Raw genomic sequence first — 57,671 nt, 5'->3', positions numbered from 1 at the left:
ACTTCTAAGCCATAGGCTCTTGCTTCTCCATTTAAAATGATTTGCTCAATAGCATCATTGGCTATTAAATCGGCACCATCTACATAATCGATGCGATTTTTAATAGTTTTATAAAAACTTTCAACCTCTAGAGAGAATACGTTGTTTTTAAACGTTTTAAAATAACCAATAGCAACTTGATCTAAGAGCTGAGGTTTTACATATTTACCACTTGGAGTCCAAATATCTAATGGAGTAGGTGAGCTTGTATTAGATAATAAGTGTAAATATTGACTCATTCTGTTGTAGCTTGCTTTTACAGAAGCGTTATCGTTAAGCTGATAAGCGACAGCAATTCGAGGTTCTATATTTGCAAACGATTCAATAACATCACTTTTATTAAAGGTTTCAGTTCCAATAGGCTCTGTTTTTTGGTAGATGCCAATATCTTCATTAAAAGTTAAAGGATTATTGTTTTCGTAGATATTTAATTCGTCTTGTCCTAAGCGATGAAACATACTTAATCTTGCTCCGTAGCTTACCGAAAGTTTGTCGCTTAGTTTATGTTCGGCATCAATATATATGGCATTTTCAAAAGCAAATTTATCAATTAGCTTATAAGGATTAATTCCGGAAGTTTCTGTCGTTGGAGTAATTTCTCCTGGATTAAATGTGTAATACATGGTGTTTAATCCATACTCGAGTTTAAAGTCATTACTTATATAATGTTTAAAATCATATTTTAAATTGAAATTTTTAATGCCAGATTCCCAATCAAATTCTACAAAGTTTAATGTTAATCCGTAGTAATAGTCTGAATAGATTAAGGAAAGGTTAGAAAATAATTTATCAGAAAACAAATGATTCCATCTAAAATTAAGCACTGTGTTTCCAAATGTGTTTTCAAAAGTATCAGAAATTTTAAAGACATCTCTGCCAAAATAACCCGATAAGTAAATATTGTTATTGTTGTTTATATTGTAACTTAATTTTGTGTTTAAATCGTAGAAATACGCTTTACTGTCTATATCAAAAAGGGGTAAAAATAAGTGGGCGTAACTACTGCGACCACCAAGCAAAAAAGAACCTTTATCTTTTTTAATAGGCCCTTCTGCTAAAAGCCTACTAGAAATTAAACCAATACCACCATTAACATGAAATTCTTTGCTATTACCTTCTTTTTGATAAATATCTAAAACAGAAGAAACACGTCCTCCATATTTTGCAGGAATTCCACCTTTATATAGTTTAAGATCTTTTATGGCATCAGGATTAAAAACAGAGAAGAAACCAAAAAGATGTGAGGAATTAAAAATAGTAGCTTCATCTAAAAGTATCAAATTCTGGTCTGCCGCACCACCTCTAACATTAAAACCAGAAGAGCCTTCGCCAGAATTCGTTACTCCTGGCAATAGTGTAATCGATTTTATCACATCTACTTCACCCAAAACCACTGGCATATTTTTAATCGTTTTTATGGATAACGAATTTACACTCATTTGTGGTTTTTTGATGTTTAGTCTTTCAATGTCATCAGTTAATATGACTTCGTCTAAACTTTCTGCAGCCTCTTCGAGTTGATAGTTTTTAGTAAGATTGTTGGTTAATGTTATTGTTTCTGAAATGGTTTTAAATCCCAAATAACTTATTTGTATAGTATAGGATCCTTCAGGTAATGTAATAGAGTAGAAGCCATATTCATTGGTAACACTTCCAGTTTGTAACTCTGGAATTATGATGTTAACACCAATTAGGGTTTCATTACTGAGTACATCAGTTACTTTTCCACTTAAGGTAAATTTTTCTTGTGCTTGAAGTGAGAAAGCACTCAGTAATAATGAGAGTATAATCCCTCTAAGAAGTAGTTTCATGTTTTATGTTAATTGTTGTTTTGATTGATGACATATTTTAATTAAAACGAATAACCTCTAAAGTTGTTACATTAAAAGTAAATTAAATGAATAAAAAAAAGCTTCTCGAAAGAAGCTTTTTAACATAACATTAATCTAATGTGATTATGAATTTAAAATTGAATTTAGTGCTTTGCTTGGACGCATAGCATCTGAAATCTTATCTTCATTAGGAAGGTAATAACCTTCAATATTTACAGGTTCTCCTTGACAATCGATTAGCTCTTTTACAATAGTCTCTTCATTTGACGATAATGCATTGAAAATGGTTGTAAACTCAGCTTTTAAATCGGCATCTTTATCTTGGTTTGCTAAAGCTTCAGCCCAATACAATGCCAAGTAAAAATGACTTCCTCTATTGTCTAATTCATTTACTTTCCTAGAAGGTCCTTTTTTGTTTTCTAATAACTTATCTGAAGCATCATCTAAAGTTTCACCTAAAATATGTGCTTTTTTGTTGTTATTTACTTCTGAAAAATGCTCTAATGAAACTGCTAATGCTAAAAATTCTCCTAAAGAATCCCAGCGTAAATGGTTTTCTTCTAAAAATTGCTGAACATGCTTTGGTGCAGATCCGCCAGCTCCAGTTTCAAATAAACCACCACCATTCATTAATGGTACAATAGATAGCATTTTTGCACTTGTTCCAACTTCTAAAATTGGGAATAAATCTGTTAAATAATCTCTTAACACGTTTCCTGTTACTGAGATGGTATCTTTTCCTTCTTTAATGCGTTTTAATGTAAAATTGGTAGCATCTTCTAAAGATAAAATTCTAATATCTAAACCTTCAGTATCATGGTCTTTTAAATAGGTGTTAACTTTTTTAATTAATTCAGCATCGTGTGCTCTTTTCTTATCTAACCAAAAAACGGCAGGTGTTTGTGAAGCTCTTGCTCTAGTTACAGCTAATTTTACCCAATCTTGGATTGGAGCATCTTTTGCTTGGCACATTCTCCAGATATCACCTTCTTCAACTTTATGGCTTAATAATACATTGCCATTAGCATCAATAACTTCTACCTTTCCTTTAGATGCTATTTCGAAAGTTTTATCATGAGAACCATACTCTTCTGCTTTTTGAGCCATAAGTCCAACATTAGGAACTGTTCCCATAGTTGTTGGATCAAAAGCACCATGTTTTTTGCAAAAATCAATAGTTGCACTATAAACACCAGCATAACTACTGTCTGGTATAACCGCTTTTGTGTCTTGTTGTTTCCCTTCTGCATTCCACATTTGCCCAGAAGTTCTAATCATTGCTGGCATTGAAGCATCAATAATAACATCACTTGGTACGTGAAGATTGGTTATGCCTCTATCTGAATTTACCATTGCTAAATCAGCACTATGGTCTAGAGTAAAACGAATATCTTCTCTTATTTCGTCGCGTTTATCTTCTGGAAGATCGCCTAATTTTTCAAGTAAATTTCCAAAACCATTATTTACATCAACACCTATTTTATCAAATGTTTGTCCATGTTTTTCAAATAAATCTTTGAAGAATACACGTACAGCATGACCAAAAATGATTGGGTCAGAAACCTTCATCATTGTTGCTTTCATATGCAATGAAAACAATACACTGTTATCTAAGGCATCTTCTACTTGCTCTTCTAAAAATTCGATTAAGGCTTTTTTGCTCATTACTGTAGCGTCAATAATTTCGCCTTTTAGTAAGCCTAAATTGTCTTTTAGGTTGGTTTGGTTGCCTTTTGTATCTGTATGTACAATTTTTACTGTAGTTGCATCTGCAAGTGTTACAGATTTTTCATTGTGCGCAAAATCTCCTTTAGACATTGTTGCGACATGTGTTTTAGAATCTGAAGACCATGCTCCCATACTATGCGGATTTTTCTTGGCATAGTTTTTTACCGCTTTAGGTGCGCGTCTATCAGAATTTCCTTCTCTAAGTATTGGGTTTACGGCACTTCCTTTTATCTTGTCATAACGTAATTTGATGTCTTTTTCTGCGTCATTTTGTGGTTCTTCTGGGTAATCAGGAAGTTTAAAACCTTTGTTTTGAAGTTCTTCAATAGCAGCAGTAAGTTGTGGTACAGATGCACTAATATTTGGTAATTTTATAATGTTAGCTTCTGGTTTTTTTACCAATTCGCCTAATTCTGCTAATGCATCAGATACTTTTTGATCTTCAGTTAAAAAATCTGGAAAAGCGGCTAATATTCTAGCGGCTAAAGATATATCTTTTGTTTCTATGGTTATGCCTGAAGACTTTGTAAATGCTTGAACAATTGGTAAGAATGAACGTGTTGCTAAAGCTGGTGCTTCATCTGTTTTTGTGTAAACAATCTTTGCTGTTTTTGTCATAAGTCTTGAAAATAAATTGAATAAATTTCTCCTCGAAATTGAGAAATGCGAATATACGAAAACGTTTGATTTTAACAGGTATATGATTTATACTAAACAAGATCAAATTTTGTGATATTGATAATTTAATAGCTAAAACCTTGAATTTATTCTATTATCTTAATATGAAAGCTTTCTAATAAGCCATAAATGTTTTCTTTTGAAAATGAGGCACTTTTAATTTTATTTAATGCAGGATTAATATTGAAATTAAATGCAGAAGTAAAATCAGAATATTCAATGTTGGTTCTATCGAAGGTAGCTCCTAATAAATCACAATCTTTAAAAGCCACATATTTGGCCTCAGCTTCTGTGAAATCTACTTGATGCATTGTGCATTTTAAAAAATTGGTTTTGCTGATTTTTAATTGATAAAAACTACTAAAATTAAGCGTACAATCTATAAACTTGAAAGACAATAGAAAGGGGTTACAACTTTGAAATATAACACCTAAGATTTTACAGCCTTTAAAAGTAACATCATTAAAAGATGTGTGCATTACATTAGCATTGCTGAAATTACAATCTAAAAAATCACATTCTAAAAAGCTAATGTTTGAAAGATCTGAATTTTCAAAATTACAATTGGTAAACGTACAGTCTGTATATTCTGTTTTAAAAAGATTGCTAGTGGTGTAATCTTTGTTTTTGAAATCGTGGTTTTCTGTTAGTGGTTGGTCCATGTTGCAAGAATACGAAAAGAAATGTATTTGCCACAGCCTAGTGCGGTTTGTTATTAAATTAGACTCTAGTCTGGACTCTATAAATGTAGGTAAGGGGGTTAACTTTACTAAAAACAAAAAGCCATATCACTCAGAGAAATCTGTGCTGACATGGCTTTCTTAGAAACAGTACTAACATAACCTATTTAGTTTTTGCTAACTCAGTTGATAGACAAATGCCACCACCTTTTTCGGTTTAAGAGTTACTGTTTCAATTCGAAACATTTCATACCTTTCAAAATGTATTGACCTGATATTACTTTGTTTCTTAGGCTTGTTTTTCTTGATGTTTTCTTAATACCTTCAACTTTAACAAATATTAAGACTAAAACATTGCTCGTCCTTTTCGTGTTCACTTTCGATCCCAGTACTTCTTCGGAGCTTTTCACTTTACCAATATAACCTACAATAGTGTGTTATATTATTAAAGCTTCTTGATTGCTTTGCAAACACTTATTTTACACAAGTTGCTATACAACCTCAAAAAACAACCTCAATATATAAAGAACAAATCTTTAATACACATTAACATAATTCAAAACCAAACTTAGTTTTGTCGTTAATTGTTTTACTAAGTTAATGAAATATTTTGGATATCTATGAGATTTTAACGTATTAGATATCAACAGTTTATGAACTCATGTTATTAACAAATGTTAATAACCAAAAAAGCCTTCTTAAAGAGAAGGCTTTTAATTGTAATATATAAGTTTGAATTATCTTCTAACTTCTTTAATTCTTGCTTTTTTACCAGTAAGACCTCTAAAGTAGAAAATTCTAGCTCTACGTACTTTACCACGTTTGTTAACTTCTACTTTTTGTAAAGCAGGTAAGTTAATTGGGAAGATACGCTCTACACCAATTGTTCCTGACATTTTACGGATGGTAAACGTTTCAGAAGATCCACTTCCTTTACGTTGTAATACAACACCTCTAAAAAACTGCGTACGCACTTTTTCACCTTCTCTAATTTCGTAGTATACTGTGATGGTATCACCAGCACTAAATTCTGGAAAGTCTTTACGGGTTACAAATTCGTCTTGTACAAATTTTACTAAAGAACTCATTTTATTTTATTTATAATAGTTGATTCAAAGCAACATTCACGATTCTCGCCAGAGGTTGGTCTAAATTGGTTTGCAAAAGTACTACTTTTTTGCTTATTTGCAATGCTTTGTTATTTTATTTTTTAGTCTTCCGTTGGAAGTTGTCCTGAGCTTATTTTATAATTTATTTTTTTGAAAATTCTGATACAACTAAAATGATTAAACCAACTGAAAATATTAAATAAGATACATTTTGAATTATAATTGAAATCCCTTGTGTTAATAATAAGGTGTCTACACTTTCTGCACTCGCAAAAACACGGATAACCAAACTAGCAACAGAAGTTAGTATAACTAGTACACTACCAATTAATATTAACCAAGTCGCTAGGGTACGCTTTTTTATAAAGAGAATTATGCTAGCAATTAATACTATAAAAGTTGATAACGCACTAATAATTTGACCAGTATAAAAGAGAATTTCTGTAGAACTATTCATAGGTAATGTGCTTAGTCTTTAAGTAAATCTGGTCGTCTTTCTTTAGTTCTTTTATAAGCTTGTTCCTCTCTCCATTTTTCAATTTCCTTAAAATTACCGCTAAATAATACTTCTGGAACTTTCATGCCATCATATTCTCTAGGCTTAGTATAAATAGGTGGTGCTAATAAATTATCTTGAAAAGAATCGGTTAGGGCAGAGGTTTCATTACCTAAAACTCCAGGAATTAATCGGATTACAGCGTCGCATAATACAGCTGCACCTAATTCGCCACCTGACAATACATAATCTCCAATAGATATTTCACGAGTGATAAATTTATCACGTACGCGTTGGTCCACTCCTTTATAATGTCCACACAAAATAATAATGTTTTCTTTTAAAGAGGTTTGGTTAGCAATACTTTGGTTAAGCTGCTCCCCATCTGGTGTCATATAAATAATTTCATCGTAAGTACGTTCTTGCTGTAATTTAGAAATACACTTATCAATAGGTGCTATGGACATTACCATTCCTGCGCCTCCTCCAAACTGTGTGTCGTCTACAGATTTATAGCCACCTGTAGCATAATCTCTTAAATTATGAAAGTGGACTTCTACTAAACCGGCTTCAATGGCACGTTTTAAAATAGAGGCTTCAAACGGACTTTTTAAAAGTTCTGGTAATACGGTTATAATATCTATGCGCATAATATGTTCAAATAAGTTGCAAAGGTATGTTTAATTGCGATGTTTTTTTTATTTCTAATAGTGATTTTCTAAAAATGATACAGAAGGGTTTAATCCTATTTTAGTTTCTAAATAGAAATTGAATTAAAGTTTATATGGATAATCTTAAATTGAAAGACAGAGCTTAGTTCTATAGTTTAGGATATAAAAAAAATCCGCAATTAAAATTACGGATTTTTATGGTGTTAAGTATTTTTAATTAAGTGTTTGCAGCACTTTAATTTAAGACTTTTGCTTATTCAATTCGTCTTGTAATTGACGTCTTACTTTTTGCTCACGCTCTAAAGCATTTCGTCTATGCTCTTCAAATTCTGTTTCTACTTCGTCTAATTTGTGTTTAGCATCACGTGTTGCAGAATTACTGCCTTTAAATTTATAGATAAAGAATAATAAAAATGCTAATAAACCAGCAACAATAGACCACATAATAACATTGTAATTGGTTTTACTAGTTTGCATACCTAATAGTGCCATATTATTTTTTTCAGAGTCTGTTTGCTCTAGGCTAGTCTGCGTATTGGCAAGTTTTGTTTTTAGTTCTTCAATTTCTTTGGCTTGGTTTTCAACAACTTTTTCAGAACTTTCTAATTTAGAATAGGTTGTTTTTAAAGAATCGAGAACATTATTTTTTAAAGTAAGAAGTGAAGAAAATTTTACAGCTTCATAGCGCTGTCCATCTGTACCTTTGAAATTACCAGATTTTTTAAATACATATTCAAACTGGCTGTCAATATTGCCACTATTTAAGGACAATTTGTCTTCTGCTTCTTCATTGCTCTTTTGTGCGTTTACAGATTGTAAACTCATTGTAACTAATAGAATTACAGAAAGTTTGGTTAAGAATTTCATCTTAGTTGTAATTTTAATTTTGGTTAGATTAATTGATTGCCAAGATAATAATTTTATAAAGATTTCATAAAGAATTACTAAACAATTAGCCTCACAAAATAGTAAGGCATTTTATATACGGTAAAAACGTTGTTTTAGATGTTTAGTATAGGAGGCTTATTCAAATTAATAACTAACAAAAAATCTTGCCTAAAAGACAAGATTTTATGAGTTATTAATTTTTTAAAATAAGTCTAATAATAAGCATAACGTCTTACTTTAGAAATATATTTAGCTAAACGAATTACCTGATGGCTATAGCCATATTCGTTATCGTACCATATATATAGTATTGCATTTTTTCCATCAGCTCTTACGATAGTCGCTTTGCTATCATATATAGAAGGAGCAGAACTGCCAACGATATCGCTAGAGACTAACTCGTCACTCATTTCGTATTTAATTTGTTCAACTAAATCACCTTCAAGTGCATACTTCTTCATGATAGAATTCATACTTTCAACAGAAGTTTTGTTTTCTAATTCTAAACTTAGAATAGCTAATGATCCGTTTGGTACAGGAACTCTAATAGCATTAGAGGTTAGTTTTCCTTCTAAAGATGGTAATGCTTTACTAACGGCTTTTCCTGCTCCAGTTTCTGTAATTACCATATTTAAAGCAGCGGCACGTCCGCGTCTGTATTTACTATGGAAATTATCTACTAAGTTTTGATCGTTTGTATAGGCGTGAATCGTTTCTAAATGTCCGGTTTTTACTCCAAAAGAATCTTCAACAGCTTTTAATATTGGTGTAATAGCATTTGTTGTACATGATGCTGCTGAGAAAATATTAACTTCATCAGGATTGTACTCTTTATGATTAACTCCATGTACTATGTTAGGAATTCCTTTTCCTGGTGCAGTTAATAATACTTTATCAACACCTTTTGCTTTTAAATGTCTGCTTAAGGCTTCTTTATCTCTAAATGCTCCTGTATTATCAATAATTAGAGCATTGTCAATTCCGTATGTTGTATAATCAATATCTTCTGGTGCATTAGCTGAGATGATATTTACAGTAGTGCCATTAATAATTAGGGCAGAATTTTTAACATCGGTGCTTACTAGTCCAGAAAAATCACCATGTACAGAGTCATTTCTTAATAATGATGCACGTTTTTCTAAAACCGTTTCGTTTATAGCTCCTCTAGTAACAATTGCTCTTAATCTTAATTGGTTACCTTTACCTGTACGAGTCATTAACTCACGTGCTACTAATCGACCAATTCTACCAAATCCATAAAGCACAACATCTTTTGGTTTTATGCCTTCATTTTCTTTAGCATTATCTAATTTAGAAGCGACAAAAGCAGTAGCGTTACTATATTTTTGATCTTCTAAATGAAATTCGTAAGTTAGTTTGCCTATATCTAGCTTTGCTGGTGGCAGATCTAAAGTTTTAATTGCTTGTGCAATTTCAACAGAATCGAAAATAGAAATAGGTTTTTGAACAAATTCACCTGCATATTCGTGCAAGTTTAAAATTTCGCTCACATTTCTATCGATTAATTGATTTCTAAATAACACAAGTTCAATAGACTTGTCGTACCATAAGTCGCTTACAATTTTAATAAATTCAACCGTTGCTCTGCGACGATCTGCTTGAAATGCTAACTCTTTTTCGTAAGTGTCGTTAAAACCCATTTGTTTTTGGTTTAATAAAATTAAATTTTGTGCAAAAATACATATTTCAAACGTTTTCGTAATGCTTTTTGACGAAAATAAAAACCCTTCAAAGAATATTACTTTGAAGGGTTAATTAAGTCTATTTATAGGTATATTTTATCTAAAACTATGAATGATTTTCTCTCCTTGTTTATTGATGATTTCAATTTGAAGAGGTTCTCTAGGATTTCTAGTTCTTAATGCGTTTTGAGCATCATCAACGGAATATAATTTTTCACCGTTAATTTTTGTAACGATACAACCTTCTTCAACACCTACACGATTCCAACCAACCTTGTAGTTTTCATCTGCAAATTTCGAAATTTTCACTCCATACTCTGTGTTGAAGTTTTTTAACTCTTTTTTAGAGGCATTTTTTACAAATCCTATTTTTTCAACGACAGTTGTTGTTGGTTTTAGTAATGTTACTGGAAGCGTTTTTTCATCTCCATCTCTTATTAATGTCACATTAACAGTGTCATCAGGATTTTTGGTTTTTAAATAGCCTGTTAAATCTGCAAATTTATGGATGTAAATATTATCAATTTTCTTTATGATATCTCCAGGTTTAATGCCCGCTTTTTCGGCTCCGGTGTCTTCTTGTACCTCACTTATATATACACCTTCAATTTCATTTAACTTGTTCTCAATAGCTTCTCGAGAATTTTTGTTTAGTATGGAGACACCAAGAATACCGTTCTGTACATTTCCATATTCCATGATATCATTTACTATTTTTCGAGCAATATTGCTTGGAACGGCAAAAGAGTATCCTATATAAGAGCCTGTTTGTGAAGAAATAGCAGTGTTAATTCCTATTAAATCTCCATTGGTATTAACTAAAGCACCTCCGGAGTTTCCAGGATTTACAGCAGCATCGGTTTGTATGAACGATTGCTGATGTTGGCCTGTTAAATCTCTCGATTTAGCACTAATAATCCCTGCGGTTACTGTAGAATTTAAGTTAAACGGATTTCCAACAGCTAACACCCATTCTCCTATTTTGGCATTATCAGAATCTCCAAAAGCCATAAATGGTAATTCTTTTTCTGTTTCTATTTTTAATAAAGCAATATCAGTAGATTCGTCTGTGCCAATCAATTCAGCATCATAAGTTTTATTATCATTTAAAGTAATACTGATTTCGTTGGCATTTTTTATAACGTGGTTATTTGTAATAATATAACCGGTTGGTGAAATTATGACACCACTTCCTGTACCAACTTGCGCACGTTGCGAGCTACGACCATAAAATAAATCGCGCATAGAGATAGGTGCATTTATAATAGCAGTATTCTTAACGTGTACAACAGCATCTAATGATTTTTCTGCCGCTTTTACAAAATCTGGAGCAGTGGCAGTACTACTCGTTATAGTATTATTTGTAGGTACAAAGACAGGAAGGTCAGATGACTGCTCAACGGCTAATGGCTGTGTTTCGTTTTCAATAAAAAATTTGTATCCTCCTAAGGTTAATAAACCTCCAAGAGCAGAAACAAAGACTAATGTTAGGATCTTCTTCATTTTTTTTAAATTTAAATATTACTATTTCATTTTAACTAACGATTAAAATTAGATAATTATTGATTTCAATTTTTAATTTAACGACTTTTTAACGCCAATTTTAACGCGTGTTTAACAACTGTTTTTAACGTCTAATATTCTTATATTTGCCCTTAATTATGAATATGACATTTTATAAATATCAGGGCACGGGAAACGATTTTGTAATCGTAGATAACCGTTTACAAACAATAAACAAAAATGATACCAAACGCATAGCACGTCTATGTCATCGACGTTTTGGCATAGGAGCAGACGGATATATTCTTTTAGAGAATGATGATAACACCGATTTTAAAATGGTTTATTACAATGCAGACGGCAATGAAAGTACTATGTGTGGTAATGGTGGCCGATGTATTGTTGCTTTTGCAAATTTTTTAGGTATCATAAAGAACGAAACAACATTTGTTGCTATTGACGGATTACACAAGGCAAAGATTGAAAATGGAATGGTTTATCTTCAAATGCAAGATGTTTCTGAAATTAAATCCTTTGATAATCATCAATTTTTAGATACAGGTTCTCCGCATCATGTAGAAATGGTTTCAGGTTTAGCCAATTTTGAAGTAAAAGCGAATGGTTCAAAAATTAGATATGGCGAACCTTATAACAAAGAGGGGAGTAATGTGAATTTTGTAGAGCAATTATCAGACGATAATTTTGCGGTTAGAACATACGAACGCGGTGTAGAAGATGAAACATTATCTTGTGGCACAGGAGTGACCGCAGTTGCTTTAGCAATGCACAAATCTGGTAAAACTAAAAGTGAAAACATTAGTTTAAAGACAGAAGGAGGAGAGCTTAACGTTACTTTTAAAAGTAACGATAAAGGTTATAAGAATATTTGGTTAGTAGGACCAGCTGAACAAGTTTTTAAAGGAGAGATAGAATGGTAAGTTTGCAAGGAGAGCATATCTATTTAAGAGCTTTAGAACCTGAAGATTTAGAGTTTGTTTATAGCATTGAAAACGATACGTCATTGTGGTATTTAAGCGATACACAAACGCCGTACTCTAGATTTTTAATCAAACAATATCTCGAAAATGCCCAGCAAGATATCTTTGAAGCTAAGCAACTAAGGTTAGCCATTTGCAATACGAAAAACAAAACGATTGGTTTAATAGATGTGTTTGATTTTGATATAAAAAACAAACGTGCTGGTATTGGCATTCTTATCCAAAATGAAAAAAATCGAAACCTTGGTTATGGTAAAGAAGCACTAAGTTTATTGGTGAATTATTGTTTTCAGACATTACATTTGCATCAGGTTTATGCTAATATTTCCGAAAGTAATTCTGCCAGTTTAAAGTTGTTTAAAGGTAATGGCTTTGAAATAATAGGATTAAAAAAAGATTGGAGTTTTGATGGCGAAACCTACACAAACGAATATATATTACAACGAATTAAAGATTAACTATGTACATTAAAAAAATACTTTGGGCTGTTGCGCTTATCGGTTTAGTAATTTGTGGAGCAGTTGCCTATTATTTTTATAGCGCGATGTTTTCGTCTAACACAAAGTTTGAAAATGAAACCGCATATATTTATGTGCCTACGAATTCAACATATGCCGAAGTACGTTCTCAATTAGAACCACTTTTAGATAATATAAATACGTTTGACGCTTTAGCAAAGCAGAAAAAATATAGTACAAATATTAAAGCTGGTCGTTTTGCTATTTCTAAGGGAATGAATAATAATGATATTATTAATTCTATACGAAGTAAGAACCTACCAATTAAAATTGCGTTTAATAATCAGCATAGTTTAGCAGATTTAGCAAGTAGAGTAAGTAAACAAATTGAAGCAGATAGTTTGTCGTTATTAAAAGCAATGTCAGACGATACTTTTTTAGCTGAGAATGGTTTTAATAAGGCAACAGCCTTAGGTATGTATTTGCCTAATAGTTATGAATTTTTCTGGAATACATCTGCAGAAACTTTTAGAGATAGAATGTTAACGGAGTACAACCGATTTTGGACAGATACCAGAAAAGCACAAGCTAAAAAATTAAATTTAACTCCTAATGAAGTTATAACCTTAGCGTCTATTGTTCATGAAGAATCAAAACAAGCCGATGAACAGCCTAGAGTTGCAGGAGTGTATCTCAATAGATTACGAATAGGTATGCCTTTACAGGCCGATCCTACTTTAAAATTTGCAGCTTATCAATTGCCTCAGTATAAAAATACAATCATTAGACGTGTTTTAAATGTGCATAAAGATATTGTTTCGCCTTATAATACTTATAAAAATACAGGTTTACCACCAGGATTAATTGCTATGCCAGATTTATCAGCTATAAAAGCTGTATTAAATCCGGAAAAGCATAATTATTTGTATTTTGCTGCAGATGCCAAACGTTTGGGATATCATAAGTTTGCTAAAACTTTAGGGCAGCACAACAATAATGCAAGAGCATATCATCAGTATTTATCCTCTCAAGGTATTAATAAATAAGGTGAAGCACGTTTATGTTTATATCATAGTTTTTTTATTATTAGGTAACTCGCTTTTTTCTCAATCTAAATTTAATACTTTTTTAAAGCCTAGTGATTCGCTTAATGTATTACGACGCAATACCGTTGTTATAACACAAACGGCATTGGCTTCAGCGACATTAATTGGGCTTAATCAATTGTGGTATGCAGATTATCCGCGTTCTAATTTTAAGACTTTAAATGATAGTGGAGAGTGGTTACAGATGGATAAAATGGGCCATGTGTTTTCATCCTATCAATTAGGAAGATTTGGATTTAATACATTAGACTGGGCTGGAGTTGGTAAAAAAAATCGGATGCTTTATGGGTCAACCTTAGGTTTAGGGTTTTTAACAGCAATAGAAGTAATGGATGGTTTTTCAAAAGAATGGGGCTTTTCGTGGACCGATATGGCCGCTAATGCAGCGGGAACCGGATTACATGTGGGGCAAGAATTACTTTGGGCAGAACAACGTATAGTATTAAAATACTCCTTTCATAGAACTAAGTTTGCAAAACAACGTCCAAGTAAGTTAGGTAGTGGGCTTTCTGAAGAGTTTCTAAAAGATTATAATGGTCAAACCTATTGGCTAAGTGTTAATCTTAATTCGTTTTTAAAAACAGAAACTATTCCTGATTGGTTGAATTTGGCTTTTGGGTATGGGGCAGAAGGTATGTTAACAGGAGAAGCAAATGATGCTTTGTTCACAGATCAGAATAGAACGCGTCAATATTACCTTAGTTTAGATGTGGATTTAACTAGAATTAAGACAAATTCTAACTTTTTAAAAACCATTTTCGACGTTTTTAACGTTATAAAAGTCCCGTTTCCTACTTTAGAACTCAATGATAAAAGAAGTGTAAAATGGCATTATATATACTTTTAAAGTAGGTTTTTTACACTTAATCGGTTGATTTTCAGTTGTTGTAAAATTGTTGTATATTTGCACGCGAATTTTGTAAGACGGTTTGGGGAAACTTTTTTACAGTAAAAATTTAGCTGTTATGACTAAAAATAGCGTTAAGAATTTTGTAATACCATTTACAATCTGTGTATTTAGTGCGTTAGCATTATATCCTGATTCATCTCTTGATCCTGAAATATATTCTACAGAAGGATTAGAGCTTAATTATAATATTTCTGAAGAATTAGCTATGGCTAATCAAGACCAATTTATTGAACATAGCATCTTTACTCCACATTTAGGAAAATCTTTTGAAGGATTTAAAGAGGCTTTGGCATTTAAAGAGTCTCGAGGAAACTATTTTACGGTGAATACTTTAGGGTATTTGGGTAAATATCAGTTTGGATCTGAGACTTTAAAATTGATAGGAATTTATACTCCAAATCAATTTTTATATAATCCAGAATTGCAAGAAAAAGCATTTGTTGCCAATGCAGAGCGTAATAAATGGGTGCTTAGAAAAGACATTAAACGTTTTGAAGGGCAGCATATTTCGGGAATAAAAGTAACCGAGTCTGGAATTTTAGCAGCGGCACATTTAGCTGGTCCTGGAAATGTAAAAAAGTTTTTGCGTAGTCATGGAGGTAATAATCTTTCGGATGCTTATGGCTCTTCTGTTAGGTATTATATGAAAAAGTTTTCGGGTTATGATACGTCTATGATTAAGCCTGATAAGAAAGCTAAGGTTACCTTATAATTTTTTATTAATAGTAAGCTCTTAGTCTTTCTGAATAATAAAGATTGCTGGTCTCTTATGTAAATCCTCTTTATTATGTTTCCAGTCTTTTGCTGTTTTTGTTTTGATAAACTCAGTTGGTAAGGTTAAATCGCATGCCACACAAATTCTTGTATTTGGATGTAGCGTATTAGCTAAATCTTCAAGCATTTTCATATTTCTATAAGGAGTTTCAATAAAGATTTGAGCTTGATTGTGTTCTGAAGATAAACGCTCTAAAGTTTTTAATTTCGCTTTTCGTTCGCTTTTGTCAATGGGTAAATAACCGTTAAAAGTAAAACTTTGGCCGTTCATTCCAGAGCCCATTAAAGCGAGTAGAATAGAAGATGGTCCAACAAGAGGAACAACTGTTATATCCATTTGATGTGCTAAACTTACAATGTCAGCTCCTGGGTCTGCAATAGCAGGACAGCCTGCTTCAGATATCAAACCAATAGAGTTTCCTTCTAGACATGCGTTTAAATATGTATTACGTTCGGCCTCAGTTGTGTATTTATTTAATACTTGAAGCTTTAATGAAGGTTGCGATTTACTAGGCGAGACACGCTTTATAAAACGACGAGCTGTTTTTTCATTTTCAACAATATAATAATCGAGGTGCTCTATTATTTTTTTAATAGAGATGGGTAAAACTTCGAGTGGCGGATTATCACCTAGTCGTGTAGGTATAAGGTATAATTTTCCTTTGGGATTGTTCATTAGTGTATAACCAGTTTATGTGTGCTTTGATTTCCTTTTTGATTCTTAATTTTTAAAACATAAATACCACTAGAGAGTTGAGATGTATTTATTGTTTGAATCGTTTCCGTATTTCTTTGAATTACTTTTACTTCTTTACCTTGTAAATTATAAATCGTAATTTGATTTGAAATGTCTGTATTGTTATTTGGGCCAAAATTGATGTTAAATATGCCTTTTGTTGGATTAGGGTAAATAGAAATATTAGAAGATATATTGTCATTAATACTTAAGCTCGTATCAATTAGTTTGTAGATATTACCACTTGATATATCAGCAATATAAAGTTCTCCGTTAATATCTTCTCCAAAAGTAGACCAATTACCATTAAATAGACTTAGGTTTTTGTCCCAAGCCTCTGTTGTTTCATTGTAATATAAGTAGCCAATTTCTTGACTACAATAATCGGCAAAGAAGTACAAACCATTAAAGTTAGGGTAATTGGTGCCTCTGTACCTATAACCTCCAGTAATAGAACATTTAAAAAGGCCATCACCAGAATGGCTATAGCCTTCTATAGGAAAGGTGTATGCACTTGAATCTGAGCAATCATCTGTAATGTATGGGCCATTGCCTTCGTAGCATCTCCAGCCGTAATTAAGGCCTGTTGCAGCTTCTGCTGCAGAAACCATATTAATTTCTTCATAACCACTTTGTCCAACATCAGCAATCCATAAATCATTGGTTTGACGATCAAAAGAAAATTTCCATGGATTTCTTAGACCATAAGCAAAAATTTCATCCCTAACATCAGGATCTCCTATAAAAGGGTTACTTGATGGAATGCTATAATTTTGTGTTGCTGTGATAGAATTAATATCTAGTCTTAAAATATTACCTAGTAAGGTTAATGTATTTTGTGAGTTGTTTTGTGGGTCATCGTATAGGCCTCCATCACCTGAAGCAATATATAAAAAACCATCACTAGCAAAAGCCATATCTCCTCCATTATGATTGCTATAAGGTTGATCGTAAGTTAGAATAATAAACTCTGAAGAAGCATCTGCTAATAAGGGATTTGTAGCGTCTCTTGAAAATCTTGAAATTACAGTATTCCCTGAGTTGTTAATATAGTTAACAAAAAAGTAACCGTTGGTAGCGTAGTCTGGATGAAAGGCTAAGCCTAAGAGGCCTCTTTCGTTTCCTGTGTTTATGACAATACTATCAATATCTAAAAACGGAGCACTTTGAATTGTACCATCGGCATTAATTATTTTTATATAACCATCTTGTTCTACAACATATAGTTTGTTGTCGCCTGCATGTTTGATGCTAATAGGGCGATCTAAATTTGAAGCAAAGAGTTCTAAATTTAGTTCTTGAGCATTGGAAAAAGGAATAGTTGTAAATACTAAGAAAACTAGAACTATTAATGATTTCATCTTAATTTGTTAATGGGATTAGGTACTAATTTACAAAAAAAGACTTTTGCAATAAGGAATATTGTGTGTATTAGTGTTTTAAAGTCTTTGCAATTATGTCACAAGTCTCATTAGCGAGCTTAAAAACGTATTCAAAATCACTTTTATCTCCATAATAAGGGTCTGGCATATTCTTATCTTTAATAGCGGCATTAGCATTGAGAAAGAGCTTTACTTTTTTGATATCAATATCATTTCTCGCTAAGCTAATAATATCAGTATAGTTAGATTGATCCATGGCGTAGATGTAATCAAACAGGTCAAAGTCGGAAACTTTAAACTGTCTAGCGCTTTGTGTGCTAATGTCTATGCCGTTTTGTTTTGCAACAGCAATAGAGCGTGTGTCGGGATTATTTCCTATGTGGTAGGCAGCAGTACCTACAGAATCAACATAAAAAAGGTCTGTTGGAAGTTTAGATTGCAGAATACCATGAGCTAATGGAGAACGGCAAATATTCCCCAAGCATACCATTAAGATACTAGTCATATTAAAAGCGAATTAAAGCGCTAATTTTTTAGATAAATCTTCAACATACTTTCTGAATTGCTTATCTGTTGACGATAAATTATCAACAGTTTTACAGGCATGTAGTACGGTAGCGTGGTCACGCTGTCCTATTTGAGAGCCAATACTAGCTAATGAAGCTTTGGTGTATTTTTTAGCAAAGAACATAGCTAACTGACGCGCTTGTACAATATGACGTTTACGTGTTTTAGATTGAAGTGTATTAACATCCATTTGGAAATAATCAGAAACTACTTTCTGAATGTAATCAATAGATACTTCTCGTTTAGTATTCTTAACAAATTTCTCTACAATATCTTTTGCAAGATTGATTGTAATTTCTTTTTTGTTGAAAGAAGACTGAGCGATTAATGAAATAATGGCACCTTCTAGTTCTCTAACATTAGTTTTAATATGTTTGGCAACATATTCTATAATGTCTTCTGGCATTTCAACACCATCTCTGTAGAGTTTATTCTTTAAAATTGAAACTCTAGTTTCAAAATCAGGTGTTTGTAACTCGGCTGAAAGTCCCCATTTAAAACGCGATAATAAGCGTTGTTCAATATCTTGCATATCTACGGGAGCTTTATCACTTGTTAAAATAACTTGCTTACCGTTTTGATGTAAATGATTGAAAATATGGAAGAAGACGTCTTGCGTACCTGTTTTTCCGGAAAGGAATTGTACGTCGTCAATAATTAAAACATCTATAATCTGATAGAAGTGAATAAAATCATTTCTATTATTCTTTTTTACGGAATCTATGTATTGTTGCGTGAATTTTTCAGCAGAAATATATAAAACTGTTTTTTCAGGATATTTATCTTTAATATCAACACCTATAGCATGTGCTAAGTGTGTTTTTCCTAAACCAACACCGCCAAAAATTAATAGTGGGTTAAAAGAGGTGCCACCTGGTTTGTTAGCAACTGCAATACCTGCGTTTCTAGCCAAACGGTTAGAGTCACCTTCTAAGAAATTTTCAAAACTGTAACTTGGATTAAGTTGCGATTCGATCTTTACATTTCTAATACCAGGAATTATAAACGGATTTCTTAATTCAGGACTTTTATTATTAAAAGGTACATCTACATCTTGCGATTTTACAGCAGACCTATTTGAACTTGGAATCTTTTCAGTGAAAGGTTGTTTATTGCCATAGGTGTTTTCCATTTTAATAACGTAAACCAATTTGGCATCTTCACCTAGCTCTTTAGTTAGAGAAACCTTTAAGATTTTTACATAATGTTCTTCTAACCATTCGTAGAAAAATTTGCTAGGAACTTGAATGCTCAATGCGTTACCAGAAAGCTTCACTGCATCTATAGGTTCAAACCAAGTCTTATAGGCTTGTGGTTGGATATTATCTTTTATAAAAGCAAGACAATTACTCCATACAGATTGCGCTGTGTTCTCCATGCGTTAAGTTAAATTTTTCGTTGTTAGTTATATTAGCAAAAAAAAAGAGAAAATAGGATTCTCTAGTAGTTTTCAACAGGACAAATATGTGAACAAAATTCTTAATAAAAAAATTAAATAGTTTTGAATATTTAGAATTTTTTCCTCATGTTTAAAACGATTTTTAAAATTACAATATTTTTTCTTAATCTAAGATTTATATATGAATTATAATGAAACTAAAATAAGAGTACGCTACGGCGAGACAGACCAGATGGGCGTTGTGTACCATGGGAACTATGCTATATATTTTGAGGTAGGTAGAACCGAGTGGTTACGTGAGTTTGGACTTAGTTATAGCGGAATGGAGGCTGATGGGATTATGTTGCCAGTGGTTTCATTGTCTATAAATTACAAAAATTCAGCACGTTATGATGATGTGCTTAAAGTAAAAACAACACTTAAAAAGATGCCAACGGCAACCATAGAATTTGAATATGAATTGCGAAACCAATCTGATGTTTTATTGGCTACCGGAAGTACAATTTTAGCATTTATTGACACGAAGAAGAATAGACCTACACGATGTCCAAAATATCTTTTAGACAAACTGCAAAATTATTCGTTATAATTCATCGATAGTTACACCGAAAAATTGATTGAACAGTTCAAATAGTTTAGAACTGTGACTTTTTCTGACAGATATTTCTAACAAACAATTTAATTCTAAGGTCTGATTTGTAATTTCAACATCATTCTCTTTTAAAATTCGCATCACTTTGCTCATGTTTTTATATTCGAATTTGAGCTGAAATTTTTTATTAATTGTTTTTTCTACAATTTTTGAAGCTTCTAATGCTAATTGCGCACCTGTTCGGTAAGCATTAATAAGACCACCAACTCCAAGTTTTACACCTCCATAGTATCTCACTACTATAATTAGGATGTTGGTAACTTCAAAAGATTGTATTTGACCGTAAATTGGCAATCCCGCAGAATTGTTAGGTTCTCCGTCGTCATTAGCTCTGTATTGAATAGCTTCTGTTCCTATTTGGTATGCGTAACACCAATGTCTGGCGGCATAATGCTCTTTTTTTATGTCTTCAAGATGTTGTTTTACTTGTTCTTCTGTGGTAACAGGAAAAGCAAAACCATAGAATTTACTATTCTTGTCTTTAAATAATTCGCCTTGAGCAGGAGTTGTTATTGTTTTGTATAAATCGTTTTCCATTATGCTAAAGTGACTAATGCTATTGAAATTAAGGCTAAAATAATACCAATCCAGTTTTTCTTCGAAATATCTTCTTTAAATAAGACTAGTCCTATTAATGTTGAGAGTGCTAAAATTGCAATATGATTAATGGTGAATAGGGTTGAACTTTCTGTGTTTTCTACCCTTAATGCTAAAAGTAAAAAGTGAATAGAACAGTAATTAACAAGACCAAGGGCAATACCAAAGGGAATACTTATTAGTTTAAGTTTGTTTTTAGATTGAGCAAGGCTTACGAGTAATAGGATAACACCAATGAGGGCTGCCATGGCAAAAATAGTTGCAGAGAATAAAGGAATATTATCGTCTGGAGCAAAATAATTTATTGACGTATCTATAATTCCAGATCCTAAAAACAAGATAACAGGTAAATATATAGATTGCGTTAGTACAATATTTCCTTTTTGTTTTACAGAGGTTAAATAAACAGCAACTAAAGCTAATATGATGCCTAATATTTTTTGAGTACCAACACTTTCCTTAAACACCACAATACCAAAGACTACAGGAATGATAACGCTCATTTTACTAGCAACAGAAGCGACGGAGAGACCGTTTTTCTGAGCGGTTAAGGCCATAACATTAAATATGGCAATAAATAAGAATCCGAGCATGATAGCAGCGATAAACCAATCCGTTTGAATGATTTCTGAAGGTACAATTCGTCCCTTATAAAGTAAAAAGCCTAAGAGGAATGCTGTAAAATAATTAACAACAATACCTTGTAGGGTATTAACTTCATATTTTTTGAAGAGTTTAAATACTACAAAAATAGCGGTAGAAGAAAGGATACTGATGAGTAGATATATCAAAAGAGCTCTTTTTTAGTTTCAAAAAGTGTTACCACATCTTCTTTAGTTTCGTCTATATTCCATATATGGAATCCCATGTTAGCAGCAGTATTTGTATTGTCTTTGGTGTCATCGACAAAAAGGCATTCATTAGCATTAATATTATTTTCTTTTAATACGAATTCAAAAATAGCTGTATTTGGTTTTCTATAATGAATCTCTTGAGACAAGTAAAAGACATCAAAACAAGCTTTAAACTCTTCATAAAATGAAACATTCTTTTTTATGAAATCAATATGCATATCGTTGGTATTGCTCAACAATATAAGTTTGTATTCTTTTTGATTTGCTAAATTTTTAATGAACTCTAATCTGTGTTCAGGAAAATCCTTTATGATACAATTCCATGCATTAATAAGTTCGGTTTCACTAACATTGGGAAATTTTGATTTATAAAACGCAATAAATTCAGAAGTTGAAATTTTTCCTACTTCATAAAGCATATTGGTTTCAATCATATCTGCATCAAACGTCTTTAAATTAAATAAATCTAAAGCATGTTGCATAGCACCTTGTTTGTCAAGGTTGATAAATACATCACCAAAATCGAAAATTAGTGTTTTAATCTTTTGCATATATTTTTAATAAATCATTTTTGATTTGAGACTCAGAAATTAAATTCCCAATTAATTCTGGTGCTTTAATTCCTGTTTTAAAACTTGGGTTTCCTATAAAAACGCGAGCTTCATCCCAAAGGTGTTCATCTATAAATGTTTGTAGTGTTGTTGCTCCCCCTTCAATAATAACAGAGTTAATATTTTGCTGATGTAACAATTTTGCTATTTGAGTGGCTATCGGTTTATCAAAATCAATAATTTTATTGGTAAGTCTTATGGTTTTAGCGTCTTCATTAAAAATGTTGTAGTCTGAGCTTAATTTTGAAGTTTTGTCCAAAACCACTCTAATTGGGTTTTCGCCAGACCAATCTCTAACCGTTAAACTCGGATTGTCTTCTATTACTGTATTGGTTCCTACTAAAATAGCTTGTTCTTCTGCGCGCCATTTATGTACGAGTTGACGGGAGTATGTGTTTGTAATCCATACCGGTTTTTTTTCGTCTTTTTGGATAGGAGCAATAAAACCATCGGCAGTTTCGGCCCATTTCAATATAATATAAGGACGCTTTTTGTTGTGAAATGTAAAAAATCGCTTGTGATGAATTTTGCATTCATTTTCTAAAACACCAACAGTAACATTACAGCCAGAAGCTTTTAATTTGGCTATACCTTTTCCTGCAACTTCGGGGTTGTCATCAACACATCCAATGACTACATTAGGGATATGATGCGATATAATTAAGTCGCTACAAGGAGGTGTTTTTCCATAATGACTGCAAGGTTCTAGCGTAACGTAGATAGTGCTTTTTGATAAAAGCGTTTTATCTTTTACCGAGTTTATGGCGTTAACCTCTGCATGATTACAGCCGTATTCGCTTGTAAAGCCTTCTCCAATGATATGGTCATTATAAACAATAATAGCACCAACCATCGGGTTTGGTCTGGTGGTTCCTAATCCGTTTTTAGCAATTTGTAAACAGCGTTTTATGTAGATTTCGTGTGGTTTCAATTACAATTTTATTTTTACATCTTGGATTTCATCTATAGGGTATGTTGACGAATAGCCCATAATCTTATATTTAATTTCTCCTTTAATATGCACTTTTAACTTTTGTAAAATTAAACTGCCTAATAGGCTTCCGAGATTTTTGTCATTTGTAAAACTATCGGTTTCAACCTTAATAGTCAACGGAATGGTAAATTTCTCTCGTTTAGGGACATCAAATTCTTCTGAAACTACTGATGCTAATTCTAATTCGTTAATATAGACTTTTAGATCGTCTGTTTTTAAAGTTCCGCCAACATCATTTTTATTTAGAAACAAAGCTTCCGCTCTAATCGTTATGTTTTTAGAATTGGAATCGACAACCTCAAAATCCTCTAGTCTAACAAACTCTGGTTTTTTTGTAAAAGAGCAGTTGAAAAGTAATGTAAAAATTAAGGAAAACATTAAGAGTCTTTTAAACATAAAATTGTTTTTATATGTATTTTTGGTTTTGTCTAAAAAAGAGAATTTAGTGCGTAAAGATACTATTGTTATTCGAGAAATTGAAGCCAAGGACAATCCTAAAATTGCTAGAGCAATTCGGAGTGTTTTAATAGAAATGGGTGTTCCAAAAGTAGGTACAGCTTATGAAGATGCGACCTTAGATTGTATGACAGAAACGTATAGTCAGCCTAAGAAAGCGTATTTTGTAGTTGAACGTGGTAACGACATCATTGGAGGTGCAGGAATTTCGCCTTTAGATCATTACGAAGGTAATGTGTGCGAATTACAAAAGATGTATTTTATGCAAGAAGCCAGAGGCAAAGGTTTAGGAAGCGAAATGATGAATACATGTTTAGATTTTGCTAAGCAATCTGGTTTTGAACAATGCTATTTAGAAACCTTACCATATATGGAGGGTGCACGTAAATTATATAAAAAAGTGGGGTTTAAGTCTATTGATAAACCAATGGGAGATACAGGACATTACTCATGTACCGTATGGATGCTTAAAGATTTGTAAATAATGGTTTTAAAAGAGCTTCAACATATATTTCATATTGAATTAGATGCTATTTACGGTAAGCATGAAGTCGATAGTTTTTTCTATTTATGCACAGAACATTATTTGAATGTGCCAAGAATACAGTTGACTTTAGAACCAGGATTAGCAATCACTAAATCTGAAACGGATACGTTTTTTAAAGTTTTAGAGGATTTAAAACAGCAAAAACCTATTCAGTATATCTTAGGTGAAACTGAATTCTTCGGATTACCATTTAAGGTGAATAAAAATGTATTGATTCCGAGACCAGAAACAGAAGAGTTAGTGGATCTAATTAGTCGTTCTGTGATGTCGCTTGTAGTTGATAAGCCTGTGAAAATCCTAGATATTGGAACCGGATCGGGATGTATAGCGATTGCTCTAGCTAAAAACTTGCCTAATGCCAAAGTTTATGCTTTGGATGTGAGTAAAGAAGCATTAAAGGTTGCCAAACAAAATGCAGAAATTAATAAGGTTGACATCAATTTTATTGAAGCTAGTATTTTAGATGATACTTGTCATTTAGTATTTGAAGCGGAATCTAATTTTGATATTATTGTTTCCAATCCGCCATATGTAAGAAACTTAGAAAAAGAAGAAATTAAGCCTAACGTTTTAGATAATGAACCACATTTGGCTCTGTTTGTAGAAGATGATAATCCGTTGTTATTTTACAAAGCGATTACCAATTTTGCGATTAAAAAGTTAAAAGATAAAGGGAGCTTATATTTTGAAATTAACCAATATCTTGGAGAAGAAACGCAGCAGTTATTAATAGATGCCAATTTTGAAGCGATTGAATTGCTCAAAGATTTGAATGGGAATGATAGAATGTTGAAAGGTGAGAAAGGATAATATGAGAGTTTTAGTGTCCTTAATCGTTTTTATAGTTTGCTTTTCTTGTAAAGAGAAAAAAGAAGAGATTATTGGTATAGAAAATAAAATTGTAACAGATACGCATCAAACTTTAAATAAAGAAGACGAAAAACAAAAAATAAAACTCCAAGAATTAAAAGAGCGATTTTATCATGTAAAACTTTATGATGATGAAAAATCAAGAGATACAATTGTAGGTTTCGATTTTTTGGAAAGTGATACTAATGTAGATTACACTTTCGATTATGAGCCATTTATTAAAAGATTATATTCTGATTCTATTCGTTTATATACTAAAAATATAGAAATTGTTTTTCATAAATCTAAGTTCGAAAAAAACAAAGCTAAACTTACTTACGATAGTGATAGCTTAAATGTTACTCAAATTGATAATCATGATGTTATAGGGGCAGAGGGTATTCCGAATAGCTGTATTTCAAAAATGTATTTAGATTTAAGTAATAACCATGTTGAAATTGATAAACGTTATTTTGAAGACCTATACGAACCAAATTTCGATTTAACTGAGGCATATTATTACGATAAAGAAATTATTATAACAATGGGAAATAGTGATGGCTATTTAGGCTACAATGTCACTTTTTTTATTGATGAAGAATTAAACATAAAGCGAATAATTTACATTCCCTAGAAATGAATACAAAACAAAAAATAGAATCCCTTAGAGAAGAGCTACGTCAGCATAATTACAATTACTATATCTTAGATGATGCCACCATTAGTGATTATGAATTCGACATTAAACTCAAAGAGCTTCAGGCGTTAGAAGAAGCAAATCCTGAGTTTTTTGATGCCAATTCGCCAACGCAACGGGTTGGAGGAGCTGTAACTAAGAATTTTAAAACTACGGTTCATGATTCTAGAATGTATTCGTTAGATAATTCGTATTCCAAAGAAGATTTGTTGGATTGGGAAACCCGAGTAAAAAAGATGGTCGATGGTGAGGTAAACTATACTTGTGAGTTAAAATACGATGGTGCCTCTATAAGTTTAACTTATGAAAATGGTAAATTATTAAGAGCTGTAACTCGTGGAGATGGAGTACAAGGAGACGAAGTGACTGCAAATGTAAAAACAATACATACGGTTCCACTTCAATTAAAAGGCGATTATCCCGAGCGTTTTGATATAAGAGGAGAAATAGTCTTACCGATTGAAGGATTCCTAAAAATGAATGAAGAACGCATTGAAAATGATGAGGAACCATACAAAAACCCAAGAAATACAGCGTCGGGAAGTTTAAAGCTGCAAGACAGTGCTGAAGTGGCAAAACGTCCTTTAGAATGTTTGTTATATAGTATAGTAGGGAATAATCTCAATATTACGTCGCAATTTGAAGGCCTAGAAAAAGCGAGATCATGGGGTTTTAAAGTACCACAAGAAGCTAAATTGGTAAGTTCTATAGATGACGTTTTAGAGTACATTAATTATTGGGATGAAAACAGACACAATTTACCGTATGAGATTGATGGAGTAGTGGTTAAGGTGAATAATTTATACCAACAAGACGAATTAGGCTTTACGGCCAAAGCACCACGTTGGGCAATGGCTTATAAATTTAAAGCCGAACAAGTGTCTACACGACTCAACGAAATTACTTATCAGGTTGGTCGTACCGGAGCTATTACACCTGTGGCCAATTTAGAACCTGTGCAATTAGCAGGTACGATTGTAAAGCGGGCTTCCCTTCATAATGCCGATCAAATTGAAAAGTTAGATATAAGAGAAGGTGATGAAGTGTTTGTTGAAAAAGGAGGAGAAATTATTCCAAAGATTATTGCTGTAGATTTATCTATGCGCCCAGCTAATTCGGTACCTACAACTTATATTTCAAAATGTCCAGAATGTGACATGGAACTTGTTAGGCTAGAAGGTGAGGCTAAACATTATTGTCCTAATTATAAAGCTTGTCCTCCTCAAGTCATCGGACGAATTCAGCATTACATTTCTAGAAAAGCAATGGATATTGATGGTTTGGGAGGTGAAACGGTTGCTTTATTAGTTAAAGAGGGTTTGATTCATAATTATTCTGATTTATACGAATTAACTGTAGAACAAGTGATTCCGCTTGAACGTATGGCACAAAAAAGCGCAGAGAATTTGGTAAAAGGGATTGAGCTGTCTAAACAAATTCCATTTGAACGGGTGTTGTTTGCGTTAGGTATTCGTTATGTTGGTGAAACAGTTGCTAAGAAATTAGCCAAACATTATAAATCTATAGACGCTTTAATGTTTGCTACAACATTAGATTTAGTGACGGTTGATGAAATAGGTGAGCGTATTGCTGAAAGTGTTGTTGAGTTTTTTAGCTCAGAAGAAAACAGACAAATTATAGAGCGTTTAAGATCTTTTGGAGTACAATTAGAAATCTCGGCAGAAAAACTAGCTAATCAAACAGATAAATTAAAAGGACTCTCTATAGTTGTTTCTGGTGTTTTTGAAACGATCTCTCGTAATGACCTTAAAAAACTAATAGAAGATAATGGAGGTAAAGTATCTTCATCTATCTCATCTAAAACGAGTTATTTAGTAGCTGGTGATAAAATGGGACCAAGTAAGCTTATTAAAGCAGAAAATTTAGGTATTTCTATACTGACAGAAAAGGCCTTTTTAGCTAAATTGAAGTAAATTCTTACATAAAAAAGGCTATTTATTCGATGAAATGCTTATTTAATGCGTTAAAGTGTAAAAAAAATGTTTATATTTGCTACCGTTAATAAGGGATTAATTAATGTTAATAAAAAAAATTATAAAGGTAGTATTATTGCTCTTAGGTGGCATCTACGTTTTACTTCAAGGTTTTGCTTTAGAAGTAGAAGGAGATACTGTTGGTGCGATATCTTTTATATTACTTACATGGCTTTATGTAGGATGGACAAAACATAAGTCAAAACTGTTTTTATTGTTTTTAGTGGTTTTTACCATTGCGCAAATATTAGGTTATATTGCTTGGTATAGACCAGAGCTCAAGGAAGGACAGACAGATTATTTGTATTACATATCTAATATTCTAAGCATTGCTTCTTATGGTTTACTTATAATTAAAATGTTACTTCAATTGAATCTCAAAACAGTTTTTTCAGAATTAGCTATTCCGGTAATAGTATTGGTTGTTTTAGATGTTTTTTGTGTGTCATTAATATCAAGTACAACAGAAAGTTCTTTTAACTATTATGAGTATGCTCTAGAGTTTACGTATAACTCTGTGATAATGGCGCTTTTATCTATGGCCTTAATTAATTACATGTATAGGAATAATAATAAATCAATGCTGTTTTTAATAGGCTCTATATTTATTGTCTTTTCAGAAATTATGCAATTGGCCTATTTCTATATTTTGAGTGATGATAATAGTTTAGGTTATGTTTATTCCTTTTTCTTAGTAGTTGCATTTGTCTTTTACTATATGCAATCTCAACATATCGTTACTGATCCAACTCCAGCATATTCAGATGATTGCATAGAGGTGTAGCTTTTAAAATGTTATACAATAATTGAAGCTCCTTCAGATGTAACTTTTTTACCTGGTTCAAAATAAAAGTCAATTTTACCGAGATATAAACCATAAGCTCCAACTTGATTAACAAGCACATTTTTTCCTATGCTGTTTTTTTCAATGGTTGGTTTTGGTAAAAAGGTGTGTGTATGTCCTCCAATAATAAGATCAATATCTTTTGTGGCTCTTGCCAAGGTAATATCGCAAACTTTATCTGGAGCATTTTTGTAGTAATAGCCAATATGAGATAAACATATCACCAAATCACACCCTTGTTCTTCTTTTAAAATACGAGACATATCTTGAGCAATTTCAATGGGATGATGATAAACAGTTTCTTTATACATGTTCTTATCTACTAAGCCGTCAAGTTTAATTCCAAGTCCAAAAACGCCAATCTTAATCCCATCTTTTATAAAGATTTTATAAGGTTTAACATGTGTGTCCATTACTGTATTTGAAAAATCGTAGTTGGCTGAGACAAAATCAAACTTTGCATGAGGAATTTGAGCATAAAGGCCGTCGATGCCATTGTCAAAATCATGATTACCAATAGTTGCTAAATCATATTTTAGCATGCTCATTAGTTTAAATTCTAATTCGCCTCCATAGTAATTAAAGTAAGGTGTTCCTTGAAAAATATCACCTGCATCTAATAGTAAGGTGTTAGGATTGTCTTGTCTTATAGAGTCGACTAAAGTGGCACGTCTAGCAACACCTCCTTTATTGGCATTTCTGCCATCGTCTGGTCCAAAAGGGTCAATATGACTATGCACATCGTTGGTATGTAGTATTGTTATTTTTTTTGTTTTGGAAGGACTAAAGGATTGTAAGCTTAAGCCTCCAATACTTGCTAGAGCTGTTGCTGCTGTAGATTTTTGTATAAATTGTCTTCTTTTCACGTGTCTTGTGTTTATTGGTTTTTAACATTCACTTGCACTTTTCTACTGCCTATTTCAAAGGTGATAGCTTTTTGTGTGCAGTTGGTGTCTTAATCCTTTAATTGTATAAAGCGTTGGTCGCGTTTTGGGTTTAATGTGTCTTTCTTCTTAAAATTGTCAATTAAGACATCTCTAATTTTATAATTTAAGACATAAGTGTTTTCATTAGGCTTAAAAAATACCATGCCATCTCCACCATTATAGAGGTAGTCATTAGTAGCTACATAATAGGTTTTTGATTCGTCTATCGGTTCTCCGTGAACTGTAGCAGAACTAATAGCGCCGTTTTTATCTAATACTAACTGTAGTTGATTAGAAACAGGGTGCGCGCGTTTGGATTTAGAAAGATATGTCATCATTTCATTAACTTGTTTGCCTTTTATAGCGGTTACGATTACAGAGTTTTCAAAAGGCATAATTTCGTATGCTGTTCGTATTGTTATATTTCCTTTAGAAATGATAGAACGTATACCTCCGTGATTAAGTAAAACAAAATCTATGTCCTTTCCTGTTCTCTTATTAAATACAAGATTGCTTTCAGTATAAACGGCGTCAGCCATTAAATTTCCAATTGCAGTATTGTATTCACCATCAGTTTTAGTATAGGTTTCTTTAGCATAAGAAATAACACTATCCATATTTTTATTAACGTGTTCACGATAAGGTTTAATAAAATTTTCAATGGCCAGATTAGGTTTAAGCGTGTCGTCAATTTCAAGACGCTTACCTTCAATCTTTGAAATTTTTGTTGATGCACAAGAAAATATGAGCAGCAGAATACCGAGTTTTAAAATATGTTTAATAGTCATTGAATAACTTATAAGGAGTTTGTAATAAAATGTGAGTGCTTTTCTTAAATTTGCACAAAGGCTAAAGATAAATGATTTTAAAAGCATTTAAAGAAAAATCAAATCGAAAATATGTGAACAAATTGTTGACAGAACGTAAACCTACGGTAAACAACAATAAAATAAAGACAATTGCAGTATTACTTAATGCTAGCGAATTTCATGAATTTGAGGTGTTTAGGGTTTATTTTAAAGAATTGGGATTAACGTCTCCAAAGCATAAAATTGTAGCCTTTACTATGGATGATAAGTTAGAGTACAACCAATGGAACGCACATTTTAGTCCAAAAGATTTTGGGTGGAAAGGAAAAATAAAAAATATCGACTTAGAAGATTTTATTAATGAGCCTTATGATATGTTGCTTTGCTTTTATAAAAATCCTGTATTGCAATTAAACCTTATAACTGCAGCTTCTAAAGCCAATTTAAAAGTAGGAATTTCTAATGAAGATGAGCGTTTGTACGATTTAATAATTGACGTAGAGTTAAAGGATATCAACATTTTTAAACAAGAATTAAAAAAATACTTAAACATTTTAAAAAAAATATAATGACCAAATTTATAGGAACTGGTGTAGCATTAATCACACCTTTTAACGCTGATTTAAGTATTGATTTTGATGCTTTAGAGCGTTTGGTAGAATACAACATTGCCAACGGTACAGATTATTTAGTGATAAGCGGAACCACAGGAGAAAGTGTAACTGTTACCGCTGAAGAGAAAAAACAATTAATAGTATTTATAGCTAAGGTAAATAATGGAAGATTACCATTAGTTTTAGGTATTGGAGGAAATAATACAGCAGAAGTTATAGCTGAAATAAAAGCTACAGATTTTTCTACTATTGACGGAATTCTATCGGTTTCTCCTTATTATAGTAAACCAACTCAAGAAGGTATTTATCAGCATTTCAAAGCTATTGCAGAAGTGTCGCCAAAACCAATAATTTTATATAACGTACCAGGAAGAACATCGTCTAACATGTTGCCAGAAACTACTTTTAGATTGGCAAAAGATTTTGATAATATAGTTGCTATTAAAGAAGCGGGTAATAATGTACACCAATATTTAGAATTATTACGAAGTAAACCAAAAGACTTTTTAGTGTTATCTGGTGATGACGATTTAGCATTGGGTGTTGCTTTAGCTGGTGGTTCAGGTGTTATCTCTGTTATAGGACAAGCATTGCCAAAAGAGTTTTCTGAAATGATACGCTTAGGTATTGCTCGTAAAGCAAAGGAAGCTTATGATATTTATTTTAAATTAATGCCTATTACAGGGTTAATATTTTCTGAAAATAACCCTTCAGGTATAAAAGCAGTTTTAGAAGCGTTAAATATCTCAAAATCACATGTGCGTTTACCACTTGTAGAAGCTACAGATCAGCTCAAAGAAATGATTAAAAAAGAGTTGAAGTCATTAGGAAAAAGTTAAACTTTATATAAATAGGTTTTTAGCATAATAACATCACTTACTTTAGCATATAATAATTTTTTTTAAATCCGTTAATAATGCTTACTTTTGCATTCTGTTTAAAATTTATGAAGAGAGGACTTTACATACTACTTGTTAGTGTACTACTTATTTCGTGTAGTGATTTTCAGAAAACATTAAAATCTGAAGATACTGCCGCAAAGTTTGAAATGGCAACTGAGCTATACGATGCTGGAAAATGGAGCAAATCTTTTAGATTATGTGAACAAATTCTTCAGAAGTATAGAGGGAAACCACAAGCTGAAAAATTAACCTATATGCATGCAATGTGTTCTTATCACTTAGGAGATTATTACATTGCAAGTTATCATTTAGATAAGTTTACAGATATTTACCCGCAGAGTGAAAAAGCAGAAGAAGCTGCTTTCTTATCTGCTAAAGGCTATTACTTTAATTCGCCTGTTTATTCTAAAGAACAGAAAGAAACGGTAGAAGCTATTGAAAAATTACAATTATTTGTAAATGTTTATCCTAATTCTAAATATTTAGCAGAAGCAAATGCATTAATTAAAGAGTTAGATTTCAAATTAGAGAAAAAAGCTTTTGAAATAGCTATGCAATACAATTTAATAGGTGGTTATAGTGGCGATTATGGTGCGGCTATTAAATCATTTAATAATATGTTGCTCGAATTCCCAGGATCTACTTTAAGAAGCGAAGTTTTTTATTACAGATTTGATTCTGCTTATAAATTAGCGATATTAAGTGTAGATTATTTGAAGGAAAAACGTTTAAAAGACGCTTTAGCCTATTACAACGCATTAGAAAAAGCGTATCCAAATTCAGAACATATGGAAGACGCGAGGATACAAAAACAAGAATTAGAACAAGAATTAAATACGTTTACTACTAAAAGTTAAACATTATAACGATGGATTTAAAAAAGACAGATGCACCTGTAAGTACTATTACTTACGACAGAAACGAAATTGATGCAGCAACAGATAATATCTATGAAGCTATTTCTGTAATTTCTAGACGTGCTGAGCAAATTAATACAGATATTAGACGTGAGTTAATTGACAAGCTAGAAGAGTTTGCAACTTACAATGATAGTCTTGAAGAAATTTTTGAAAACAAAGAACAAATAGAAGTGTCTAAGTTTTATGAAAAATTACCAAAGCCACATTCTTTAGCTGTTAAAGAGTGGTTAGATGATAAGATTTATCACAGAAATACTGATGACCCTCAGCCATAAATAAAAACCTTAGATGTCTATTCTAAAGGATAAAAATATTTTATTGGGCATTACTGCTGGTATTGCCGCATATAAATCTGCTAGTTTAGTCAGATTATTTATTAAAGCAGGCGCTAACGTAAAAGTCGTTATGACGCCTGCTTCTAAAGAGTTTGTAACTCCACTTACCCTTTCTACATTATCTAAAAATCCGGTGTATTCATCTTTTACAGATGAAGAAGATAATAACCAAGTCTGGAACAATCATGTCGATTTAGCCCTTTGGGCTGATTTGTTTGTTATAGCACCTGCTACAGCAAATACTATGGCTAAAATGGCAAATGGTGTTTGTGATAATATTTTATTAGCAACTTATCTTTCTGCAAAATGCCCTGTCTATTTTGCTCCTGCTATGGATTTAGATATGTATAAGCATCATTCTACCAAAACATCTTTTGACAAGCTAACATCATACGGAAATCAACTCATTCCTGCAGGTACTGGTGAGCTTGCTAGTGGTTTGGTTGGAGAAGGTCGTATGGCAGAACCAGAAGATATTGTTAGTTTTATTGAAAAAGATATTCTAGAGCAATTACCTTTAAGAGGAAAGCGTGTTTTAATAACAGCTGGACCTACTTATGAAGCCATAGATCCTGTTAGATTTATTGGTAATCATTCTAGCGGAAAAATGGGATTTGAAATTGCAAAAGCAGCATCAAAATTAGGTGCTCAGGTAATTTTAGTTACTGGTCCAACACATCAAAAATTAGCAGATAACTTTGTAACAGTAAAACCTGTAGTTAGTGCAGAAGACATGTATACTGAAGTTCATAAGCATTTTAATACTTCAGATATTGCTATTCTTTCAGCAGCTGTTGCAGACTATAGACCAAAGAATGTTGCCACTCAGAAAATAAAAAAGAAAGAAACAACGTTTACTATTGAGTTAGAAAAGACAAAAGATATTTTAAAATCTCTTGGAGAGATAAAAAAAGACCAATTTTTAGTCGGTTTTGCTTTAGAAACAAATAATGAATTAGAACATGCCAAAGGTAAATTAAAGTCTAAGAATTTAGATCTTATTGTACTAAACTCATTACAAGATAAAGGAGCAGGTTTTGGGGTGTCAACAAATAAAGTTACATTTATAACATCTTCTAACAGTATTATTGAAAATGAATTAAAATCTAAGACCGAAGTGGCTGAAGATTTAATGCAACTTATATTAAAACAAACACATGCGTAACCTATTTTTTTTATTTGCTTTTTTATGTACAACAGTAACATTCTCTCAAGAATTAAATTGTACGGTTAGTGTTATAGCTCAACAAACAGGAAATGAAAATAATGTTGTTTTCAGAACATTAGAAAAACAACTCACAGAGTTCATTAATAATACCAAATGGACAGGAGAAAAATTTGGAGCACAAGAGCGTATTAATTGTAGTATGGTAATTAATGTTAAAGACTATAATAACGATTCGTTTTCGGCTTCACTTCAAGTATCATCATCTCGACCAGTTTTTAATTCAACTTACAGTTCACCTGTTTATAATTATAATGATAGAGATTTTAATTTTCAGTATTTAGAATTCCAAAATTTAGTGTTTAATGAGAGCCAGTTTGAATCTAACTTAATTTCAGTATTATCATTTCATGTGTATATGATTTTAGGAATGGATGCAGATACGTTTGAGCTTAATGGAGGAGATAACTATTTTAAACAAGCCCAAACAATTGCAAATTATTCGCAGCAGCTAAGTGGGCAAGGTTGGAAACTAGAAGATGGTTTGCAGTCGCGTTTTGCGTTAATAGATAATTTATTATCACCATCATATAAAGCCATGAGATCTACAATGTATAAATATCATATTGAAGGCTTAGATATTATGAATGAAGGAGCAAAGGACGGAAAGACACAAATTATTTCTGCATTAGATGAATTACAGAAAGTACATAGTATACGACCAAATTCATTTCTAATGCGGGTGTTTTTTGATGCTAAAGCAGATGAAATTATGGATATTCTTTCTGGAGGACCAAGTGTTAACATTACAAAAGCAATGGATATCTTAAACAGAATAGCGCCAATGCATTCACAAAAGTGGCGAAATATTAAGTATTAATATGCTATTCAAATAGTCTACACTGTTATTGCCTATGTAGAATCTTCCGTTTTAAGTTATTGCAGTATTTCAGAATCCTTTATATTTTTACCAGAACATATAAGAGTATAGTAAACTCGAATATTTTTTTACCTATTTCAAAATATGAATAAGTAAACGCTTAAATTTGTATAACAAATTATAAAGTCTTGCTCACATCACTTTACATAAAAAATTACGCACTCATAGATGAGTTAAATGTTGCATTTAATAATGGTTTAACTATCATTACAGGAGAGACAGGTGCCGGAAAATCTATCTTATTAGGTGGTCTATCTTTAGTTTTAGGCAAACGTGCAGATTTAAGTCAGGTGAAAAATGCAGAAGAAAAATGCATTATAGAAGCCGTATTTGACATTGCTAATTATGATTTAAAAGAACTATTTAAGGTTTTAGATTTAGATTATGATGTGCAAACTATTATTAGACGCGAAATTTTACCTTCAGGAAAATCAAGAGCCTTTATTAATGATACACCTGTAACCTTAGAAAGTTTAGTCGCTTTGAGTAGCTACTTAATAGATATTCATTCGCAGCATCAAACACAACAATTAACCCAAGACGATTATCAGTTTAAAGTTATAGATGCTTTAGCTGAAAACAAGTCTAATTTGGAAACATTTTCAAAAGGCTTAGTAGCGTATAAGTCACTTCAAAAAGATTTAGAAGAATTAAAGCTTTCTAAGGCTGAATTGATAAAAGAATACGATTATAATCTGTTTTTATCTAACGAGTTAAAGGAAATAAATTTAGAGAAAATTGATCTTGAAGATTTAGAAAATCAATATGAAGAGCTCAATAATGTAGAAACCATAGGAGAGAAGTTAAGTAGTTCTAAAGTCATATTAAATACCGAAGACCTTGGTGCCATAGATCAATTAAAAGCTGTAAAGCAAGAATTATCTAAAATTGCTGGTTTTGGTAAATTATATGAAAGCTTAAAAGCTCGTATTGATAGTGTTGGAATTGAACTCGAAGATATTTTAGTTGAGTTAGATAATTTAGAAGAAAATTTATCTACAGATCCGCAAGAATTAGAACAAATTGGTAGTAAACTTCAAATTATAAACAATCTATTTCAAAAACATTCGGTCTCAGAAATTGAGGAATTAATCACTATTAAAAATGATTTAAAATCTAAAATTGACAATACCGAAATTTTAGACGATACCATACGCCTTAAAGAAGAGCAGATTTTAAAATTAGAAGAGAAGCTTAATCAAGTGGCTTTAAAAATCCATAATAAAAGAAAGAAAATTATTCCAGTTTTTGTTTCAAAATTAGAGGCTATACTTTCAGATTTAGGCATGCCAAATGCAAAGTTTAAAGTAGAATTAGAAACTACTCGTCATTTTCTTAAAAATGGAAAAGACAACTTACAATTTTTATTTATGGCTAATAAAGGGTCTAGTTTTAACGAGCTTAAAAAATCAGCCTCAGGTGGAGAACTGTCACGTATAATGTTGGCTATAAAATCTATATTGGCTGAATATATTCAGTTGCCATCTATAATGTTCGATGAAATTGATACGGGTGTTTCAGGTGAGATTTCAAACAAAATGGGAGAGATAATGAAGCAAATGAGTAGTCAAATGCAAGTATTTACTATTACACATTTGCCTCAAATTGCAGCCAAAGGCAACTCGCATTTTAAAGTGTTTAAAACAGATATCGAAGAAGTAACACATACACAGCTTAAAAAATTAAATGAAGACGAACGTATCGTAGAGATTGCTCAGATGCTTGGTGGATTAAATATTACAGATTCAGCAATGGCACATGCAAAGCAATTGTTAAATTAATTAATTTTAAAAGATGAAACGGTATTTTATAATTCTATTATTTGCAGGTGGCCTTGTGTGTCTTGCTTGTGATAAAGATGATCCTTGTGAGGTTAATCATGTAATTATAAACGGAGAATGTGTTCCTGACTATATTTTTCCAGATAATAGCGTCGTATTACAAAATGGTGATAAATATTATCATAAAAAATTTGGTCTCATTATATATAAAGACGGCCAATGGACAGATAAATGGAATAATATTATTGAAGAATTATAACCTAAAATCAATTTATAAGCTAACAGTCGCAATTTTTAGACTTTAAAAAACAAACAACTAAAACAATAACCATATGTCATACAATTTACTAAAAGGAAAAAAAGGAATCATATTTGGAGCTTTAGACGAAAACTCTATTGCATGGAAAACTGCTGAACGTGTACATGAAGAAGGTGGTACGTTTGTATTAACCAATGCACCTGTTGCTATGAGAATGGGACAGATAGATGAATTGGCAAAAAAAACAGGTTCTCAAATTATTCCTGCAGATGCAACTTCGGAAGCAGATTTACAAAATTTAGTAGAACAATCTATGGAGATTTTAGGAGGTAAAATTGATTTTGTTTTACATTCAATAGGTATGTCTATTAATGTTAGAAAAGGAAAACACTATACAGATCAAAATTATGCATGGACACAAAAAGGAACAGATGTGTCAGCAATGTCTTTTCATAAAGTTATGCAAACACTTTACAAAGCTGATGCCATGAATGAATGGGGAAGTATTGTAGCTTTAACGTATATGGCTGCACAACGTGTATTTCCTGATTATAACGATATGGCAGATAATAAGGCATATTTAGAAAGTATTGCACGTAGCTTTGGCTATTTCTTTGGTAGAGATAAAAAAGTACGAGTTAATACCATTTCGCAATCACCAACACCAACTACAGCAGGTTCAGGTGTAAAAGGTTTTGATGGATTTATAGCTTATGCAGAAAAAATGTCGCCTTTAGGTAATGCAACTGCAATGGATTGTGCAAATTATACTGTGACACTATTTAGTGATTTAACAAAACGAGTAACGCTTCAGAATTTATATAACGATGGAGGATTTAGTAATATGGGGGTCAGTGATGCTGTTATGGAAACCTTTGTAGATAATCAATAAGCAACTCAATAAACAATATACTTTTAGCCGTTATGTTAATTATTACATAGCGGCTTTTTTATCGCTTTTAAAATTCATGAATTTTGACAGTCTAATTGAAGTAAAAGAGTCAATTATTTTAAAATATAGCCTAAATGTTTTTTGTCGGTATTTTCGACATTTCAACGATTTGAAAGTTAAACTAAAAGTTATTCTAAATAATTAACATATTTTTAAAGAATTACTAACTTAAAAATACAATTTTATGAAAAAAATTACGCTTTGCTTATTTGCACTGTGTTGTTTTGCCTTTTCTTGGCAAGGACAGTCGCAAATATTTATTGACGAGTCATTAGATTCAGGAGTGCCTGCAGATTGGACTAACACTTATTATTATTCAAATACAAATGTAGATTACTTATGTGAAGGTACAGGGAATGTATACAATAATTTATATTATAGTACTTGGACTGAAGAGGCTTTCGATGGAGATTTAACTTCTCCTAATTACGTAGGTGTCTCAAATGAGACAGATACAACAGTTGAATTTCAATGGAATGCTAGACCATATTCTACTAATGCAGTAGATTATATTATTCATGTAGAGTATTCAACTAATGATGGTACAGACTGGAATTTAATTTCTTCTTTTGCGGTTACAGAAACAACAGCTTGTACGCAATACTCTGATGTAATACCTGCGGCTAGTCTACCAAGCGGATCAGATTTTAAATTTAGAGTAAGAGGTGAGTGGGTATCTGGTGACAGTTATTTTTATATAGATAATATTTATATTACTCAGGCTATTAGCTGTCCACAACCTTCTGATTTATCAGTTTCTAACTTAGAATCAAATCAAGCAGTTTTATCTTGGGTAGAAAATGGTTCTGCATCTTTGTATAACGTTGAAGTTGTATTAGCAGGAGATGCTCCAACTGGTATTGCAACTGATACTGGTGTTGCAAACTCATTTACTAAAACTGGTTTAGCTGCAGATACAGCATATGAATTTTACGTGCAAGCAGATTGTACAGGTGGTGATGTAAGTGCATGGGTTGGACCTGGATATTTTTATACAGGATATTGTGTTCCTGAATCTACAAATCCTGGTACCTATACAGATTCATTTACTGTAACAGGTGCTTTAATGGATACATCAACAAGTGAAACAGGTTATACAGGTACTGGATACGCAGATTACTATGATACAAATACAATTGAAAGCTTCGAAGGAGGTGCATTTGATTTTTCAGCTACAATTGTTGGAGGAACAGCTGGTTATGCTGTTTGGGTAGATTGGAATAATGATTTTATATTCGATGCTGACACAGAAACCGTTTACAATACAACAGGTTATGATAATGGTCCATTTGAAGCTACAATAGCCGTGCCAAGTGGAACAGCTATGGGTGACTATAGACTAAGAACTATGGTAGATTATAATGATTCTAATCCTAATGATGATGCCTGTGCCTTTGGTTCTGGAAGAGGTGAGGTAGAGGATTACAAACTAACTATTGTAGCTGCGCCTACTGATGCTATGGATTTTAATAATGTACAGTGGGTAACTGATGGTGTTAATGGTAGTGATGTATCTTTATCGATTAGCGCTGGTACAGCGGTAACAGTGTATGCTAAAGGGTACGAAGCTGGTGTTACCGATGCAGAAGGTGCAGGTGCTGGTGTTGAATGTTGGATTGCAATTAATAACGAGAATACTGATCCTGCAACTTGGGACAACGCGCTATGGAAAGTTGCTACATATAGCAGTGATTCAGGTAATGATGATGAATATGCATATACCACTTCAGATACTCCACCTGGTACAAACTATGTAGCTGCAAGATGGCGTTTAAATAACGCAGCTTATACTTATGGAGGTTTCAATGGCACTTGGGATGGGACTAACAATGTAAGTATTGAGCTTGTTGTAGATCCGGTAGCTAATGATGATTGTGCAGGAGCAATTGCATTAACTGTAAATGCAGATTTTGATTGTGCAGTAACTACTACAGGTACTATTCAATACGCTACTGCATCAGGTGAAGATGAAGCTACATGTTTTGGTACTGAAAATGATGATGTATGGTTTTCTTTTGTGGCAACAGCAGAATCTCATAAAATAGATTTGTTAAATGTAACAGGTGATCCAACTGATTTGTATCATTCTGTTTGGTCAGGGGCTTGTGGGACACTTACAAACATAAACTGTAGTGACTCTGATAACAGTACTTTAACAGGATTAACGGTAGGTGAAACATATTTGTTAAGAGTAAATTCATATAGCACAGCAGCTAATCCAACGACAACTTTTGATATTTGTATTGGAACACCACCACCACCACCAGCAAATGATGATTGCGAAGGAGCAGTAGTATTAACTGTTGAAAATGAAATTACTGATTTAGCTTCTGCAACACAAGTGTCAGGAACTATTGCTAGTGCAACCGACTCAGGTATTGCAGCTTGTGCAGGTAGTAATGCAAATGATGATGTTTGGTATAGTTTTGTAGCTACTTCAACAGCTGCTAATATTGATGTAACTGATGATTTTGATGGGGTAATTGAATTATTTAGTGGAGCTTGTGGTAGTTTAGTCTCAATTGAATGTGATGATTATGATTCTACATATGGTAACCCAAGAATTAGTCGTACTGATTTTGTGGTAGGTGAAACTTACTTTGTAAGAGTATTTTATTATAGTGTAGGCCCAACGTCTACACCAAATTTCACAATAGCCTTATGGTCTCCAGATGAAGCGTTAAGTGTAAACAATTTTGAAACTGAAGCCGCATTCTCTTACTTTCCTAACCCAGTTAAAAATACATTAACATTAAATGCTAAAAATACAATAGAGCAAGTGGCAATGTATAATATGCTAGGACAAGAAGTATTAAGAGTTTCACCTAACTCAGTAGATAGTAATTTAGACATGTCTAGCTTACAAACAGGTACTTATTTTGTTAAAGTAACTATTGCAAATGTTACAGAAACAATAAGAGTGATGAAGCAATAAGCTTAATCAACATATAATTACAGAAAAGCCGCTATTTTAGCGGCTTTTTTTTATTTAAAAACCAAGACTTCAATGCGTCATTTTAATTTAATGGTGGTCTATGCATTTAAAGCTCATGTAACTATTAAAAGTTGCGCTTGGTTTATTTATCTTTGTTACCTATGAATGACATTGATTTTTCCTTTATTATTCCAGTTTATAATAGACCAGATGAAATTAAAGAACTCCTAGAGAGTTTTTTAAATTTTAAAGGTCATCGTAGTTATGAAATTGTCATTGTAGAAGATGGGTCTACAGAAACTTCAGAAAACATAGTTGAGCAATTTAGTAATCATCTAAATATTTCATACTATTTTAAACCCAATTCAGGTCCAGGTGATTCTAGAAACTTTGGTATGACAAAAGCAAAAGGAAGCTATTATATTATTTTAGATTCAGATGTTTTGTTGCCGTCAAATTATTTAATAGAAGTTGAAACGTTTTTAAATGCATCTTATTACGATTGCTTTGGTGGGCCAGACGCGGCGCATTCGTCGTTTACAAATCTGCAAAAAGCCATTAATTTTGCTATGACTTCGTTTATAACAACAGGCGGTATTAGAGGTGGAAAACAAAAGCTTGAAGATTTTCAGCCAAGAAGTTTTAATATGGGATTGTCTAAAAAAGCATTTTTAGCTTCTGGTGGTTTTGGGAAAATTCATCCAGGTGAGGATCCCGATTTGTCATTACGTTTACACCAATTAGGCTTTAAAACTACGCTAATTGAAACGGCTTTTGTTTATCATAAACGCAGGGTCTCTTGGTCTAAGTTTTATACTCAAGTTTACAAATTTGGTATGGTAAGACCAATTCTTAATCAATGGCATCCTAAATCTAAAAGTTTAGTGTATTGGTTTCCTACTTTATTTAGTTTAGGGATAATTGTTTCAATTATATTGGCATTATTACATATAAATTTGCCATTATATCTTTATGGTTTATATTTTACTTTAGCTTTTGTAATGGCTTTAATTTCAACCCGAAGCATCAGTGTAGCGTTTCAGGCTTTATTTGCTATAATTATTCAGTTTGTAGGCTATGGTTATGGTTTTTTAAAGTCTACATTTAATCTGGTTGTTTTGGGTAAGCACCCAGAAGAGGCATTTCCACAACTTTTTTTTAAAGTATAAATGAATTCTAAGAAAAAAATAAACATATTAGACTACTTAAAAAAGAAAAGCGTTAAGCGTTTTAGTCTGTTCTTTGCCATTGCATTTGTGTTTTTAATTATTTCTAAGTTGTCTAACGATTATAAACAGACAATACAACTAAAAGTGAATTTAGTCGATTTTGAAGATGAAATTTTGTTAGAAAATGACTCGATTAATTATATTAATGCGTATGTAGAGGCTAAAGGCTTTTCATTAGTGCCGCTAATGTTTAATAGTTATAGAGGGCTTGTTTTAAACGCAAAAAAAGATGTGACTGTAAAATCCAATCATTTTTTGTTCGATGTACAAAAGCATAAATATTTAATAGAAGATCAATTAGGTCATTCCTATAAATTACTTTCTGTTTTACCAGATACACTTTTAATTTCATTTTCTAAGAGAGCTTCAAAAATGGTTCCTATAACTTTAAAACAGACTATTAATTATGCTGTAGGTTATGATTTAAAAGGGGAACTTAAATTTGATAAAGACAGTGTGAAAATTGTAGGTTCAACTTCTGAGGTCGACAAAATTACTCACATTAATACTGAGAATTTAACCCTTAATAATGTTAAAAACAATATTGAAAAAAACGTAAATTTAGATATTTCAGGTTTTGAAAATATTGAAATATTTCCAAAGTCAATTTCCGTATCAGGAGAGGTTGCTAGATTTACAGAAGGCATTGTAGAAGTTCCTGTTACTATAACCAATCAGCCCAAGGATGTTACAATTAATTATTTTCCAAAAACAGTTAGTGTTTCCTATTATGTAGATTTAGAAAGCTATAACGCTATCAAAGCTTCAAATTTTAAATTAGAATGTGATTATACAGACTTAAATGCAAACCAAACGTATTTAGTACCTAAAATAGTAAAGAAGCCAGCGTCTGTAAAACATGTTAATATAAAACAGAAACGAATAGATTTTATAAAGTTATAAGATGATAGTAGTAGGATTAACAGGTGGAATAGGAAGTGGGAAAACAACGGTTTTAAAGTGTTTTCAATCGTTTGGAGTACCAGTTTATATTGCAGATGTCGAAGCCAAAGCTTTAATGAATCGTTCTAAAATTATTAAAAGAAAACTTATTCAGTTGTTTGGTGACGCTGCTTATGTAGATGATACATTAAATAGACCGTATTTATCTTCAAAAATTTTTAACGACAAGACCTTACTCTCTAAAATGAATGCGATTGTACATCCAAAAGTTGCATCGCATTTTAAACGTTGGCTAAAAAAGCAGGATTCACATTATGTTATAAAAGAAGCCGCTATTATTTTTGAAAACCACCTTGAAAATCAATACAATTACATTATCACAGTAGTTGCAGATGAAGATCTACGAATACAACGTGTAATGAGGCGAGATAATACTTCAGAAGAAAAGGTGAAATCAATTATTAAGAATCAATTGTCTGATAAAGAGAAAATTGAAAAGTCAGATTTTGTAATTACAAATAATGATTTGGAATCAGCAAAAAAGCAAGCTTTAGAAATTCATCAGCAAATACTTCAAGATATTAACAAAAAATAAAAGAATTTCTTTTGTTAATGTAAGGTTAAACCTAATTTGTACTAAATGTTAAAATGTTAAATTTGACTGATGGGTAAAAAATTATTTGTCTTATTGATAGTCTTAATGAGTTTATCTCTCATTGGAATAATTTTTGTGCAATCATTTTTTATTAATAATAGTTTAGAAAATGAAGACAAAAATTTTACACTAAGTGTAAAACGAGCTTTAAGTTTTGTGTCTAATTCAATTGAAGAAATGGAGTTAAGAGATGCATTTTCAAAGCTTCAACCTCACTTAAATAAAGACACTAAAGTAGATTCGGTAAAAATAAGACAGCTTTTTATTACATCAGAAGATGATTTAAATGACCTCACTATAATAAATCGTAATACGGTTTTAGAAGAGCGTCTTAAAGTCCCTTCGTTGTTCTTTGAAATTGATGCAGACAGTTTTAACATTAGTAAATTAACTAATGAGCGTGTTAAAGAAGTTTATAGTAATTCCAGTTTAGATGGTAATACCTCTATAAAACCTATGCAACGATTGGTCGAGATTTCATCTATGCCAATTATTGAAAAGCAAATGTATGAAGATGTTATAAAGGAGTATTTAAAAGATATTCCAATTTATAAACGTGTTACGACTAAACAAGTTGAAGCTTTCTTAAAAAGAGAACTGAAGGATGAAGGCATAGATTTAAATTTTGAGTTTGCTATTTATGATGATGATTTAGCAACAAAGGTGCAAACCCAAAATTTTGAAAAAGAAAAGGCTTATGGTATTCCTGTGTTTTTAGACAATAATAAAGAGAGTAATTATAATCTTTGGGTCGATTTTCCGGATAGAAAAAAGTATTTAATATCCTCTGTACTAAAGATGGGATTTTTGTCTATACTATTTACAAGTATTATTATCATAGCTTATGCTAGTGCGATTTATCAATTAATAAAGCAACGACAAATATCACAGATAAAAACAGACTTTATTAATAATATGACACATGAGTTTAAAACGCCAATTGCAACCATCAATTTAGCATTAGACTCTATAAAAAACCCTAAAATAATTAATGACCAAGAAAAGGTGAAACGTTATTTAGGAATGATAAAAGAAGAAAATAAGCGTATGCATGCTCAAGTAGAAAATGTATTGCGTATTTCTAAATTAGAAAAAAACGAACTTAATATTAGTAAGGAACATATAGAATTACACGACTTAGTAGAAGATGCTATTACACATGTAGAATTAATAGTTGAAGATCGTAAAGGCTATGTGAAAATGCATTTAAACGCTGCTGAGTCATCAGTTTTAGCAAACGAGACACATTTTACAAATGTGATTGTTAATATATTAGATAATGCTATTAAGTATTCAGATGATGCACCAAAAATAGATGTGTATACTGAAAACGTAGGAAATAATATTATTGTAAAAATAGCAGATCAAGGTAATGGAATGTCAAAAGCTGTTGCCAAACGTGTGTTTGAAAAATTTTATAGAGAACACACAGGTAATGTGCACAATGTAAAAGGACATGGCTTAGGTTTAGCCTATGTAAAAAGAATAGTAGAAGACCATCAAGGTCATATATCAGTAGAAAGTGAAAAAGGAAAAGGCAGTACTTTTATTATAAAGATGCCGTTAATATCTTAAAAACGAATTATGGAAGAACAAAACAAGAAAATTCTTTTGGTAGAAGACGATCCAAATTTTGGAACCGTTTTAAAAGATTATTTAATGATGAACGATTACGACGTTGTCCATGCCAAAAATGGAATGGAAGGTTTTGAAAAGTTCAAAAAAGACGATTACGATCTTTGTATATTAGATGTGATGATGCCTTATAAGGATGGCTTTACATTAGCTAAAGAAATTCGCGAAAAAAACACAGACGTTCCTATTATTTTCTTAACCGCTAAAGCGATGAAAGAAGATGTATTAAAAGGTTATAAAGTAGGAGCAGACGATTACCTTAATAAACCTTTTGATAGTGAGGTTTTATTAATGAAAATTAAAGCTATAATTCAGCGTAAGGCAACAGATACGGTTGCAGATAGCAAACAATTTGAATTTAAAATTGGACGTTTTGATCTCAATTCAAAACTTCGTTTCTTAAAATTCGATGGAGGTGAACCTTCAAAATTATCGCCAAAAGAAAACGAGTTGTTACGTTTATTGGCATTGCATGAAAATGATTTAATGCCTAGAGAATTAGCACTGACTAAAATATGGAGAGATGATAATTATTTTACCTCTCGTAGTATGGATGTGTATATTGCTAAATTGCGTAAATATTTAAAACCAGATCCTAACGTAGAAATTTTAAATATTCACGGAGAAGGCTTTAGGTTGGTTATTAACAACAAATAAGTTTTATATCCTTTTTTATACCTCAAAAAAAATCCAGTTTATTACGCTGGATTTTTTTGTGATGGATATTATGTAATTACTCATTCTTACTAACTAAATGGTAATGTTTACTTTTGGTGATTAGATGCAATATATTGTATAATAGCGTTAGCGTCAGTTTTATAATCAAACCATTTAATTGCGTCATCTTTTCTAAACCATGTGAGTTGTCGTTTGGCAAAACGTCTGGTATTCTTTTTAATTTCAGAGACAGCAAAATCTAGAGAGTCATTACCTTCAAAGTATTCAAATAACTCTTTGTAACCAACAGTATTTAGTGCATTAAGATGCTTTTTTGGTAATAGAGCTTTTGCTTCTTCTAATAATCCGTTTTCAATCATTAGATCTACACGTTGGTTAATTCTATCATAAATAACAGAACGTTCAGCATTTAAGCCAATACTAATGGTCTTAAAGTCTCGATTTTTTTCAGGATTGGTAAGAAAAGAAGTATATGGTTTTCCTGTACCAATACAAATTTCTAGAGCTCTAATAACACGTTGCGGATTGTCTACTGCTATAGTTTTAAAAGCCTCTGGATCTAAAAGGTTGAGTTGTTCTTGTAAAGTATTTAAACCCTCTTTTTCTAGTTGAAGATTAAGGTTTTCTCTAATATTAGAATCAACTTCAGGAAAATAGTCTAAGCCTTTTGTTACAGCTTTTACATATAATCCAGAACCTCCAACCATGATTACAATAGGGTTGTCTTTATGTAATTCTTTTATTTTAGAAATGGCATCGCGTTCAAAATCACCAACATTATAATTTTCATCTATAGATTTATGCTGAATAAAATGATGTGGTGCAGCATTTAGTTCTTCTAAAGAAGGTACAGCAGTTCCAATAGACATTTCTTTGTAAAATTGTCGAGAGTCTGCAGAAATAATTTTAGCTTTAAAATGTTGGGCAAGTTTAATACTTAATGCTGTTTTTCCAATCGCAGTTGGACCAACAACGGAAATGACAATTTTGGGATATATTTTAGGCATTATTTAATCTACAATAAAGGATTGAGTTCATTTCCACAATTATAGCAATAATCTGAATTATCTTTGTGGTCTGATGCATGACAATTTGAGCAATGTTGCGAATTGAGGTGAATAGTAATATTGTCAGATGGACTATTTCCATTAGTTTTTAATGCTTCATTTTCGGCATCTTCTTTTTGACCACTTCTAACATATTCTGCAGAAACAATCCCTGTAGGTACTGCAATAATACCGTAACCTAAAATCATGATAAAAGTTGTAATAAATTGTCCTAGAGCTGTTTGTGGGGCGATATCTCCAAATCCAACAGTAGTTAATGTTACTACACACCAATAAATACTTTTTGGTATGTTGTCAAAACCATTGGCTTCTCCTTCTACTAAATACATAATAGTTCCAAAAATGACCGAAGTAATCATTACAGCAAATAAGAAAACCATAATTTTTACACGACTTGCAACTAACGATGCTTTTAGGTGATTTGATGCTCCTAGATACCTAGCCAATTTTAAAATTCTAAAAACTCTCAGTAGCCGTAATGCCCTTAAGGTTACTAAAGCTTGGGAACCAACAAAAAAGAAAGATAAATACATTGGTATGGTTGATAAGAAATCGATGATTCCAAATGAACTAAATATATATTTGAATGGTTTTTTTACTGAAATTATTCTCAAAATATATTCAATAGAAAATAGTATAGTTACAATCCATTCACCAATATGTAAAAGTTCATGGTACTTTTCATCTATGCTTACGACACTTTCTAGCATAACCAGCACAATACTAACCAATATGAATATTAACAACAGTATATCAAAAAGCTTTCCAGAAGGAGTATCAGCTTCATAGATAACTTCATGTATTCTATTTCTCCAATTATGTTTTTGATTCGATATCATATTCTAAATGTACGAAAAGTTAATTTATAGTTTCTAAAGTTTTAGGTTGTGGTTTATTTATTGTGTTGTAAAAAAACCTAAAAAAAAACTAAAAAAGCAGCAAATAATGCTACAATTTTTAAGTTATATGTCTTGTATATATTAGTTTAAATTTACTATTTTAAGTCTTTTATTTCTTCTCATATAACTCTGAATAATATGCTGCGTGTCTCTGTTGTTTTCCATTGGAGTTATAAGAGATTCCAAAATAGCTCTGTTATTTATTTGATGGTTTAAATCAAAAAAGCCCATTCCTTTAAATATACCATTTTCTATTAAAAACACACTTTTTTCTTCTATAGCTCTCCCTTTATCGATAATTAGCATGTTTTTATTAGCATAACTATACTTTTCTATTAATGAATTTACCCTTTTATTATAGGCATCAACAGGCTCTTCATTAATACATGCTCCAGAACATTCTTTTACTTCATATTTAAAACAACTTGTTTTTGTGTTGTATAAACCGGTGAGTTTTTGGCATAGATTAAATTCCTCGACAGCTTTAAAGAGAAAGTGTTTACCACTTGTTCTTGTACTAAAGGTTGTAATAGGCATTTCTTCTCTGTTAGATTTATCAATAAAAAGATTTATATAGCCATTTTTATCTGTAAAACTGTAAAGGGCATGGGTAAAAATAGTTCTTCTTAAAGCTCTATTAAAGATGGGTTTATTTGCTTTTATTTCTGCACTTTCTTTTAATAAAGCCGCAAGTTCGCTTCCTGTTTTTTCGTAGGTAACAGTACTAACTAGTTTTTGAATTTTTTTAGACTTAGAGTTCTTACCTGTAAAATGCTGAATAATTCGTTTTCTAATATTTTTACTTTTTCCAATATAAATAATTTCACCTTCTGTATTATGAATATAGTACACTCCTGTATCTGACGGCAATCCTTCTATAATTGTTGTAAGGTTGGTTGGAATATTAGATTTTTTTTCAATTTTAACAGCATCTCTAATAATAACTTTTTCTAAATCTTTGTTTAATAGCATTTTAAACAACTTTACAGTGGCCATTGCATCTCCATTGGCTCTATGTCTATCACTCATAGGAATACCTAATGCTCGTGTTAGTTTGCCTAAACTATAGGATTCCATATCAGGAATGAGTTGTTGAGATAGCTCAACCGTGCAAAGTGTTTTTCGTTTAAAAGGAAAGCCTAAACGTTTAAATTCGGTTTTAAGAATTCGGTAATCAAAAGAAGAGTTATGGGCTACAATAATACAATCTTCAGTTATTTCAACAATACGTTTTGCAACTTCGTAAAATTTTGGTGCGTTTTTAAGCATATTAGAATTTATGCCTGTAAGATTAACAACAAAAGGTTGAATTTCCCGTTCGGGATTTACCAAAGAAATAAATTGGTCAGTTACTTTATGACCATCAAATTGGTAAATTGCAATTTCAGTGATGCCTTCTTCATTGTACTTTCCACCTGTGGTTTCTATGTCTAGTATTGCGTAGATAGCGTTAAGTATTTTACGTTTTTACGAACAGAGTTAAGCAGTCTTTATAATTCTAAAGACAGCTTTGTTATACTTTCTTCGGGTAACGTGTTAATTATAATTTCGAGAACCAAATATACTACTTCCAACGCGAATCATGGTGCTTCCGCAATCAATAGCTAATTTATAGTCTCCACTCATTCCCATACTAATGGTTTTAAGTTCAGGGTGTAGTTGTTTAAGTTCTGTAAATGTGTGACTTAGGCTTTTAAATTCTTTTTTTATCTGATTTGTGTCATCAGTAAATGTGGCCATTCCCATTAAGCCAACAACTTTAATATGCTTTAATTCAGAAAACTCATTGGATTTTAGTAGGTTAGAAGCATCTTCGGCAGACATCCCAAATTTGCTGTCTTCTTCAGCGATTTTAATTTGAAGTAAACAGTCTATTATTCTATCGTGTTTTTGGGCTTGCTTATTAATTTCATTCAGTAATTTGAAGCTTTCTACACCATGAATTAGGCTTACAAATTCAGCCATATATTTTACCTTATTTCGCTGAACATGTCCTATCATGTGCCATTCAATATCTTTTGGCATTTGTTCATGCTTTTCTGCCATTTCTTGGATTTTATTTTCTCCAAAAATGCGTTGTCCAGTATTATAGGCTTCCATTAAATCACTGATTGGTTTCGTTTTTGAAACGGCTACAAGTGTAACGTGCTCAGGTAAGGTTGATTTAATTTTTAATAGGTTTTCTTGTATAGACATAATTATTTAATCTCTAGTTAGTGCATAGTATATAACATATAGCCAACTGAATATTCCGTGTAAAATTGCCCATAGAATTGATTTATTTCTGTCCCATGAGATTACAACAGCAATAACACTACCTAAGCCAACTCCACTTTTTATAACGGTATCAGAGCCTTGGTTTTGAGAAAAGCAGGCGAAGCTAATACTTATAAAAAGTAATAATAATATATATTTTTTAGTCATAATTTAATATTCATAAATAGTGATTCCACTTCTCAACTTCGGAAGAATGTAAGTGCTTTTAGGTGGCATTGTTAAACCATCGTCTGCAATTTGTTTCATTTGTTCTACATTAGACGGACACATACCAAAACCAATCTTAAACTTTCCGCTATCTACACTGCTTTTTATAGTAATCATGTCGTGTTGCCCATTAACGTATGAAATACGACTATCATCTCGTAAATCATCAATACCTAAAATTGGTTGAAGTATGGTTTTGTATAACAATTGTGCATCTAATTTATCTAAGGATGTTTTAAATTCATAGCTTGTTTTTCGTAAATAAAGGGAGTAAAACTCACCATCTAAATACATACTAAAATGATGTGGTTTAGATGGTTTGTAAGGCATTAGTCCTCTGTTTTCAATACGATAAAAAGTATCTAGTTTAATTAAAAACTCTTCCTTGGTTAAACCGTTTAAATCTTTAATAAGTCTATTAAACTCGTGTATTACTAAATCCGATTCTGGAATTAAATACGACATAAAAAAGTTATAAGACTCACAGCCTTTATGATTGGTGTTCTTTTCTTTTTCATCTTTAAATAATAAGTATGACGACGCAGATCTATGGTGACCATCAGCAATATAAATTGTGCCCATTTTTTCAAATTCTTTTTGAATGGTAGCAATGGTCTCTTTTTTATCTATTTTCCATAAATAATGCGTGTCTCTGTAAGTCATAGTAAACTCAAACTCGGCATGTCGTGTGTTTTGAGTATCTGCTATAATGTGTGCAATAACCGCATTGTCAGGATAGGTGAGTAGCACTGGTTCTGCATTAAAGCCAACCGTTTGTAGATAACTTTTAAACGTTTCTTCGCGTTTGGCTATTGTATCTTCATGCTTTTTTATAATGTCATTTTCATAATCTTCTGCGCTAGTAGCCGCAATAATGCCACTAAATTCTTGTCCATGCCGATTTACTATTTTATAAACATAGAATGATGGCTTTTCATCTTGAACAAAAACACCCTCTTCTTTAAATTCTAAATATCTATTTTTAACCAACCTATAACGTTCTTCACCTGTAACTTCTTGATCGTATTTATAACCAGGATTTACAATATGTAGAAAGCTATACGGGTTATAAGCCATTCGAGATTCTCGTTCATCAACTGTATAGCTTTGATAAGGGCGCGCAGCAACAAGACCAACAATTGCTCTTGTGGGTCTTACGGCTTTGAATGGGACTATTTTTGGCATGTTTTAAGTAAAAAGTGCTGAGTAAAAAGTGAGAGTTCTTTTTTAGGTAATTTCACTTTAAATTAAGATTCGCTTGAACCGAATTTTTAGGATTCAATATCATATAGTTTAATAAATTTGCTATGTCCTGTGATTCTTTCAGTAAGTTGTTGTAGCTTTCATTTGAAATATAGTCACAAGCTAAAGCAAATTCTAGCCAAGTTTGTGTTTCACCATTTTCAGCATCGCAACCTGTAAGTTTACTAATAAAGTGTTTCGGATAGCGTCGTTTTCGATAGGCTTCAGGTAAATTAGCACAAACACTTCGAGAAGACCTTCTAATTTGACCCGTAAGTGAATACGTTTCTTCTTTAGGAAATTTTTTAGAAAGATGAAATATGTCCATTGCTAATTTAAAACCTTTTTTATAAGCCAATAAATCTTGTACTTTCATTAATTACTGTATTAATTGAGTAATCTTACTTCACACTTCACACTTCACACTTCACACTTCAAACTTCAGCCTTTACACTTTACACTTTTTACTTCAAAAACTGCCCAGCAACCTTCTCAGCCTTTCGGCTTTCAGAGTAATCATAAAAACCTTCACCAGATTTAACACCTAATTTTCCTGCCATTACCATATTAACTAATAAAGGACAAGGTGCATATTTAGGGTTTTTAAAGCCATCGTACATCACATTAAGAATGGATAAACAGACATCTAAACCAATAAAATCGGCCAATTGTAATGGACCCATTGGATGTGCCATCCCTAATTTCATAACTGTATCTATTTCTTCAACACCTGCAACTCCGTTGTAAAGCGTTTCAATAGACTCGTTTATCATTGGCATTAAAATACGGTTAGCCACAAAGCCAGGATAATCATTCACCTCGGTTGGTACTTTACCCAAAGTTTTAGAGAGTTCCATAATAGTAGAAGTAACGTCATCACTTGTATTGTAGCCTCTAATAATCTCTACCAATTTCATAATTGGCACAGGGTTCATAAAATGCATGCCAATAACTTTGTCAGGTCTAGAAGTAACTGCTGCAATTTGCGTTATTGAAATTGAAGATGTATTTGTAGCTAAAATGGTATTTTCATTACAAATCTCACTAAGTTGTTTAAAGATTTTTAGTTTTAAATCGATATTTTCTGTTGCAGCTTCAACAACTAAATCGGCATTTTTTACACCTTCTTCTGTATTTGTAAAAGTTGTAATTTTTCCTAAAGTTTCAGTTTTATCTGATGCGCTAATTTTTTCTTTAGCGACCATACGATCTAAGTTTTTGGCAATAGTATCCATGCCGCGTTTTAAAGACGCTTCACTAATATCAATAAGTTGAACGTTAAATCCTGATTGTGCAAAAGTATGGGCAATTCCATTACCCATAGTTCCTGCGCCTATAACTGCTATGTTTTTCATTAAAAATTTTAATTTTTATTCCTGTAAAAACAGGAATCTGTTAATCTAATATTTATCTGATTTGATAAGATTTTTGCTTTAAAGAGTGCTAGAACTGATTAATAATCATATTGGCAACTCTTAAAGCTTCAGTACCATCATGTAAAGTTACAATTGGCTTTGTATTGTTATTTATGGCATCTGCAAAAGTTTCTAGTTCGTCTAGAATAGCATTATTGTTTGCTATATCTGGATTATCAAAATAGATTTGTTTTTTAATGCCTTCTGCATTTTGTAGTATCATATCAAAATCACCTGGATTTTCTGGAGCATCTTTCATTTTAACCACTTCACACTTCTTTTCAAGAAAGTCTACAGAAATGTAAGCGTCTTTTTGAAAGAAACGGGTTTTACGCATATTCTTTAAAGAAATTCGACTTGCGGTTAAATTAGCAACACAACCGTTTTTAAATTCTATACGTGCATTGGCAATATCTGGTGTTTCACTAACTACTGAAACTCCACTTGCAGAAATATGTTTAACAGGAGATTGAACAACACTTAAAATAATGTCAATATCATGAATCATTAAATCTAAAACTACAGGTACATCTGTACCACGAGGATTAAATTCCGCAAGTCTATGACATTCTATAAACATCGGATTTACAATCTGATTTTTAACTCCTATAAATGCAGGATTAAAGCGTTCTACATGGCCAACCTGACCTTTTACTCCGTGTTCAGCAACCAAAGTTCTAATGGTTTCGGCTTCTTCAACAGTGTTGGTGATTGGTTTTTCTATAAAAATATGCTTTCCTTTTTTTATGGCTTGTTTCGCACAATCATAATGCGAAAGCGTAGGAGTTACAATATCTACAACATCTACGGCATCTATTAATTCGTCAATAGAATCGAAGTAGGCATAGCCAAACTCTTTAACTACACGTTCTGCATTTTCTGCATCTGCATCATAAAAGCCAACAAGGTCATATTTATGGGATTGGTTAAGTAGTCTTAAATGAATTTTACCAAGGTGACCAGCACCAAGAACACCAACTTTGAGCATGTTTTTCTGTTTTTAACAAAAATAGTCGTTTTCGTTCAGAAATTGAAAAAAGAAAATATAAAATACTACGAAATTAATAAGTGTCTAGATTTCAAAGATGAATTGAATCAGGAGAAAAAAACAGGAACTTTCATTTTGAAGTTTGAATAGTTTTGAAGTATTTTTACCTTAAACTAAACTACGCTTTGAAAGACACATTTAAGCATCAAGGGATGCGCCAACAACTCGTTGAAACTCTAATAAATAAAGGCATAAAAGATAAAGCTGTTTTAAAAGCTATAGGTAAAATTCCTAGGCATTTTTTTATGGATTCTAGTTTTATAGATCACGCTTATCAAGATAAAGCATTTCCTATTGCTGCAGATCAAACCATTTCTCAACCTTATACGGTGGCTTTTCAATCTGAATTATTACAAGTAAAGGCAGGCGATAAAGTATTAGAAATTGGAACAGGTAGTGGTTACCAAACCGCTGTGCTTTTAGAGCTAGGCGCAAAGGTTTTTAGTATTGAACGTCAGCAAGAATTGTTTAAAAAAACGTCTAAGTTTTTACCAAAAATTGGTTACAGAGCAAAAAGTCTCATATTTGGCGATGGTTATAAAGGAATGCCAGACGAAGCTCCGTTTCAAGGTATTATTGTTACTGCAGGTGCTCCGTTTGTTCCAAATCCATTATTAAGTCAATTAGCCATAGGAGGTCGCTTGGTCATTCCTGTTGGTGATGATGTTCAAGTGATGACTATGTTTATTAGAAAAGGACCAAAGGAATTTGAAAAACATGAATTTGGTGATTTTAGGTTTGTTCCTATGTTGGAAGATAAGAATTAAGACTCTAAAGTTACGCTTCTGTTTAGAAAGCGTAGCAAATGAGTTCTAAAAATTAAGCCTAAAGAAAAGAGTGTAACGTGCTTAAAACAAAATCTTAAAATATAAAAAAGCTATTAATTAGTGGCATTCTTATAAGATGCTGACCCACCAACAATTGGTAAGGTTAACGACGTTTTGTCTAATTTAATAGTTAGCTCAGTTCCTGCTTTTGGGTGTAAGGTAAATTCTTTATCACTAGAAAAGATCATAAAACCAATTTGTTGTCCGGCTTTAATGATTTGGTCATCGGGTTGTAAATCGAAATTTACAGTGTAAAATTTTCCGGGTTCTAAATCTTCTTCATCTGTTATTGACTTATGATTTTTTGGATCTGCCCACCCACGTGTTATAATATTTTCAGTGATTTTTTTAGCATCTTCATCCCAAGGTAAGGATACTAACCAAACCGACAGATTCGCTGCTTTCGAACTGCTTGATAGTGTAATACTTACTTTAGGGACTCCAGAGATATGAAGATCCTCAGTTAAAATAGGTGATACGTATAGCAAGCGATGATCTTTGTGCTCTGATTTTGCTAAATCAGCACCACTGAATTTCACATTATCAGTAAAAGTATCTGAAGCTAAATGTTTGTTCTGGTTTGTGCTCATAGTGCCAGATACAGAGGGATATAAGGTTACATCTTTTGCATCTGGATTTGGGTAATCTTTATAAGCTGTAGGTTGTTGTTGATTATCGTATTCTCTTACGATATAAGCTTTGTTTTCTACTTTTTCAATACCATTATCTATACCATGAAGGTATTTGGTAAACCATTTGTTCATCATAGAAGTTGGAGGTGGTCCTCCATGTCCGTTTTGATGATAGTAAATCATAGCTGGTAAGCCTTTTTCTTTTGCGGCTTTATAAATTCGGTAGCTGTGTTCTGGCATTACATTCCAATCGTTAAAACCATGAGACATTAATAAGGCAGCTTTCATGTTATCCATTTGGTTGAGATAATCTCTACCTGCCCAAAAATCATTATAATCACCTGTTGCTCTGTCCATACCATTTTTCATTTCGGTATCTCTAACAGTTTCATTATTATAAGGTCTATTTTCTTCTTTACCACTATGTACAAAATCGTATAATACATCAATATCTTCACCTAAATAGCCACCTGGCGAGCGTACCAAACCATTAGAGCGGTAATAATGATAGTATGACGTGTTTGGAGCAATAGGAATGATAGCTTCTAAGCCTTTAACTCCAGTGGTTGCTGCTGCTAGAGGGAGTGTTCCGTTGTAAGAAGTGCCTGTCATGCCTACTTTACCTGTAGACCAATACGCTTTTACTTCTTCATTGCCTTCGCGTTCTGTATACCCTTTTGCTCTGCCACATAACCAATCGATGACTGTTTTTGGCGCTAAAGATTCGTTTTCTCCGCCAATAGTTGGTGCACCATCAGACAATCCTGTTCCAGGAGAAGAGGAATGTACAACGATATAGCCTCTTGGTACCCATTTTCTGATATGTGAATTTGAAATAATTGGGCGTTTTCCACGACGTGTAACTTCGGGATGAACACGTTCTTTTGCCATTTCCCCTAATTCTATATTAACGTCCCACATTACTCCGGGTAAATCTGCTGCAACACCAGCAAAGTATGGACTTGTAACGTAGACTATTGGTAGTTTTAAACCTTCAGTTTCCGTTTGTTCAGGACGTGTTACAGACACATGCATACGGTCTGGCTTTCCATTACCATCGGTATCAAACGTTGTTTCGACCCATAAATCGTGACGAAGCCATTTTTCCGGATTGTTAAAAGCTTCTACAATTTGGGCTTCTCCATCTTTAAAAACTGGTGTGGCTTTTTTATTGGCGACTTGAGCGCAACTAGCGATTGAAATTGATAAGGCTATGATTAGTGTTGCAATGAATTTTGGAGAAGTCGTCATAAAAGAAAAAATTTGTAATATGTTTTGATAAAAATAGGTGGAATAAATCAGAACCCAAATAAGTTACATCTATTTTTGTGAGCGATAGACGTTTTTGCTTTAGAAATTAACAAGGAAAAGAAACTCCTAAAGACCAGCTTTAGGAGTTGAATTGTGATACCTCTATTTGATTATTTGATGTTTCCAGCTGGCTCCACTAATGTCTGTTATTTTTAATGTGTAATTTCCTTTTGGTAAATTTTTAATTTGTGAAGCGTTAAATTTTAGTTTTGCTTTAGCACCCAATGGTACAATTAAGCTGTGTTTTCCGGGTTTAATTTTCGCTATATAATAATTGTCTATTGTATGTTTAGGAAGTGCTGCTAACTCATTTTGTGTATAATGTATCACTACATTGTTTTGTGGGTCTATAAGCT

Annotated in this window: 58 protein-coding genes (2 of these 58 running past the window's edge); 27 read left to right on the top strand and 31 right to left on the bottom strand. The window is 32.2% G+C overall.

The annotated features are described in order from the left end of the window. The 9 genes from ABD730_RS03690 to ABD730_RS03650 form a co-directional block, all read right to left on the bottom strand. On the bottom strand, positions 1-1,850 hold the 5' portion of the coding sequence (locus tag ABD730_RS03690; protein ID WP_334469448.1) for a TonB-dependent receptor. It extends 526 nt beyond the left edge of the window; only the first 1,850 of its 2,376 coding nucleotides appear in the window; its start codon is at positions 1,848-1,850; its stop codon lies beyond the left edge, outside the window. Between the two features lie 144 nt (positions 1,851-1,994). Beyond that, positions 1,995-4,217, bottom strand: coding sequence for an NADP-dependent isocitrate dehydrogenase (locus ABD730_RS03685; protein ID WP_334469450.1), 2,223 nt, complete (start codon positions 4,215-4,217; stop codon positions 1,995-1,997). Between the two features lie 146 nt (positions 4,218-4,363). After that, positions 4,364-4,939 carry a pentapeptide repeat-containing protein gene (locus ABD730_RS03680; protein WP_344712646.1) on the bottom strand — a complete coding sequence of 192 codons (576 nt, stop codon included), beginning with the start codon at positions 4,937-4,939 and terminating at the stop codon, positions 4,364-4,366. A gap of 755 nt (positions 4,940-5,694) precedes the next feature. Continuing rightward, positions 5,695-6,045: a 50S ribosomal protein L19 gene (gene rplS, locus ABD730_RS03675; protein ID WP_334469454.1), complete on the bottom strand. Its 351-nt coding sequence runs from the start codon at positions 6,043-6,045 to the stop codon at positions 5,695-5,697. Positions 6,046-6,208: 163 nt separating this feature from the next. After that, complete coding sequence (locus tag ABD730_RS03670) at positions 6,209-6,523, bottom strand: hypothetical protein (protein WP_344712643.1); 315 nt, start codon at positions 6,521-6,523, stop codon at positions 6,209-6,211. Positions 6,524-6,534: 11 nt separating this feature from the next. Continuing rightward, complete coding sequence (trmD, locus tag ABD730_RS03665; RefSeq protein WP_215924947.1) at positions 6,535-7,212, bottom strand: tRNA (guanosine(37)-N1)-methyltransferase TrmD; 678 nt, start codon at positions 7,210-7,212, stop codon at positions 6,535-6,537. Between the two features lie 261 nt (positions 7,213-7,473). After that, positions 7,474-8,100 carry a tRNA (guanine-N1)-methyltransferase gene (locus ABD730_RS03660; protein WP_334469460.1) on the bottom strand — a complete coding sequence of 209 codons (627 nt, stop codon included), beginning with the start codon at positions 8,098-8,100 and terminating at the stop codon, positions 7,474-7,476. A 233-nt stretch (positions 8,101-8,333) separates the two neighbouring features. Continuing rightward, complete coding sequence (locus ABD730_RS03655) at positions 8,334-9,782, bottom strand: glyceraldehyde-3-phosphate dehydrogenase (protein WP_334469462.1); 1,449 nt, start codon at positions 9,780-9,782, stop codon at positions 8,334-8,336. A 138-nt stretch (positions 9,783-9,920) separates the two neighbouring features. Continuing rightward, positions 9,921-11,327 carry a S1C family serine protease gene (locus ABD730_RS03650; RefSeq protein WP_334469463.1) on the bottom strand — a complete coding sequence of 469 codons (1,407 nt, stop codon included), beginning with the start codon at positions 11,325-11,327 and terminating at the stop codon, positions 9,921-9,923. Positions 11,328-11,485: 158 nt separating this feature from the next. On the opposite strand from ABD730_RS03650, the gene dapF reads away from it, so the two are divergent. The 5 genes from dapF to ABD730_RS03625 all read left to right on the top strand — a co-directional run bounded on the left by dapF (position 11,486) and on the right by ABD730_RS03625 (position 15,511). Further along, positions 11,486-12,265: a diaminopimelate epimerase gene (gene dapF, locus ABD730_RS03645; RefSeq protein ID WP_334469465.1), complete on the top strand. Its 780-nt coding sequence runs from the start codon at positions 11,486-11,488 to the stop codon at positions 12,263-12,265. Further along, positions 12,259-12,783, top strand: a complete 525-nt coding sequence (locus tag ABD730_RS03640) for a GNAT family N-acetyltransferase (protein ID WP_215924942.1) — start codon at positions 12,259-12,261, stop codon at positions 12,781-12,783. The genes dapF and ABD730_RS03640 overlap by 7 nt, the downstream gene beginning before the upstream one ends. Positions 12,784-12,785: 2 nt before the next feature. Further along, on the top strand, positions 12,786-13,829 hold the full coding sequence (mltG, locus tag ABD730_RS03635; protein WP_344712637.1) for an endolytic transglycosylase MltG: 1,044 nt from the start codon (positions 12,786-12,788) through the stop codon (positions 13,827-13,829). A gap of 1 nt (position 13,830) precedes the next feature. Beyond that, positions 13,831-14,736, top strand: a complete 906-nt coding sequence (locus ABD730_RS03630) for a DUF2279 domain-containing protein (RefSeq protein WP_344712635.1) — start codon at positions 13,831-13,833, stop codon at positions 14,734-14,736. A 118-nt stretch (positions 14,737-14,854) separates the two neighbouring features. Then, complete coding sequence (locus ABD730_RS03625) at positions 14,855-15,511, top strand: peptidoglycan-binding protein LysM (protein WP_334469472.1); 657 nt, start codon at positions 14,855-14,857, stop codon at positions 15,509-15,511. Positions 15,512-15,532: 21 nt separating this feature from the next. Here the strand turns inward: ABD730_RS03625 and ABD730_RS03620 are convergent, their stop codons facing one another. The 4 genes from ABD730_RS03620 to dnaA all read right to left on the bottom strand — a co-directional run bounded on the left by ABD730_RS03620 (position 15,533) and on the right by dnaA (position 19,636). Further along, complete coding sequence (locus tag ABD730_RS03620; protein WP_334469474.1) at positions 15,533-16,249, bottom strand: SAM-dependent methyltransferase; 717 nt, start codon at positions 16,247-16,249, stop codon at positions 15,533-15,535. Next, the gene (locus tag ABD730_RS03615) at positions 16,249-17,670 is read right to left on the bottom strand and encodes a PQQ-dependent sugar dehydrogenase (RefSeq protein WP_344712632.1); all 1,422 of its coding nucleotides are present in this window, start codon (positions 17,668-17,670) and stop codon (positions 16,249-16,251) included. Before ABD730_RS03615 ends, ABD730_RS03620 begins: the two co-directional genes overlap by 1 nt. A gap of 70 nt (positions 17,671-17,740) precedes the next feature. Continuing rightward, on the bottom strand, positions 17,741-18,196 hold the full coding sequence (locus ABD730_RS03610; RefSeq protein ID WP_344712630.1) for a low molecular weight protein-tyrosine-phosphatase: 456 nt from the start codon (positions 18,194-18,196) through the stop codon (positions 17,741-17,743). Positions 18,197-18,208: 12 nt separating this feature from the next. Beyond that, positions 18,209-19,636 carry a chromosomal replication initiator protein DnaA gene (dnaA, locus tag ABD730_RS03605; protein WP_215924935.1) on the bottom strand — a complete coding sequence of 476 codons (1,428 nt, stop codon included), beginning with the start codon at positions 19,634-19,636 and terminating at the stop codon, positions 18,209-18,211. A 202-nt stretch (positions 19,637-19,838) separates the two neighbouring features. On the opposite strand from dnaA, the gene ABD730_RS03600 reads away from it, so the two are divergent. After that, positions 19,839-20,246, top strand: a complete 408-nt coding sequence (locus tag ABD730_RS03600) for an acyl-CoA thioesterase (protein ID WP_215924934.1) — start codon at positions 19,839-19,841, stop codon at positions 20,244-20,246. Here ABD730_RS03600 and ABD730_RS03595 read toward each other — a convergent pair. From ABD730_RS03595 to ABD730_RS03575, 5 genes are read right to left on the bottom strand one after another with little or no spacing between them, the layout of a single operon-like run. Further along, positions 20,241-20,846 (bottom strand): IMPACT family protein, encoded by a 606-nt coding sequence (locus ABD730_RS03595; RefSeq protein ID WP_344712627.1) that lies wholly within the window; start codon positions 20,844-20,846, stop codon positions 20,241-20,243. The genes ABD730_RS03600 and ABD730_RS03595 overlap by 6 nt on opposite strands. Continuing rightward, positions 20,846-21,697: an EamA family transporter gene (locus tag ABD730_RS03590; RefSeq protein ID WP_334469488.1), complete on the bottom strand. Its 852-nt coding sequence runs from the start codon at positions 21,695-21,697 to the stop codon at positions 20,846-20,848. Before ABD730_RS03590 ends, ABD730_RS03595 begins: the two co-directional genes overlap by 1 nt. Next, on the bottom strand, positions 21,694-22,311 hold the full coding sequence (locus ABD730_RS03585) for an HAD-IA family hydrolase (RefSeq protein ID WP_344712624.1): 618 nt from the start codon (positions 22,309-22,311) through the stop codon (positions 21,694-21,696). The genes ABD730_RS03590 and ABD730_RS03585 overlap by 4 nt, the downstream gene beginning before the upstream one ends. Continuing rightward, complete coding sequence (ribD, locus tag ABD730_RS03580; protein WP_344712622.1) at positions 22,298-23,302, bottom strand: bifunctional diaminohydroxyphosphoribosylaminopyrimidine deaminase/5-amino-6-(5-phosphoribosylamino)uracil reductase RibD; 1,005 nt, start codon at positions 23,300-23,302, stop codon at positions 22,298-22,300. Before ribD ends, ABD730_RS03585 begins: the two co-directional genes overlap by 14 nt. Continuing rightward, positions 23,303-23,743, bottom strand: a complete 441-nt coding sequence (locus ABD730_RS03575) for a hypothetical protein (protein WP_344712620.1) — start codon at positions 23,741-23,743, stop codon at positions 23,303-23,305. A 67-nt stretch (positions 23,744-23,810) separates the two neighbouring features. Between ABD730_RS03575 and ABD730_RS03570 the strand changes: the two genes are divergently transcribed. From ABD730_RS03570 to ABD730_RS03550, 5 genes are all read left to right on the top strand, one after another. Beyond that, on the top strand, positions 23,811-24,302 hold the full coding sequence (locus tag ABD730_RS03570; RefSeq protein WP_344712618.1) for a GNAT family N-acetyltransferase: 492 nt from the start codon (positions 23,811-23,813) through the stop codon (positions 24,300-24,302). Positions 24,303-24,305: 3 nt separating this feature from the next. Further along, positions 24,306-25,178, top strand: a complete 873-nt coding sequence (prmC, locus tag ABD730_RS03565) for a peptide chain release factor N(5)-glutamine methyltransferase (protein WP_344712616.1) — start codon at positions 24,306-24,308, stop codon at positions 25,176-25,178. Next, the gene (locus ABD730_RS03560) at positions 25,165-25,851 is read left to right on the top strand and encodes a hypothetical protein (protein ID WP_344712614.1); all 687 of its coding nucleotides are present in this window, start codon (positions 25,165-25,167) and stop codon (positions 25,849-25,851) included. The genes prmC and ABD730_RS03560 overlap by 14 nt, the downstream gene beginning before the upstream one ends. A gap of 2 nt (positions 25,852-25,853) precedes the next feature. Next, complete coding sequence (ligA, locus tag ABD730_RS03555) at positions 25,854-27,848, top strand: NAD-dependent DNA ligase LigA (protein WP_344712612.1); 1,995 nt, start codon at positions 25,854-25,856, stop codon at positions 27,846-27,848. Between the two features lie 103 nt (positions 27,849-27,951). Continuing rightward, positions 27,952-28,692: a hypothetical protein gene (locus tag ABD730_RS03550; RefSeq protein WP_344712610.1), complete on the top strand. Its 741-nt coding sequence runs from the start codon at positions 27,952-27,954 to the stop codon at positions 28,690-28,692. Between the two features lie 11 nt (positions 28,693-28,703). Here the strand turns inward: ABD730_RS03550 and ABD730_RS03545 are convergent, their stop codons facing one another. After that, entirely contained in the window at positions 28,704-29,618 is a 915-nt protein-coding gene (locus ABD730_RS03545) for a bifunctional metallophosphatase/5'-nucleotidase (protein WP_344712608.1), read from the bottom strand. A gap of 89 nt (positions 29,619-29,707) precedes the next feature. Continuing rightward, complete coding sequence (locus ABD730_RS03540; RefSeq protein WP_344712606.1) at positions 29,708-30,466, bottom strand: 5'-nucleotidase C-terminal domain-containing protein; 759 nt, start codon at positions 30,464-30,466, stop codon at positions 29,708-29,710. Positions 30,467-30,537: 71 nt separating this feature from the next. Here ABD730_RS03540 and ABD730_RS03535 point away from each other — a divergent pair, with 71 nt between their 5' ends. The 15 genes from ABD730_RS03535 (at position 30,538) to ABD730_RS03465 (ending at position 46,369) form a co-directional block, all read left to right on the top strand. Next, the gene (locus ABD730_RS03535; protein WP_215924921.1) at positions 30,538-31,056 is read left to right on the top strand and encodes a DUF6913 domain-containing protein; all 519 of its coding nucleotides are present in this window, start codon (positions 30,538-30,540) and stop codon (positions 31,054-31,056) included. Beyond that, positions 31,056-31,940 carry a 4-hydroxy-tetrahydrodipicolinate synthase gene (gene dapA, locus ABD730_RS03530; RefSeq protein ID WP_344712603.1) on the top strand — a complete coding sequence of 295 codons (885 nt, stop codon included), beginning with the start codon at positions 31,056-31,058 and terminating at the stop codon, positions 31,938-31,940. The genes ABD730_RS03535 and dapA overlap by 1 nt, the downstream gene beginning before the upstream one ends. A 107-nt stretch (positions 31,941-32,047) precedes the next feature. After that, complete coding sequence (locus ABD730_RS03525; protein WP_334469512.1) at positions 32,048-32,860, top strand: outer membrane protein assembly factor BamD; 813 nt, start codon at positions 32,048-32,050, stop codon at positions 32,858-32,860. Between the two features lie 11 nt (positions 32,861-32,871). After that, on the top strand, positions 32,872-33,198 hold the full coding sequence (locus ABD730_RS03520) for a DNA-directed RNA polymerase subunit omega (RefSeq protein WP_215924918.1): 327 nt from the start codon (positions 32,872-32,874) through the stop codon (positions 33,196-33,198). A 13-nt stretch (positions 33,199-33,211) separates the two neighbouring features. Further along, positions 33,212-34,423, top strand: a complete 1,212-nt coding sequence (gene coaBC / locus ABD730_RS03515) for a bifunctional phosphopantothenoylcysteine decarboxylase/phosphopantothenate--cysteine ligase CoaBC (protein ID WP_215924917.1) — start codon at positions 33,212-33,214, stop codon at positions 34,421-34,423. Next, complete coding sequence (gene porD / locus ABD730_RS03510) at positions 34,416-35,303, top strand: type IX secretion system protein PorD (RefSeq protein WP_344712601.1); 888 nt, start codon at positions 34,416-34,418, stop codon at positions 35,301-35,303. The genes coaBC and porD overlap by 8 nt, the downstream gene beginning before the upstream one ends. Positions 35,304-35,491: 188 nt before the next feature. Next, entirely contained in the window at positions 35,492-37,144 is a 1,653-nt protein-coding gene (gene recN / locus ABD730_RS03505) for a DNA repair protein RecN (protein ID WP_334469517.1), read from the top strand. Positions 37,145-37,157: 13 nt separating this feature from the next. Then, complete coding sequence (locus ABD730_RS03500; RefSeq protein WP_334469519.1) at positions 37,158-37,403, top strand: hypothetical protein; 246 nt, start codon at positions 37,158-37,160, stop codon at positions 37,401-37,403. Between the two features lie 73 nt (positions 37,404-37,476). Continuing rightward, the gene (locus ABD730_RS03495) at positions 37,477-38,295 is read left to right on the top strand and encodes an enoyl-ACP reductase FabI (RefSeq protein WP_344712598.1); all 819 of its coding nucleotides are present in this window, start codon (positions 37,477-37,479) and stop codon (positions 38,293-38,295) included. A 244-nt stretch (positions 38,296-38,539) separates the two neighbouring features. Continuing rightward, positions 38,540-41,290, top strand: a complete 2,751-nt coding sequence (locus tag ABD730_RS03490; protein ID WP_344712596.1) for a GEVED domain-containing protein — start codon at positions 38,540-38,542, stop codon at positions 41,288-41,290. 161 nt (positions 41,291-41,451) lie between these two features. After that, positions 41,452-42,459 (top strand): glycosyltransferase family 2 protein, encoded by a 1,008-nt coding sequence (locus ABD730_RS03485; RefSeq protein ID WP_344712594.1) that lies wholly within the window; start codon positions 41,452-41,454, stop codon positions 42,457-42,459. Beyond that, complete coding sequence (locus ABD730_RS03480) at positions 42,460-43,422, top strand: CdaR family protein (RefSeq protein WP_334469527.1); 963 nt, start codon at positions 42,460-42,462, stop codon at positions 43,420-43,422. A 1-nt stretch (position 43,423) separates the two neighbouring features. Further along, positions 43,424-44,017 carry a dephospho-CoA kinase gene (gene coaE / locus ABD730_RS03475; RefSeq protein WP_334469529.1) on the top strand — a complete coding sequence of 198 codons (594 nt, stop codon included), beginning with the start codon at positions 43,424-43,426 and terminating at the stop codon, positions 44,015-44,017. A gap of 69 nt (positions 44,018-44,086) precedes the next feature. Then, entirely contained in the window at positions 44,087-45,652 is a 1,566-nt protein-coding gene (locus ABD730_RS03470) for a sensor histidine kinase (protein ID WP_215924908.1), read from the top strand. Positions 45,653-45,661: 9 nt separating this feature from the next. Further along, positions 45,662-46,369, top strand: a complete 708-nt coding sequence (locus tag ABD730_RS03465) for a response regulator transcription factor (RefSeq protein ID WP_215924907.1) — start codon at positions 45,662-45,664, stop codon at positions 46,367-46,369. A 107-nt stretch (positions 46,370-46,476) separates the two neighbouring features. On the opposite strand, the gene miaA is transcribed toward ABD730_RS03465, so the two are convergent. The 9 genes from miaA to ABD730_RS03420 form a co-directional block, all read right to left on the bottom strand. Continuing rightward, the gene (miaA, locus tag ABD730_RS03460; RefSeq protein ID WP_344712589.1) at positions 46,477-47,397 is read right to left on the bottom strand and encodes a tRNA (adenosine(37)-N6)-dimethylallyltransferase MiaA; all 921 of its coding nucleotides are present in this window, start codon (positions 47,395-47,397) and stop codon (positions 46,477-46,479) included. A gap of 8 nt (positions 47,398-47,405) precedes the next feature. Next, entirely contained in the window at positions 47,406-48,296 is an 891-nt protein-coding gene (locus ABD730_RS03455; protein ID WP_344712587.1) for an ion transporter, read from the bottom strand. 141 nt (positions 48,297-48,437) lie between these two features. Continuing rightward, positions 48,438-49,802 (bottom strand): exonuclease domain-containing protein, encoded by a 1,365-nt coding sequence (locus tag ABD730_RS03450; RefSeq protein ID WP_344712685.1) that lies wholly within the window; start codon positions 49,800-49,802, stop codon positions 48,438-48,440. A 90-nt stretch (positions 49,803-49,892) separates the two neighbouring features. Beyond that, entirely contained in the window at positions 49,893-50,552 is a 660-nt protein-coding gene (locus ABD730_RS03445; RefSeq protein ID WP_344712585.1) for a YggS family pyridoxal phosphate-dependent enzyme, read from the bottom strand. A 6-nt stretch (positions 50,553-50,558) separates the two neighbouring features. After that, positions 50,559-50,780 carry a hypothetical protein gene (locus tag ABD730_RS03440; RefSeq protein ID WP_334469542.1) on the bottom strand — a complete coding sequence of 74 codons (222 nt, stop codon included), beginning with the start codon at positions 50,778-50,780 and terminating at the stop codon, positions 50,559-50,561. Between the two features lie 3 nt (positions 50,781-50,783). Then, a complete protein-coding gene (locus ABD730_RS03435; RefSeq protein ID WP_344712582.1) occupies positions 50,784-52,025 on the bottom strand; it encodes a DUF1015 domain-containing protein in 1,242 nt (413 codons plus the stop codon). A gap of 52 nt (positions 52,026-52,077) precedes the next feature. Further along, positions 52,078-52,458 carry a four helix bundle protein gene (locus tag ABD730_RS03430; RefSeq protein ID WP_344712581.1) on the bottom strand — a complete coding sequence of 127 codons (381 nt, stop codon included), beginning with the start codon at positions 52,456-52,458 and terminating at the stop codon, positions 52,078-52,080. Positions 52,459-52,546: 88 nt separating this feature from the next. Continuing rightward, positions 52,547-53,437, bottom strand: coding sequence for a 3-hydroxybutyryl-CoA dehydrogenase (locus ABD730_RS03425; RefSeq protein ID WP_344712579.1), 891 nt, complete (start codon positions 53,435-53,437; stop codon positions 52,547-52,549). Positions 53,438-53,525: 88 nt separating this feature from the next. Further along, positions 53,526-54,485, bottom strand: coding sequence for a Gfo/Idh/MocA family protein (locus ABD730_RS03420; RefSeq protein WP_344712577.1), 960 nt, complete (start codon positions 54,483-54,485; stop codon positions 53,526-53,528). Between the two features lie 185 nt (positions 54,486-54,670). Between ABD730_RS03420 and ABD730_RS03415 the strand changes: the two genes are divergently transcribed. Beyond that, the gene (locus tag ABD730_RS03415) at positions 54,671-55,312 is read left to right on the top strand and encodes a protein-L-isoaspartate(D-aspartate) O-methyltransferase (RefSeq protein WP_215924899.1); all 642 of its coding nucleotides are present in this window, start codon (positions 54,671-54,673) and stop codon (positions 55,310-55,312) included. 113 nt (positions 55,313-55,425) lie between these two features. On the opposite strand, the gene ABD730_RS03410 is transcribed toward ABD730_RS03415, so the two are convergent. After that, positions 55,426-57,255: a Xaa-Pro dipeptidyl-peptidase gene (locus tag ABD730_RS03410; RefSeq protein ID WP_344712574.1), complete on the bottom strand. Its 1,830-nt coding sequence runs from the start codon at positions 57,253-57,255 to the stop codon at positions 55,426-55,428. A 162-nt stretch (positions 57,256-57,417) separates the two neighbouring features. Continuing rightward, positions 57,418-57,671: the 3' portion of a TQO small subunit DoxD gene (locus tag ABD730_RS03405; RefSeq protein ID WP_344712572.1), read on the bottom strand. It continues 760 nt past the right edge of the window; the window shows 254 of its 1,014 coding nt (coding positions 761-1,014); its start codon lies off the right edge, out of view; the stop codon is at positions 57,418-57,420.

This window comes from Winogradskyella damuponensis, from assembly GCF_039538385.1.
Taxonomy (GTDB): Bacteria; Bacteroidota; Bacteroidia; order Flavobacteriales; family Flavobacteriaceae; genus Winogradskyella; species Winogradskyella damuponensis.
The sequence above is the reverse complement of the archived record's forward strand: the minus strand, read 5'-3'. Positions and strand labels throughout refer to the sequence as shown.

What these genes read in the sequence shown, in the direction of transcription:
- ABD730_RS03685 (WP_334469450.1), bottom strand. Translation starts at nt 4,217, where the DNA reads ATGACAAAAACAGCAAAGATTGTTTACACAAAAACAGATGAAGCACCA.
- ABD730_RS03680 (WP_344712646.1), bottom strand. Translation starts at nt 4,939, where the DNA reads ATGGACCAACCACTAACAGAAAACCACGATTTCAAAAACAAAGATTAC.
- rplS (WP_334469454.1), bottom strand. Translation starts at nt 6,045, where the DNA reads ATGAGTTCTTTAGTAAAATTTGTACAAGACGAATTTGTAACCCGTAAA.
- ABD730_RS03670 (WP_344712643.1), bottom strand. Translation starts at nt 6,523, where the DNA reads ATGAATAGTTCTACAGAAATTCTCTTTTATACTGGTCAAATTATTAGT.
- trmD (WP_215924947.1), bottom strand. Translation starts at nt 7,212, where the DNA reads ATGCGCATAGATATTATAACCGTATTACCAGAACTTTTAAAAAGTCCG.
- ABD730_RS03660 (WP_334469460.1), bottom strand. Translation starts at nt 8,100, where the DNA reads ATGAAATTCTTAACCAAACTTTCTGTAATTCTATTAGTTACAATGAGT.
- ABD730_RS03655 (WP_334469462.1), bottom strand. Translation starts at nt 9,782, where the DNA reads ATGGGTTTTAACGACACTTACGAAAAAGAGTTAGCATTTCAAGCAGAT.
- ABD730_RS03650 (WP_334469463.1), bottom strand. Translation starts at nt 11,327, where the DNA reads ATGAAGAAGATCCTAACATTAGTCTTTGTTTCTGCTCTTGGAGGTTTA.
- dapF (WP_334469465.1), top strand. Translation starts at nt 11,486, where the DNA reads ATGAATATGACATTTTATAAATATCAGGGCACGGGAAACGATTTTGTA.
- ABD730_RS03640 (WP_215924942.1), top strand. Translation starts at nt 12,259, where the DNA reads ATGGTAAGTTTGCAAGGAGAGCATATCTATTTAAGAGCTTTAGAACCT.
- mltG (WP_344712637.1), top strand. Translation starts at nt 12,786, where the DNA reads ATGTACATTAAAAAAATACTTTGGGCTGTTGCGCTTATCGGTTTAGTA.
- ABD730_RS03625 (WP_334469472.1), top strand. Translation starts at nt 14,855, where the DNA reads ATGACTAAAAATAGCGTTAAGAATTTTGTAATACCATTTACAATCTGT.
- ABD730_RS03620 (WP_334469474.1), bottom strand. Translation starts at nt 16,249, where the DNA reads ATGAACAATCCCAAAGGAAAATTATACCTTATACCTACACGACTAGGT.
- ABD730_RS03615 (WP_344712632.1), bottom strand. Translation starts at nt 17,670, where the DNA reads ATGAAATCATTAATAGTTCTAGTTTTCTTAGTATTTACAACTATTCCT.
- ABD730_RS03610 (WP_344712630.1), bottom strand. Translation starts at nt 18,196, where the DNA reads ATGACTAGTATCTTAATGGTATGCTTGGGGAATATTTGCCGTTCTCCA.
- dnaA (WP_215924935.1), bottom strand. Translation starts at nt 19,636, where the DNA reads ATGGAGAACACAGCGCAATCTGTATGGAGTAATTGTCTTGCTTTTATA.
- ABD730_RS03600 (WP_215924934.1), top strand. Translation starts at nt 19,839, where the DNA reads ATGAATTATAATGAAACTAAAATAAGAGTACGCTACGGCGAGACAGAC.
- ABD730_RS03595 (WP_344712627.1), bottom strand. Translation starts at nt 20,846, where the DNA reads ATGGAAAACGATTTATACAAAACAATAACAACTCCTGCTCAAGGCGAA.
- ABD730_RS03585 (WP_344712624.1), bottom strand. Translation starts at nt 22,311, where the DNA reads ATGCAAAAGATTAAAACACTAATTTTCGATTTTGGTGATGTATTTATC.
- ABD730_RS03575 (WP_344712620.1), bottom strand. Translation starts at nt 23,743, where the DNA reads ATGTTTTCCTTAATTTTTACATTACTTTTCAACTGCTCTTTTACAAAA.
- prmC (WP_344712616.1), top strand. Translation starts at nt 24,306, where the DNA reads ATGGTTTTAAAAGAGCTTCAACATATATTTCATATTGAATTAGATGCT.
- ligA (WP_344712612.1), top strand. Translation starts at nt 25,854, where the DNA reads ATGAATACAAAACAAAAAATAGAATCCCTTAGAGAAGAGCTACGTCAG.
- ABD730_RS03550 (WP_344712610.1), top strand. Translation starts at nt 27,952, where the DNA reads ATGTTAATAAAAAAAATTATAAAGGTAGTATTATTGCTCTTAGGTGGC.
- ABD730_RS03540 (WP_344712606.1), bottom strand. Translation starts at nt 30,466, where the DNA reads ATGACTATTAAACATATTTTAAAACTCGGTATTCTGCTGCTCATATTT.
- ABD730_RS03535 (WP_215924921.1), top strand. Translation starts at nt 30,538, where the DNA reads ATGATTTTAAAAGCATTTAAAGAAAAATCAAATCGAAAATATGTGAAC.
- dapA (WP_344712603.1), top strand. Translation starts at nt 31,056, where the DNA reads ATGACCAAATTTATAGGAACTGGTGTAGCATTAATCACACCTTTTAAC.
- ABD730_RS03525 (WP_334469512.1), top strand. Translation starts at nt 32,048, where the DNA reads ATGAAGAGAGGACTTTACATACTACTTGTTAGTGTACTACTTATTTCG.
- ABD730_RS03520 (WP_215924918.1), top strand. Translation starts at nt 32,872, where the DNA reads ATGGATTTAAAAAAGACAGATGCACCTGTAAGTACTATTACTTACGAC.
- coaBC (WP_215924917.1), top strand. Translation starts at nt 33,212, where the DNA reads ATGTCTATTCTAAAGGATAAAAATATTTTATTGGGCATTACTGCTGGT.
- porD (WP_344712601.1), top strand. Translation starts at nt 34,416, where the DNA reads ATGCGTAACCTATTTTTTTTATTTGCTTTTTTATGTACAACAGTAACA.
- ABD730_RS03500 (WP_334469519.1), top strand. Translation starts at nt 37,158, where the DNA reads ATGAAACGGTATTTTATAATTCTATTATTTGCAGGTGGCCTTGTGTGT.
- ABD730_RS03495 (WP_344712598.1), top strand. Translation starts at nt 37,477, where the DNA reads ATGTCATACAATTTACTAAAAGGAAAAAAAGGAATCATATTTGGAGCT.
- ABD730_RS03490 (WP_344712596.1), top strand. Translation starts at nt 38,540, where the DNA reads ATGAAAAAAATTACGCTTTGCTTATTTGCACTGTGTTGTTTTGCCTTT.
- ABD730_RS03485 (WP_344712594.1), top strand. Translation starts at nt 41,452, where the DNA reads ATGAATGACATTGATTTTTCCTTTATTATTCCAGTTTATAATAGACCA.
- ABD730_RS03480 (WP_334469527.1), top strand. Translation starts at nt 42,460, where the DNA reads ATGAATTCTAAGAAAAAAATAAACATATTAGACTACTTAAAAAAGAAA.
- coaE (WP_334469529.1), top strand. Translation starts at nt 43,424, where the DNA reads ATGATAGTAGTAGGATTAACAGGTGGAATAGGAAGTGGGAAAACAACG.
- ABD730_RS03470 (WP_215924908.1), top strand. Translation starts at nt 44,087, where the DNA reads ATGGGTAAAAAATTATTTGTCTTATTGATAGTCTTAATGAGTTTATCT.
- ABD730_RS03465 (WP_215924907.1), top strand. Translation starts at nt 45,662, where the DNA reads ATGGAAGAACAAAACAAGAAAATTCTTTTGGTAGAAGACGATCCAAAT.
- miaA (WP_344712589.1), bottom strand. Translation starts at nt 47,397, where the DNA reads ATGCCTAAAATATATCCCAAAATTGTCATTTCCGTTGTTGGTCCAACT.
- ABD730_RS03455 (WP_344712587.1), bottom strand. Translation starts at nt 48,296, where the DNA reads ATGATATCGAATCAAAAACATAATTGGAGAAATAGAATACATGAAGTT.
- ABD730_RS03445 (WP_344712585.1), bottom strand. Translation starts at nt 50,552, where the DNA reads ATGTCTATACAAGAAAACCTATTAAAAATTAAATCAACCTTACCTGAG.
- ABD730_RS03440 (WP_334469542.1), bottom strand. Translation starts at nt 50,780, where the DNA reads ATGACTAAAAAATATATATTATTATTACTTTTTATAAGTATTAGCTTC.
- ABD730_RS03435 (WP_344712582.1), bottom strand. Translation starts at nt 52,025, where the DNA reads ATGCCAAAAATAGTCCCATTCAAAGCCGTAAGACCCACAAGAGCAATT.
- ABD730_RS03430 (WP_344712581.1), bottom strand. Translation starts at nt 52,458, where the DNA reads ATGAAAGTACAAGATTTATTGGCTTATAAAAAAGGTTTTAAATTAGCA.
- ABD730_RS03425 (WP_344712579.1), bottom strand. Translation starts at nt 53,437, where the DNA reads ATGAAAAACATAGCAGTTATAGGCGCAGGAACTATGGGTAATGGAATT.
- ABD730_RS03420 (WP_344712577.1), bottom strand. Translation starts at nt 54,485, where the DNA reads ATGCTCAAAGTTGGTGTTCTTGGTGCTGGTCACCTTGGTAAAATTCAT.
- ABD730_RS03410 (WP_344712574.1), bottom strand. Translation starts at nt 57,255, where the DNA reads ATGACGACTTCTCCAAAATTCATTGCAACACTAATCATAGCCTTATCA.